Raw genomic sequence first — 57,264 nt, forward strand, 5'->3', positions numbered from 1 at the left:
CAGCGGGCGTCCAGGTTGCCCGCCGTGGTGGCGACCGCCCGGCCCGTGGGCAGGCCCTTGCCGTAGTGGGAGGCGCGGAGCCTGCGGCAGTCCTCCAGGATCGCGGGGCCGCCGCGGCGGTGGATCGCGCCGTCCACGCCTCCGCCGCCGAGCAGGGAGGAGTTGGCCGCGTTGACGATCGCGTCGGCGCTCTGCCGGGTGATATCGCCCTGGACGAGGGTGATGGTGGTCATGTCTGCCTCAGTCTTCTCCACACGGCCTTCGCCGCGTTGTGCCCCGACATGCCGTGCACGCCGGGTCCCGGCGGGGTGGCCGAGGAGCAGATGAAGACGGCCGGGTGGGGGGTGTGGTACGGGAACAGGGACAGTCTGGGGCGCAGCAGGAGCTGGAGTCCGGAGGCCGCGCCGCAGGCGATGTCGCCGCCGACGTAGTTGGCGTTGCGCGCGGCCATCTCGGCCGGGCCCGCGGTGGCGCGGGCGAGGATCCGGTCGCGGAAGCCGGGGGCGAAGCGCTCCAGCTGGCGTTCTATGGCGTCCGTGAGGTCGCCGGTCCAGCCGTTGGGGACGTGGCCGTACGCCCAGAAGACGTGCTTGCCCTCGGGGGCGCGGCTGGGGTCGGCCACGCTGGGCTGCACGGTGATCATGAACGGCTTGTCGGGGGCGCGGCCCTCGCGGGACGCGGCCCGCAGGGCGGTGCCGATCTCGGCCTTGCTCGCGCCGATCTGCACGGTACCGGCGACCCGGGCCTCGGGGGCGGTCCACGGGACCGGGCCGTCCAGCGCGTAGTCGATCTTGAAGACGCTGGGGCCGTAGCGGTAGTGGTCGTAGTAGCCGCCGAAGCCGGCGATGCGGGCGAGCGCGGTGGGTGAGGTGTCGAAGACGTACGCGCGCGCGGGCGGCAGGTCGTCCAGGCGCTTGACCTCGTAGTCGGTGTGCACGGCGCCGCCGAGGTCCTGGAAGTAGGCGGCGAGGGCGTCGGAGATCGCCTGGGAGCCGCCGCGGGCCACGGGCCAGCCGCGGGCGTGCGCGGCCAGCGCGAAGACCAGGCCGATGGCACTGGTGGCCAGACCGTTCAGCGGAGCCATGACATGGGCGACGAGGCCGGAGAAGAGAGCCTTGAACCGCTCGTCGTGGAAGCGGCGCATCAGCACCGTGGAGGGCGGCAGCCCGGCCAGGCCGAAGCGGGCGAGGGTGACCGGGTCGCGCGGCAGCGCGGTCAGCGGCAGGGACATGAAGTCCCGGGCGAGCGTGTCCCACTTGGGCAGGAACGGCCGGACCAGCCTGCGGTACGCGCCCGCGTCGCGCGGGCCGAAGGAGGCGGCCGTCTCGGCGACGGAACGGGCCAGCACGGCCGCGGTGCCGTCCGGGAACGGGTGCGCCATGGGCAGGTCGGCGTGCAGCCACTGCAGGCCGTAGCGGTCCAGGGGCAGCGCGCGGAACGCCGGCGAGTTGATGCCGAGGGGGTGGGCGGCCGAGCACGGGTCGTGCCGGAAGCCGGGCAGGGTCAGCTCCTCGGTGCGGGCGCCGCCGCCGACGGTGGACCGCGCCTCGAACAGGGCCACCGAGAAGCCCCGGCGGGCCAGCTCCACGGCAGCGGTCAGTCCGTTCGGTCCCGCACCCACCACGACCGCATCGAGCATCGACGGCACCTTCGGACCCCTTCGTCAGCCGATGGCCACTCAGGTTCAGGATATGCCGGGGGACCGACACTCCCCGGCGCCGGGTGGCTCAGGCGCCCGTACGCAGCATGTCCACGATCCGGCGGGCGGTGGCGGCGTCCCGGGCGGCGGTGAACGGCAGCGCGTTGGCGCCGGTCACGCGGAACGGCTCGCCGGTGAGGGTGAGGTGGGCGCCGCCCGCCTCCTCGACCAGGAGCAGGCCCGCCGCGTGGTCCCAGGCGGCCTCCCAGGAGAACGCGACCGCGTCCAACTCGCCCCGGGCTATCGCGAGATACTCCAGGCCCGCCGAGCCGCAGGGGCGCGGGGCGAGGCCGTCGGTCCACAGGGCGCGCAGCGCGTGCTTCTGCTCGTCGGTGGTGAAGTCGGGGTGGGAGGTGGCGACGGTGAGGTCGCGGCCGGGTGCGGGCGGGCCCGCGAACAGCCGCTCGCCGTCGAGGAAGGCGCCCCGGCCGCGGACGGCCGTGGCGAGCTGGTCGCGGGCGGGGGCGTAGGTCCAGGAGGCCAGGACCGTGCCCCGGTGGGCGAGTGCGACCAGGGTGCAGAAGCCGTCGTCGCCGTGCACGAACTGCCGGGTGCCGTCGACCGGGTCGATGATCCAGACGGGCGCCTCGCCCTGGATCGCCTCGTACGTCGCCGGGTTGGCGTGCACGGCCTCCTCGCCGACCACCACCGAGCCGGGCAGCAACGCCCCGAGGGCTTCGGTGAGCTGGCGCTCGGCGAGCCGGTCGGCGTCGGTCACCAGGTCGTGCGGTCCGCTCTTCTGGTCCACCTCGTCGTCGGCGAGGCGACGGAAGCGGGGCAGGATCTCGGCAGCGGCCGCCTTGCGGACCGCTTCCTCCACGTCGCCCGAGCAGCGGGTGAGAAACTCGTCGATGGTTTCCGTGTCTTGCGTCATGCCCCCCATGAGAACATGCGCCACTGACAATCCCCGCCCGTCCGGTGGATGCCGGGTGGAATCGGGATGAAGAACGGATGCCGGGCCGCCCGTCAGCGGCCCACCGCGTACCCCTGCATCCCGCGCGGATTCGCCGCGGCCGACAGGACGCCGGTCTCCGGGTCCCGGGCCACCGCGCACAGGCGGCCCTCCGACCAGCCGGGGCCGACGGTGACGTCGTGCCCGCGCCGCCGCAGCTCCTCGACCACGTCCGCGTCCATGCGGGACTCCACGGTCACGCTGCCCGGGCGGCGGCCGCGCGGGTAGAAGGAGCTGGGGAAGCTGTCGTTGTGCCAGTTCGGGGCGTCGATGGCGCCCTGCAGGTCGAGGCCGCCGCGGACCGGGGCGCGCAGGACGGCGGCGAGGAGGAAGTGCAGCTGCCACTGGTCCTGCTGATCGCCGCCGGGCGTGCCGAACGCCAGCACCGGGACGCCGTCGCGCAGGGCCAGGGACGGGGTGAGGGTGGTGCGGGGGCGGCGGCCGGGGGTGAGGGAGTTCGGCAGCCCCTCCTCCAGCCAGGCCATCTGCAGCCGGGTGCCGAGCGGGAAGCCCAGCTCCGGCACGACGGGGTTGGACTGCAGCCAGCCGCCGCTCGGCGTGGCCGCGATCATGTTGCCCCAGCGGTCGACGACGTCCAGGTGGCAGGTGTCGCCCCGGGTGCTGCCGTCGGCGGCGACACGATGCTCCGCGACGGTCGGCTCGCCCGCACCCATCGGGTCGAAGCCGGTGCCCTGAGCGGCCTCCACGCGCGCGCGTGCCTGTTCGGGAAGGCGCGGGGTGCGTCCGCCGGGACTGCCGGGGCGCAGCTCGTACGACGCCTTGGCGCCGACCAGGGCCCGCCGCCCGGCGTTGTAGCCGTCCGACAGCAGCTCGGCGAGCGGCACCTCGGCCGCGTCCCCGTACCAGGCCTCGCGGTCGGCCATGGCGAGCTTGCAGCCCTCGACGAGCAGGTGGACGTAGTCGGCCGAGCCGTGGGCGGGCAGCTCGGGCGGGAGCAGGGCGAGCTGCTGGAGGAGGGCGGGGCCCTGGCTCCAGGGGCCGGCCTTGCACACGGTCCAGCCGTTCCAGTCGTACGTCACCGGCGCCTCGTAGGTCGCCGACCAGCCGGCCAGGTCGGCCTCGGTGAGGGTGCCGGTGTGCCGTTCGCCGCTGGTGTCCAGGGTGGGCCGCCGGGACTGCCGTACCAGCGCCTCTGCGATGAAGCCGGAGCGCCACACCTCGCGCGCGGCGTCGATCCGCGCCTCCCGGTCGCCGGCCCCGGCCGTCTCGGCGAGCAGCCGCTTCCAGGTCGCGGCGAGCGCGGGATTGCGCAGCAGCTCCCCGGGCCGCGGCGCCCTGCCGCCCGGCAGGTACACCTGGGCCGAGGAGGTCCACTCGGTCTCGAACAGCTCCCGGACGCTCTCCACGGTCGCGCCGACGTTCTCCACGGGCGGGTGCCCGCGCTCGGCATACCCGATGGCGTACTTCAGGACGTCGTCGAGGGACTTGGTGCCGTGGTCGCGCAGGAGCAGCAACCAGGCGTCGAAGGCGCCGGGCACGGCGGCCGCGAGCGGTCCGGTGCCGGGTACGAGGTCCAGCCCGAGCCCCCGGTAGTGCGCGACCGTCGCGCCCGCCGGGGCCACGCCCTGCCCGCACAGCACGCGCACCTCGCCGCCCGCCGGGGCGAGCAGGATCGGCACCTCCCCGGCGGGCCCGTTCAGGTGCGGCTCCACCACGTGCAGCACGAACGCGCCGGCCACCGCCGCGTCGAAGGCGTTGCCGCCGTCCTCCAGGACCGCCATCGCCGACTGGGAGGCCAGCCAGTGGGTGGAGGACACCATGCCGAAGGTGCCCTGAAGCGTGGGCCGGGTGGTGAACCGCATCTCTCACCTCACTGTTGCGCACGTCGGTCGGTCAGCAGGCTATCGATCGGATGCGGGTCGCGGTCCGGGCCCTGCGGTTCCGCACGGCCTGGTGCCGATGCGCGCACCGGCAGGGGCCGCTCACGGCTGGTCGGCAGCGCCCGCTTCGGCACCGGGGTACGGGGGCGGAAGGGGTGTGCCGGGATACGGAGGCGGAACGGGTGTGCCGGGTGTCGGACGGCCTGCCCAGGGCGGTGCCACGGGATTGCCCGTGACGGGTGCGTACGGGGTGGCGAAGGCGGGTGGCCGGCCGGGCGGGAGCGGCGCGGGGGCGGTCCGGGCCTGTGGGCGGCGGCGCAGCAGCCACACCACGGCCGCCGTGTACAGCGCGATGCTCGTGACGTCGAGTGCGACCAGCGGCCAGGGCGCGTCCGCCGCGGTCTCGTCGCTCCTGAGCCCGTCGACGGTGGCCGCCGAGCCGGCGAAGGCAAGGAGGTTGTTGACCGTGTGCAGCCCGATGGACGCCTCCAGACCGCCCGACCGCCAGGTCAGCCAGCCCGCCGCGACCCCGAACACCACGAGGTCGGTGAATCCCCAGGGTGTGCCCCAGCCGTGGGCGGCGGCGAACAGGACGGCCTGGGGCAGGAACGCGAACCAGGGCGAGCGCACGAAGGCGCCGACGGCCTGCGTCAGCCAGCCCCGGAAGACGTACTCCTCGGCGGCCGCCTGCACGGGAACCAGTACGACGAGCATGGCCAGCGCGGGCCCGAAGACCGCCCATCCCGCCCACCGGAACTCCTCGTCGCCGTCGGCGGGCAGCAGGAGCATGCCGCCCATCGCCAGGGCGACGATCGGCAGGGCCGTCAGCATGCACAGGGTCAGCCAGCGCCATCTGAGCCTCCCGGTCACGGACGAGACCGTGCCCGCCGGCCGCTGCCCGATCCAGCGCACGGCCAGCAGCACGACGGGTGTCGCCAGGGCGAGGAGCAGCAGGTCCACGGCCGTGCCCGACACGGGACCGAACTCCACCGCTCCGTCGGGGCCCTCGGGGTACCCCTTCCGGGAGCCCAACTCCTCGAGGACGACGTAGAGGACGCCCACGGCGATCATGTAGACCACGGCCACGACCATCGTCCCCACCAGCGGGCGCCACCAGCGGTGGCGCACCGAGAGCCGGGCCAGTCGGTGGTGGGGCAGGGGTTCGGGCAGCGGTGGAATCGTCATGACCTCACCTTCTCCGGTGGCACCCGGCCCTGCCGTCGCCCTGCGGCACGAACGGCGCCTCTATCGCTGGGTGGGGATCGGCCTCCACCTCAGGGCCGGTGTCCGGCGTTCGGGCCGCCCTCTACGCTCGTCGGCGAGATGGAGACGATACGCAACTGGCTTCTGCCCCTGGTGCTGGCAGTCGCACAAAGTGCTCTGCTGTGGCCGGGGTTGCCGGTGCTGGGCCCGGACGGAGCGCCCGGCCTGCCGGGCCTGATCGGCGCCGTGTGCGCCCTCTCCGTGGAGACGGCCGCGCTGGGCCGGCGCCGGCACGCTCCCGTGCGGGCTCTGGCCGGGACGCTGGTCGCCTTCGTCCTGGGCACGGTCGCCTGGCCGGACGGCTACCTCGGCCTCGGCACGCTGGTCGCCGTGTACTCCGTCGCCGTCCGCTGCCCCGGACCGGTGACGGTCCGGGCCGTCGCCGGGGCCGTGGGCGTCGAGTGGGGGCTGGCCGCCGTGCAGGACGGCTTCCGCGTCTCGCTCCTGACGATGGCGATCGCCCTGTCCGTGTACGTCCTGTGCGCGGGACTCGGCGAAGCGCGGCGCCAGTGGCTCGGTGGGCGGCTCTCCGCGGCCCGCCGGCTGGCCGGAGCGGAGCACGCCCGTCGGACGGCGGGGGACCACGAACGCCGGCGACTCGCCCGCGAACTGCACGACGTGAGTGCCCATCACCTCACCTCGGTCGTCGTCACCGTCGACGCCGCGCGCAGACTCAAGGACAGCAGGCCGGAGCTGGCCGCCGAGGCACTGTCGTTCGCGGAACGCACGGGCTTCGAGACCGTGGCGGCGCTGCAGCGGCTCGTCGGTCTCCTGCGGGACACCGACCGTCCGGGCCCGGAGGCCACGAGCGCCGAGATCGAGGAACTGGTCGCGGGATTCGGCCGATTGGGCCGACCCGTCGCAGCCCACCTCCCCGACGACCTGACCGGCCCCGCGGCCGAGGCGATCCACGGCATCGTGCGCGAGGCCCTCACCAACGCCCTGCGGCACGCCCCCGGCGCCGCCGCCCGGGTGCTCGTCCGCCGGGAGAACGGCGTGCTGGAACTGACCGTGGAGAACGCGCCGCCGCGCACCTCCGCACCGCACGACGCCGGCGGTCTCGGCGCCGGACGCGGCGTGGCCGGCATGCGGGAACGGGCCGCATCGGCCGGCGGCGAGCTGACCGCCGGCCCGAGCCCCGACGGCGGTTGGCTGGTCCGCGCGACCCTGCCCGACACCGCCGGGCCCCGGCATCCGCCCCGGCCCGTATGGCGGCGCGACGTCCTGCGCGAGCAGCGGCTCGCCGATCCCGCCCTGGCCCTGACCGCGATGGTCCTGCCGGTGGTCACCGCCCTCGCGGCCACGGAGGACTGGTCGGAACGGACCAGGCGCGACTCCGTACCGGAGCTGATCGCCGTGACGGTGCTGCTGGTCCTGCACGCGCTGCCTCTGGTGTGGCGCAGACGTGCCCCGCTGGCCTCCTATGTCGCCGTGCTGGCCACGGCCTGGCTGTGGCCCGTGACCGTCGCCGTGCTGCCCCTGCCGTCACGGGTGTCGCAGTTCCTCGTCATGGGCACGTTCGTGGAGCTGCTCGCCGTGTACGCGGTCGCCGCGTACGGGCAGGGGCCCTCCCGCACCTGGCCCGCTGCGATCGCGGGGACCTTCGGCACGGCCTCGGTGGTCACGGCAACGGCCGCTGCCGACGGCTCGTTCGAGGGCGATCCGATCGGCGGGCTCACCGTCGTGATGGTGGTCGTCCTGGGCGTCCTGCTGGCTCCCGTCTTCGCCACCGTGTGCGGCGCCGGCCTCGTCGTACGACGCCGACGCCTGCGCGTTCTGGCGAACGACGACTTCGCGCTCGCCCGCTCGATGTGGCATGCGGAGCGGGCCGCCGAGGCCGAACGGCACCGGCTGGCGGTCACGTTGCGCGAGGCCGTACTGCACCACACGGCCTCGCTCGTCGAACTGGCCCGGCAGGGAAGGCTCGACGACGTGGCCGCCACGGCGAGGGCGGCCCTCGCCGCCATGCGGGACATGCTGCACAGCCTCGGCGACGGCGCGGACCCCGAGGGCCGCCTCGCTCCGTCCCCGACCGCCGCCGACCTCGACACGCTGTGCCGCACCCTGCGCGCCGCCGGCCGCGACGTACGGTTGCGGGGCCTGCCGGAAGCCGCGCGGGACCTGCCGCCGTCCGTGCACGTCTCGACGTACCGGATCGTCGAAGCGGCACTCGGCGCGGGCGACCACGGGCCGGCCCGGGTGACCCTGAGGCGGCGCCGTGGCACCGTGCACATCACGCTGACCGGCGTACCGCTCGCCGGCGCCGGCCCGGTCGCCGAACGCCTGCGTGTACAGGTCGCCGCGGGCGAGGGACGCATCGCGTTCGAACCGATCGGTAATGTACGGGTGTCGTTGCCGGCCGGACCCGCTCCGGCCCCCGTCCAGGAGGTGTCCCCGTCGCCGTACGCGTGATCGTCGTCGACGACCAGGCCGTGGTCAGGGCGGGCTTCGCCGCCATCGTGGACGCCGAACCCGACCTCATCGTCGTCGGCGAGGCCGGAGACGGAGCGACGGCGGTGTCGCTCGCCACCGCCGAGGCTCCCGACCTCGTCCTGATGGACATCCGGATGCCGGGCATGGACGGACTCACCGCGACCCGCCTGATCACCGCGCCGGAGAACGGGCCGCGGGTGCTCGTGCTCACCACCTTCGACCTCGACGAGTACGTGTACGAGGCCCTGCGCGCCGGAGCGTCCGGGTTCCTGCTGAAGGACGCCCAGCCCGAAGATCTGCTGACCGCGATCCGCGTCGTCGCCTCGGGCGACGGCATCCTGGCCCCCACCGTGACCCGTCGCCTCATCCGCACCTTCGCCCAGGGCGCCCCGCGGGTTCCCACAGTGACCGGGGCCTTCGAGCACCTCACCCCGAGGGAACGGGAAGTACTGCTGAAGATCGCTTCGGGCCTCACCAACGCCGAGATCGGAGCCGAACTCGGCGTGACCACGGGCACCGTGAAGACCCATGTGAACGGCCTGCTGTCCAAACTCGGCCTGCGCGACCGGGTCCAGGCCACCATCCTCGCCTACGAGAGCGGACTGATCCGTCCCCGCACGAGCTGACAGCGCAAACGGGCGGAGCCGACCGCAGCTTCTTGTGGTCGGGCCTCGCAGCCAAGACCCGATGCGGGTGACCAGCACGGCTGGGCCCATTGTCAGTGGTGGGCGGCATCATGCCGAACATGACGACTTCTGCAGCAGTGATCGTGGATGCCGCCGCCTACGCGCAGGCGGTCGAGGATGCCGTGGGTGCGGCGGCCGCCTACTACGCAGGCGGCACCTCACCGCTGGACGACGACGCCTACGACCTGCTCGTGCGCGGGATCGCCACATGGGAGGCCGGGCACCCGGACCAGGTGCTGCCCGAGTCCCCCACCGGGAAGGTCGCCGGTGGCGCGGTCGAGGGCGACGTTCCGCATACGGTGCCGATGCTCAGCCTCGACAACGTCTTCTCCCCGGAGGAGTTCACCGCCTGGACCGCGTCTTTGGCCCGTCGCATCGGGCGTGAGGTCACACAGTTCAGCGTGGGGCCGAAGCTGGACGGGCTGGCGATCGCCGCCCGCTACCGCAGCGGACGCCTCACCCAGCTGGTCACCCGTGGGGACGGCACAGCCGGAGAGGACGTCTCGCACGCGATCGGCACCATAGAGGGGCTGCCCGAGACACTGGCCGAGCCGGCCACCGTCGAGGTGCGCGGCGAAGTCCTCATGACCACTGCCCAGTTCGAGCAAGCCAACGAGGTGCGCACGGCTCACGGCGGAGGGCCGTTCGCCAATCCCCGCAACGCGGCCGCCGGCACGCTACGAGCCAAGGAGCGCGCCTACACGGTCCCGATGACGTTCTTCGGCTACGGCCTGCTGCCCGTACCCGACACCGAGCCGGCCCTTGCCGAGCGGCTGACCACCTCCGCCCACAGCGACCTGATGCATCTGGCCACCGGGCTCGGCGTGCACACCAGCGGCCGGACCGCCGTCCCGGACGTGGTCGCCCACAACCCCGAAGAGGTCCTGGCCCGGGTCAAGGAGATCGCCGCGACGCGTGCGGAGCTGCCGTTCGGCATCGACGGCATCGTCATCAAGGCGGACCTCGCCGCCGACCAGCAGGCAGCCGGATCCGGCTCCCGCGCCCCCCGGTGGGCGATCGCCTACAAGCTGCCGGCCGTGGAGAAGATCACCCGGCTGCTGGAGGTGGAGTGGAACGTCGGCCGCACCGGGATCATCGCCCCGCGCGCGGTCCTCGAACCGGTCGTGATCGACGGCTCCACCATCACCTACGCGACCCTGCACAACCCGGCCGACATCACCCGACGCGGCCTGCGCCTGGACGACCACGTCATGGTCCACCGCGCCGGAGACGTCATCCCCCGCGTCGAGGCACCCGTCACCCACCTGCGCACCGGCGACGAAAAGCCCATCGCCTTCCCCGAACAGTGCCCACGCTGCGGGTCCGCCATCGACACGAGCGAGGAGCGCTGGCGCTGCACACAGGGCCGCAACTGCCACCTGGTCGCCTCGCTCGCCTACGCCGCGGGCCGCGACCAGCTCGACATCGAAGGCCTGGGCACCACCCGCGTCATCCAGCTCGTCGACGCGGGGCTGGTCACCGATCTCGCCGACCTGTTCACCCTCGAGCGCGACCAGCTGCTCGCCCTGGACCGGATGGGCGACACCAGCACCGACAATCTCCTCGCCGCGATCGCGAACGCCAAGCAGCAGCCGCTGGCGCGCGTGCTGTGCGCGCTCGGCGTCCGCGGCACCGGCCGCTCCATGTCCCGGCGCATCGCCCGCCACTTCGCCACCATGGACCACGTCCGCGCCGCCGACGCCGAAGCGATGCAGCAGGTCGAGGGCATCGGAACCGAGAAGGCCCCCTCCATCGTCGCGGAACTCACCGAACTCGCCCCGCTCATCGACAAACTGGCCGCCGCCGGAGTCAACATGACCGAGCCCGGCGCCACCCCTCCCCCGGCCGACACCACCGGTCCCGACGGCGCGACCGCCGCTCCGGTGGAGGCAGGCCCCCTGGCGGGGATGACCGTGGTGGTCACCGGCGCGATGACAGGCGCCCTGGAGAAGCTCTCCCGCAACGAGATGAACGAACTCATCGAACGAGCCGGAGGACGCTCCTCCTCCAGCGTCTCCAAGAAGACCACCCTCGTCGTCGCGGGCGAAGGGGCGGGATCCAAGCGCGCCAAGGCCGAGCAGATCGGCATCCGCCTCGCCACCCCGGACGAATTCGCCACCCTGGTCGCCGACCTCCTCACCTGAGGCCTCGGCCAGGGCGGGGATACGGCTGGTCGTGCGATCGGCGTGCAGCGTTCCGGCACGGGCTCGTCGTCGCACAGGCGAGTGTCTGTGCGGCGGGGTCTGCCCCGGGCGGCGCCTTAGCCGGCGTGGATCGCTCTCGGGCTCACGACCGTCGGCCCCTCGTAGCCGCGCTGCACGCGCTCGACGAACACAAGTCCGCACTCAACTAGCGGACAAAAAGGGACACACGGGATGTCAAGCGCCGGGCTCCGTGACCACACAAGCACACAGCGAGTTGGCACTTCCGCCCCACAGGGAGTCGTGTGACACTGTCGTCGCAGTCCACCATGCGGACCCCCTTCCGCACCCCCTCCCCCACGAGAAGTGCGCCGTGCGTTCTCTTCCTCTGCCGCTCGCCCTCATCGCGCGTCTGACGCCGGTCGCCGTGCTGGCCTGCGCCGGCTGGGCGATGACGTCGGGCCCGGCGACGTCGTCCGCCGACGATCACCGGTCGGTCCAGAAGTCGCCCGACCAGTCGGCCTCCGCCCCGTCCTCCACCGCGGTGTCGAAGTCGTACGACACCGCGCCCGCCCCCTGCACCAGCGTGCCCGTGGCGACCGTCAAGTCGCTGGTGCCCGGGGCCAAGACAGCGGGCAGGGAGATCCCGTCGACCGACGCCAAGCTGCGCCGCACCTGCTCCTGGAACGCCCTGCAGGGCTACGACTACCGCTGGCTCGACGTCTCCTTCGAGGTCGCCGAGTCGGACCAGGAGGCGAAGAAGGAGTACGAGCAGCGCGTCGCCGAGAAGAGCGGCGGAGGGGCCGTTCCGGGGCTTGGAGACACCGCCTACTCCGTCGTGAACCTCACCACCGAGGACAAACAGGAGACCCGCGAGGGCGTGGTGATGGCCCGCGTCTCCAACGCGCTGGTGATCGTCACCTACAACGGCAGCGACTTCGAGACGAAGAAGGCCCCGAGCACGAACGAGATCAACAAGGGGGCCATCAAGGCCGCGAAGAGCGCCGTGGCCGCCCTGCAGGGCGGCGGATCCGGCTGACGGCCTTCAGGAGCGTACGAGCGGCCGTACCAGGTCGCGCAGTTGCCCTTCGGTGACGGGCCCGCTGTGGACGCCCGCCATTCTGCCGCGGGTGTCGATGACGACCGTGAACGGCACCCCCTGCGGCACCGAACCCTTGGGGAACGTCAGCACCTTGCGGCCGGAGGGGTCGCTGAAGCTGGGGTAGGACAGGTGGTGGTCCTGCTGGAAGGACCGACCGCTGCCGGCGTCGTTGTCGGTGTTGAGCCCGAGCACCTGGACGCCCTGGGCGGCGAGGTGCTTCTGCGCCGCGTTGAGTTCGGGCGCCTCGGCCCGGCAGGGGCCGCACCAGGAGGCCCACGCGTTGAGCACCACGACCTTGCCGCGGTAGGCGGACAGCCGCAGGGGCTTGCCGTCCAGGCTGTCGCCGGCGAGGTCGGGCGCGGCTGCCCGCCGAGCGGCGGGAATGGGCCCGCTCGTCTCCTCGGCGGGGCCGGAGGTGGCCATGCCGGCATGGCAGGAGGCCAGCAGCAGACAGGCTGCGGTCCACAGCAGGGGTCGCGTCTTCACGAGGAACGAGTATCTCAACCGCCCTATGAGGGAAGGATCTTGGGGTGCTGTAGGTTCCGAAGGGACTGATCACCGGCTGGTGCCGGAACCACGACACACGGGGGCTGTAGTGAGGATGCGGTACGCGGTCGGAGCGGGGGCGCTGGCGGTCCTGGTGGCCGCGGGCGGCTGGGGGTGGTGGGCCGGGCAGGACAGCGGTGCGCGGTACGGGCTGCGCGCGGCCGAGCGGGCGTCCGGACCGGCGTGTACGGGCCTGGCCGGGCGCTGGCCCGGGCGGCTCGGCGGTCACGACCGCGAGGGGGTGGGGGTGACCGGCGCCGAGGCCTGGGGCGGTGGCGCCGTCACGGCCCGGTGCGGGCTGGTCTCGCCCGGCCCGTCGACCGACCCGTGCGTGAGCGTGGACGGCGTGGACTGGCTGCTCGAACAGGCACGGTCCCGGCAGTCGGGGAAGAAGGTCCTCGTCTCCTACGGCCGCACCCCCGCCGTGGAGGTGACGATCTCGCCCGGCGTGCGGGCCGTGGACTCGGTGCTGATCGACCTGTCCAAGGCCGTCGCCCCGATCGCTCAGCGGTCGCGCTGCCTGGACTCCCAGGGGCGCTAGGGCGCCGCCTCCTCGGGCTCCTCCCCGATCCCCCGGACTTCGAAGTCGACCTCGGGGCCGAGTTCGACGCGGTCGCCATTGCTCAGGCGGACCCGGGAACCCGGGGCCAGCACGCGGTCGTTGACGCGGGTGCCGTTGGTGGCGCCCTGCGGGACCTCGGTCAGCCAGGCCGCCCCGTCCGAAGTGTGCAAGACCGTCGCGTGCCGGCCCGACACCGTGTCCTCGTCGGCCAGGAACTCGGACGCCTCGGGGGCCCAGCCGTCGTCGCGCCCCAGCCGGATCTCCGAGCCGCGCGGCACGTCGAGGTGACGGCCCCCGCCCCGGAAGACCAGCCGCAGCACGCCCCCCGGCCGGCCCGCGCCCCGCCTCGGTGGGCCGACCGGGGACAGGCATCTGGGGCACTCGGCCATGCCGGTGGGGACGACCGTGGAGCACCGATCGCACCGGAAACCGATGGGCGGCGGGGACGGGCGCGTGCGCGGGGGTGACGGGGCGGTGTCCACGACGGGCACCCACTCGCCGTCGTCCTCGTCATCCCAGTCGTGTACCTCCGACACCGGCGTCTCCCTTCTTGAGCACCACCGTCGTATCCACCCGTCCCTTCTTGGTCTCCCGCACGTCCGTCACCACCACCGTGGTGCCCGGCCCGAGGTCGGGTGCCGCGAACAGTTCCCGGGCGAGCGGGTTGATCAGATGGGTCTCCAGCACCATGCCGATGCCACGGCCGCCGTTCCACTTGTCCCGGGTGCAGTGGTCCAGCAGCTCGCGTCGGGCCTTGTCCTCGAACTCCAGGGCCAGTTGGTGTCCCTGGGCCAGCTGGCGCTGGATGTTGCCGATCTGCAGATCGAAGATCCGCTCGGCGGTCGTGTCGGAGATGAAGTCGAAGACGACGACGTTGCCACCGATCCGGTTCATCAGCTCCGGCCGGCCGATGACCAGGTCGAAGTGCTTCTTGACGTTGTCCTTGACGGTGGCCTCCAACTCCTTGTACGGCGTGCCTGGTTCGACGATCCACTCGCGTTCCTGGGTCTCCGGGTCCGTGCGCTGCACGCCGAGGTTGGAGGTGAAGATGAGCACGCACTCGCTGAAGTAGGTGGTGACTCCCTGTCCGTCGGTGAGCCGGCCGTCCTCCAGCACCTGCAGGAACTTGTCGAGGATGCCCTTGTCGGCCTTCTCGATCTCGTCGAACAGGATGACGCGGAAGGGGTTCTCCCGTACGGCTGAGGTCAGTTCGCCGCCCGCCTCGTAGCCGACGTATCCGGGGGGCGCGCCGACGAGCCGGTCGGCGGAGTGGGCGGCCGAGAACTCGCTCATGTCGAAGCGGAGATACGCCTGGTCGCTGTCGAAGAGGACGGAGGCCACGGCCTTCGCCAGTTCCGTCTTGCCGGTTCCGGTCGGGCCGGCGAAGAACAGCACACCGCGCGGCCGGTGTCCCGGGCTGGTCGCCTGCGCCCCGGAGAGCCCCAGCGCGGCACGCTTGAGGATGTCCAGGGTCATCGCCACGGCCGCCTCCTGCCCCAGCACCCGGCGGGGGATGGACCGCTCGTTTCCGGGGTCCTCCCCGCGGAGGATGCGCTGCCGGATCTCGTCGCGGCTCCAGGGGTTCTTCTCCACGCCGAGCCGGTAGATCCGTACGGCGTCGGGCATGGCGGCGAACGGCATGCCGCGGGCGCGGGCGAGCTTCACGCTCTCCTCCATGGCCCGCAGGCTCATGCCGGAAGCCGCCCGGGCGAAGGCGCCGACGGACCGCACCCGTTCCGCCTCGTCCGTGCCGGCGGGCGAGGACGACCCGCCGCGTGATCCCTTTCCGGCGTACCGCTCGTAGCGCTCATGAAGGAGACGGGCCATCGTCGTACGCTCGTCCGCGTCCGGCTCAGGTACGGCGACGGCACGGATCCGCTCGCTGCCGGAGACCATCCATCCGGGTACGTCCCGCTCCCCCTCGGCGAGCCAGATCACCGGGTTGAACAGGCCCGGCCCGCTCGGGACGACGGGGGTGCCGGTCCAGGGTTCCAGGGGCTTGGCCTCGTGGGCGAGTTTGAGGCAGGCGAGGAAGAAGTCCCGTTCGTCGGGGGTGAGCCGGGACGGGTCGGTGATGAGACGGGAGGCGTGGTCGACCACCAGCGCCACCCGCAGCGGCCGCAGCCGACGTCCGTCCCGCAGCATCTCCTCCCGCTGCTCCGCCCACCCGGTGGTGATGTTCCGCACCTGTTCCAGCGCCGACTGGCGTTGCGCCGCCGTCTGGCCGGGGAACTCGCGCGGCCCCTGCAGCAGTTCCTCGACGGCCGCCTGTGCGTCGCCGTCACCGGCCGCCACGCGGAAGCCGCCCACCTGGTCGCAGAGCACCAGCGCCTGGTAACCGACCTCCCGCAGCGGGTTCCACAACACGTCGAACAGCGAGTGGAACCTGTCCCGGCCTCGCCGGTGCACCAGGTGCAGGTCACGGATGTTGCCGTGCAGGACGTACTGCGCGTGCACGCCGAGCGTTCCGATCAGCTCCTCCACGAAGGGCGGGAGCCGGTCTTCCTTGGACAGGTCCATAGTTCCTCCCCGGTGGCCGCGGGTTCAGGCCGCGTGCCGGTACGGTGCTCGGTGGTGGTCTCAGCGGCGTTCGTCGCCGTCGACGGTCCGATGTCGCGGAGCTTGCCGGGGCTCCCGCTCCACGCGCGACGACCGGTCGGTGTCCTCTTCGGGCGTCTCGTTGAGCACTACGGCGTCCTCCCCCAGCACACCCGGCAGCGCTCCCTCGGTCCGTTCGACCGTGAACTCGACGCCCAGTCCCAGCGTGCCGGTGATCTTCTTCAACTCGGCGAGCCGCTCCTGGGTCTCCTTGCAGCGGGCGTCGTCGAGGGCGCTCTGCGCGACGGTCCGCTTCCCCGGGCGGCCGCGGTACATGGTCGCCACGCGCAGCTTGCCCTCGACCAGGGTCGCCCTGAGCCAGTGGTCGGGCTCCCAGCCGTCCGGCGTCCAGTCAAGGCGTATCTCCTGCCCCTCGGGCCGGCCGGACTCCGTGTGGCCGCCGAACCTCCTGGCCAGTTCCGCGATGGCGCCGGCGCACTGCTCCCGGACGTACATGGCCTCCAGAGCGCTCAGGCGCTCGACCACGCTGCGTTCGACCAGGTCTCGTTCGGCCGGGCTCAGCGGGACGCCCTCGTCCAGGGTGCGCCGGAGCAGGGCCACGGCCTCCGGTGCCGGGGCGAGGTCCTCGGCACCCTTTGGGGTCTCGTAGACGAGGAAGTCGTAGTGCAGCGCGGCGCGTTCCTGGGCCTCCCGGATCTCGCGCGCGTGCTTGTTGGCGTCGCGGACGAACTTGCGCGCCGCGGTGAGGTGGGTGCGCGCCCGGTGGGGGTCCTCGGCCGCGCGGCGCACGGCGTTCTGGACGGACTCCGCGGCGAGTTCGGCGGTCTCGGAGGCGGCGTACGGGTCCAGCTCACCGAGGATGTCGGCCCCGGTCCGGCGGACCGCCTCCGCGTCGAGGCCCGTGGGGGTGCGCGGGCCGGATGCCTGCCGGGGTACCTGCCGGCCCTCGGCCTCGGCGGTGCGCTCCTCGGAGAACCGCAGCAGCGCGCGCTGCCGGCTCTCGCGCAGGGCGCGCTGCCAGTCGTCGTCCTCCTCGTCCAGCCGCAGTACGGCGGCGAGGCGCTGCTGCTCCCACTCGGCGTGCCGCTCCTCGGCCCGGCGCACGGCCTCCTCGTTGCGGGCCAACTCCTGCCGCAGATTGGACAGCCGTTTTCCGATGGGGTCCAGCGGCGGCGGCAGGTCGGGGTGCGGCGGGGCTCCGGCCGGGCCGCCCGCGGTCGCGGCCCGGGCCACCCGCGCCAGCAGGGCGCGCCTGCGGGCGTTGATCCGTACGGCGGCGAACGCGGCGTCCTCCCACTGCTTCGCGGCCGTGGCGGCCAGCTGCTGCTGCCGTTCCAGGCAGCGCTGCTCGTCCGCGGCCCGTACCGCCGCCGCGGCGAGGACGCGGGTGGTGAGCAGGGCAGCCCGGCCGGCGAGCAGGACGCCGCTGAGCGAGCCGAGCACCTGCAGCGCCGCGTCCGCGGCCTGATGCACCGCGTGCTGGGCCGCGTCGGCGAGGTGAGCGGAGACCTGGCCGGCCGCGTCGTGCGCGTGGACTATGCCCGTGTGCGGCAGCGCGTTCAGATCGACGGGCGGCGGGGGCGGCGGGAAGGCCACGGCGGGCGCCACGGCGTCCACCGTCGGGAAGGCGAGACCCGAACTCATCCCTGTTCTCCTGTCTCTTCGGGCATCGTCATGGACTGCCGGCGGGCCGCCCGCCGCGTCCGGTACTCACGGAACGTGCGCCACCGGGCAAGGCGGCCGCGCAGGCTCCACACGGACCGCCGGTCAGCCGCCCGGCCCGTCCGACGCTCGCGACGCCTACGCCACCAAGCCAGGCGGCCACGCAGACTCCAGAGGGACTGCCGGTCAGCCGCCCCCTGCGTCTGCTCCTCGCGACGCCCACGCCACCAGGTCAGCCGGCCCCGCAGGCTCCACACGGACCGCCGGTCGCCCCCGCGACGCGTACGCCACGGGGCCAGGCGACCGCGCAGACTCCACAGGGACCGCTGGTCAGCCGCCCCCTACGTCTGCTCCTCGCGACGCCCACGCCACCAGGTCAGCCGGCCCCGCAGGCTCCACACGGACCGCCGGTCGCCCCCACGGCGCGTACGCCACCGGGCCAGGCGACCGCGCAGGCCCCACGCGGACCGCCAGCCGCCCGCCCGCCCCCTCCGCTCCTCGCGACGTCTGCGCCACCGAGCCAGCCAGACGCGCGGGTTCAACAGGGACCGCCAGTCGACCGTGCGCCGCGGCCGGTTCCCGCGGCGCAGGCGCCGCCAGGCCAGGCAACGGCGCACGCTCCATGCGGCGACGGCGACGGCCGAGGCGAGCGGCCAGAGCCAGGGCGCGTAGGTGATCGCGTAGAAGCCGAGGAGGACGGCGAGCAGGAGCAGCGCCGCCGTGATGAAGCGACCGGCCCGGGTCCGCGCCAGCCGGCCGGGGCGCTCCGCGCTGCGGATCAGCAGGCCGGCCAGCGACCGGTCCGGGTGGTAGAAGGGCGGGCCGATGTACACGGCGGTCCACAGCTCCACCACGAAGACGAACGCGGCCGCGGGCAGCGCCTCCAGCCATGCCATCACGACCGCCTCCTGGGAGGCGCGGCCCAGCACGTCCGCGAGGCCGGTGACGAACATCCAGGGAGCCGTGACGACCGTCGCGCCGAGCAGGGCCCAGCCCAGGGTGGGCAGGCGGTCCAGCCGCCGCAGTACGGCGGCGAGCCCGTCCTGGTCCGCGGCGAGCATCCGCTCGCTCTCCTCGACGACGCGCCGCCGCCTGAGTCCGTGCGCCTCGGTCTCCGCGTGGCCGGACAGCAGGTGGGCGGCGAGCAGGCGCAGGTCGTCGTCCTCGGCGTTGAGCAGCGCGTCGAACCAGGGCACGCGTTCCGGGAACTGGGCGCGCCGGCGCAGCACGGCGTCGGTGAGCCGGGTCCTGGTGCGTTCCGGTTCGCGCGCCAGCTGCAGGAGCCAGGCGTCCACCGCCACGCTCTGCCGCAGGGCGGTCCGGACCGCTCGGCCCCTGCCGGTCTCGTGGCTGCGCAGCATCTCCCGGACGGTGGGCTCCCAGCGGGCGCGCAGGGTGCGCCAGGCGTGGTCGGCCTCGTCCAGTCCGTCGCCGCCGGGCCGCTGGGCGAGTCCGGTCAGGACGGCGGGGTGGTCCGCCAGGTGCCGGATCAGCGCGACGGCGTCGGCGTTCCCGTCCCTGGCCCCCTGGCACAGCCGGCGCATGCTCAGCACGTCCAGGTCCGCTCCGTGCCAGGAGACGTCGAGGCCGGGACCGAGCCAGTTCAGGAGCTTTACCAGACCGGCGACGGACGGCGGTCGCCCCAGCTCGGTGCACAGCTCGGCGAGCCGGCGCAGCTCCTCGGGGCTGCGGTCGCCGATGGTCTTGAACTGGCTCAGCCAGATGACGAGTCGGGCCCGGTCGTCGTCGGCGGCCAGCATGCGCGCCGCGGAGACGTGGTTCTGGTCCAGGTGGACGGCGAGCTGGTCGGCGCCCGTGAACTCCTGGCCCATGAACGGGAAGGGCTGGATCACGGGGCGTGTCGTGTCGTCGTCGAAGATGCGCCCGTCGGTGCGCGGGGCGACGTCGGGGTCCTTGCCGTCCAGCCAGTCCCGCACCTGCTGGGCGTGCCAGCGGTGCTCGGGGGCCCGGGTGAGCAGGCCCTCGCAGAGCCGGCGGGTCCTTCGGTCCCCGATGCCGCCGAGGTCGGGGTCGTGGGTGGCGATCTCCGCCAGTACGTCCTCGTCGCGACGGAAGTCGATGGGGTGTCTGCCGAGGGCCAGTTGGGCGATCACCATGCCGAGCGACCACCAGTCGCCGGCCTCGGAGACGGTCTGCCTCAGCAGTCCCGCCTCCGGCGCGAGGTAGAGGGGTTTGCCGCGCCAGTCGGTCCGGGGGTCCAGCGCCTCGTCGGGCCGGTGGACGGCGGCGCCGAAGTCGATGAGGACGAGGTCGGCCGTGTCGGCGCGGCGGGTCTGCACCATGATGTTGTCGGGGGTGATGTCGCGGTGCACGACGCCCCGTTCATGTAACGCGGTGACGGCGTCGTACAGCTGGCCGACCATGCTCCTGACGGCCTCGGGAGCCAGTCCGTCGGGGTGGTCGGCGTGGTACCTCTCCAGGGTCTCCTCGCCGTGCGACCAGTACAGGTGCCAGGGGTGCCCGTGCGCCTCGCCGGTCTCCAGGAGCCGTTCCAGGTGGGGAGCGGGTTGCTCACCGAGTTCCGTCAACTCCCGCTCGACGTCTCGCTCGGGGGCGTGCCGCCGGTGGTACCACTTGAGGACCAGGGGTATCTCGGCCGCACCGTGACGGGCCGTCAGGTCGCGTACCCGCAGCACCACGGGCTCGGCGGGGCGCCGCGCCGCGGACAGTACTGCGACGAGCGGGAAGCGGTCCGACAGCTCGGGAGGCACGTCGGAGAGGACCGGACGTGTCTCCACGACCCGGGCGAAACCGCCGTCATCGGGGTCGACGACTCGGGTGGGCGGCATGGTCGTCATCTACCGGCCTTCCGGGAAACACGCTGGATGGACCAGGGGGAGCACGGCACAGAACGAATCGGCCCGATACGGGGGTCGCGGGACGATGAAGATATCCCGAATCCCTTCGGGCGACGGGGAGTTTCCCGGATCTTCAGCGATCACCCCGCCAGGACTACGATTCGTGCCATGCTCCCGCTGCCCTCGTACGAAAGTCTCGTCGACGAACTTCGGAAACTGAGGCGTCGCGGTCTGCCCGGGCTGCGCCACAGCTCCAGGGACTCGCTGCGCATGGCGGCCGTCGCGGCCGGCCTGTGCACCGGGGAACAGGACGAACAGACCGGCATCGAGGCTCTGCTGGGCGCGGCGGTGCGGCGGCTCAACGGGGGGCACCCCGTGCGGGACGACGACTCCTGCGACCCGCTGGCCCGCGCCGCCGCCCACACCTTCGGGCTCTTTCCCGCACGCCGCGGAGTCCCCGGCACCGACCGGAGAAAGGCGGCGGCGGGTGTCTACGGGGTGACCACCGAGCGCTTCCGCAAGAGCCAGGAGGTCGACGTCGTCGCCGAACTCGCGGCGGCCGTCCTGGCCGTGGCCCAGGAGGGGCGCGCTGGAGCGGCGGCCGGCCCTCGGCCCGGTGGCCCGCAGGATCTGGTGACCCTGGCGCCGACGACACCCCCGGTGCACGTGCCCCCTGTCGCCGCCGGTTTCCCGCCCCGGCGCCGCCCGCAGCCGGGAACCGCCGCACCGGTGGCCCCGGCGGGCCGGATCACCGTCCGGGTGTGCCCGATCGAGCTGGTGCGGGACGTGGACATCCTCGTCTCCTCGGAGAACACGTACCTGGAGATGTCCAAGACCTTCCGCTCCACGGTGTCCGGGGCGCTGCGGCGGGCCGCCGCCCTGCGGGACGCCTCGGGCGAGATCGTGGACGATGTCCTGGCCCACGAACTGGGGGTGTGGCTGCGGACGCACGGCAGGGCGGGCGTGCCCGTGCGGCCCGGCACCGTCGTGGCCACGTCGTCCGGCGCGCTGGCCGCGCAGGGGGTACGGCGTATCCACCACGCGGCGATCGCGGCTCCGGTCGGGGACGGTGACCGCTACCACGTGACACCCGCCGTGCTGGCGGAGGCGGTGCGGACGTCCTTCGAACTGGCCCGCCGCGAGAGCGAGTTCCTGTCCCTGCCGATGTCCTCGATCTGCTTTCCGCTGATGGGCACCGGCCGGGGCGGCCTGTCCGTCGAGACCGCGGCACGCGCGCTGCTCGGCGCGATCAGGGCGGAGCTGCGCCAGGACCCGTCCTGGTCCGTGCTGGTGGTCACGCCCGAGGAGAGCCACGCCCGTACTCTCATGGCCGCCAGCTCCGCTCGGTGAAGCCCACCCCGGCCTGCCTGAGCAGGCGTTCCATCTCGGCGAGTTCTCCGCGCACCGGCACCCCGTAGATCCGCAGCTCCCGGTCCTCACCGGTGCCGACCTGGAGGCGCGGCCCCTGCGACTCCTGTGCCAGGTACGGGGCGTAGCGGGTGGCGCCGTGCGGTGTCAGGGCGTGGATCCGCTGGTTGGCCGAGCCGCGCCAGACCAGCCGGGTGGGCTCCGCGACCCGGAACCGGCCGGTGATCACGGCGTCCGCGCCACTGAGGGCCCCGCGCCGCTCCGGTGTCAGTTCCCCGGGCTCGTACCCCGTGTACACCAGCAGATCGGCGGGGCGGGGTCCGGCGCTCCCCTCGTGGTGCCGGACCTCGTCCCTCAGGTGTGCCGCGCCGGACAGGAGTTCCGCGAGCGCCGCCGGCTGCTGCAGGGGCTCGCCGCCGCTGACCGTGAGGCCCTCGGCCCCGTCGGCGAGGGCCTGTTGCCACAGCCCGAGCACCTGGGAGACCGTGGTGACCGTCCCCGCCTCCGGGTCCCAGGTGTGCCGGGACATGCATCCCGCACAGGCCAGCGAACAGCCCTGGAACCAGACGCCGAACCGCTTTCCCGGCCCCAGCGTTTCCAACGGGTAGTGGGTCCCGTCGAGGCGTATTTCCACGGCATCTCCTCCTCGCACCGGCTTGGAGTATCCAGTGCGCCGATGTGCGGCCGCAATTGACGGAAGGCGCCCATCCGGCTGTTCGCCGGGCGGGATCCGGTTGTTTTCCGGATCTCCCGAAGAGAATGATCGATTCACTTGAAATCCCCATCCCTCGAGCGGTTTTGCTCCGCTACTCTCTCCCCCATCGCGGCGCCTTCCCACCCGGACCGCCCGCGAGGAATGGGGGATCTTCGAAAATGATCAGCAAAGGTCGAATAGGTGTCCGGGGAAGGCGGCTGAGAGCCGGGTACCTCTCGTCGTTTCGGGCCCGGTTCCACGGCCGCCGGGACGCGGACGGTCTGCGGGATCTGCTGACGGATGCCCTGGCCGGAAGCACACCCACCGACGACAACCTGCCGCCCTACGTCCTGGGCCTGCGCGCGCAGGTGCTGCGCAGCACCGCACGGCTGCGGTCCCGCACGCTGGCGTCGCACCGCGCGCTGCACATCCGCATTCAGGCCGAGTCGGTGCGGGTGGTGACCCAGTACACCGTGCGCGGGGAGCAGGCACCGGCCGCGCTCGCCCGGTTCGGGCAGTGGGTCGCGGAGTGGCGCTCGGCCGCCTCCGTCTGCCGTCAGCAGGCGCAGCAACTCGCCGACGAGGGAAACCAGTTGCTCGCCTGCTACTGGGACGCCGCCTGGGCCCGGTACCGGCAGGGCGGCGACCTCGACGAGAAGCGGCCCACGGGCTTGCTGCCCGGGCGGATCACCCTGGACCGTACCTGGAACCACCTCGACGACGGACTGCTCAGCGACCGCTGGTACGCCCCGGAAACGGCGGGGCACGACGCCGACCCGTCGGCGGTCGCGCAGGCGTTGCACATTCTCGACCACCAGTCGGCGCGCGGCCGTTCGGGTCCGGCGCGCAACGGCGATGCCACGAACGGCATCCGCAGGTGATCACCGCTCCCCGTCTCCCAGGAAGGCCAAGGACCATCATCGTGCAGCACTCGGCCCGGACCGGTCGTCGGTCCACCGTCCGCGCCGCCCGCCGGCTCGCCGTCATCGCCCCGCTGGTGTGCGTGCTCTCCACCCTGGTGTCCTGCACCAAGCAGGAGGAAGCCCTCACCACGCCCTGCGGGCTGGTCGTCGACGGTTCCGGGTCGGCCGCCGCGGTGAAGGAGGGATTCGACTCGGAGGCCAAGCTGAAGGACAGCCTCATCGGATTCCTCACCGACCAGAAGTGCGGAACCCTCGACTTCGCCCCCATCACCCGTTCCTCGCGCAGCTCCTCCTGCCGGCAGGACCAGGTGGACCTCGACCCGCCGCACGACGCGCAGACCGACCAGAAGGTCCAGCGCGCCAACGCCCAGCGGAACGCGGCCGCCGCGGCGCTCGCCGAGCTGAAGTGCGCCCGCACACAGAACGGTTCGGACGTGTGGGGAGGCCTGGCCCGCATCGGGGAGGCCTTCCGCAGCGACGGCCCGACGCCAAAGCTGCTCGTGGTGAGCGACTTCGACCAGGCCGACCCGGAGTTCCACCTGTCGCGTCAGAACATCTCCACCAAGGCCGACCGCGACAAGGTCATCGACACGCTCGTGAAGAAGCGTGGCCTGCCCGGCATCAAGGGCATGGACGTCTTCCCCGTCGGGCTCGGCATGCAGTACTCGGCGAAGCCCAGCGAGGCCGACGACTTCGAGTCCTTCTGGGTCGAGGCACTAGAGGGGAGGGCCAAGGCACATGTCGACAACCAGTACAAGCGCTGAGGAGCCGCAACCGCGCCGACGGCGGCTCACGCGGTATCTGCCGTTCACGGGCCGGACCGCACAGCCCGGCGCCGGTGCCCGGCCCGGGGCCGCCCCCGGTGTGCGCTCCAGCCGTGTGCCCCTGGTCGTCGACGACCGAGGCGAACTCGGACTCCTGCGGGACGCCGAGCGCAGGGGCCGGCAGGCCGCCCGGCGCGGCACGCTGGACCCGTGGGTGCTGAACAGCGGCGACCGGGTGCCGTACTTCGCGGAACTGGCGTCCGTGCGGGACGCCGTCGTCCACCGGATCGAGGAGGAGCTGCGCCTCCAGGAGGAGACGGCACGGCTGCGGGACGCCCAGGCGACCTCCGACGTGACCGCCGGGGAGGCCGAGACCAGGATCCTGGTCGAGCACCTGCGGGAGGCCCAGCAGGAGATCGAGACGGCCCGCCGCCAGCTCGACCTGCTCGCGGTCCGTTCGGCCCGCTGGCTCCGCTTCCGGGACAGTCTGCGCGAGCGGGTGGAGGAACGCTGGCTGCTCGCCCGCTTCCCGGAGGCGGCCGCGCCGCCGGTCTCCGGTTCCCCGGGCACGGCGGAACCCGGCCTCCAGGAGGGCGAACCCGGGCAGGCGGCCGACAAGGACGCGGCCGACCCGGGCGGCGACGACTGGCAGTCGGTGTCCACGACGGGCGCCGCCGCGGACGGCACCGCGTCCGCGGCGATGCGGGAGGTGTTACGTGCCGCGCGCGCCGAGACGCGCGACGCCGCGTCGAGCTACGGCTGGGAGGGCCTGCAGACCCGTCCCGGTCTGCCCCGATGGATGACCTGGGCGCTGCTGCTCGTCATCATGGCCGTCGAGGTGCCGATCTACTGGGTCGCCTACCAGCCCTTCCACGGGGTCGGCAGCGTGAGCGGGGACACCATGTCCGGCGCGCTGGCGATCTCTTCCGCCGTCATCATGCTGATCGTGCCGCACCTGGCAGGGCTCATGCTGCGGTGGCGCTCGGGGACGGGATCGCCGCGCGGTGGATGGGTACCCGCTCTGTCGCTGCTCGGCGTGTGGGGCGGCCTGACCGGGCTGCTGGGCCTGCTCCGCGCCAAGTTCGTGACGCAGCATGACAGTCCGGCCCCCGCCGCCGGGGGGACCGACGGCTTCCGAGGGCTCGGCGGCGCGTCCGGCGACACCACGACCCTGGTGGACCGACTGCACCTGACGACCCAGACGGTGACCTGGTTGTTCTGCGCGCTGCTCCTGCTCTCGGGCGGTGTCGGATTCCTGCTCGGCCTGTTCCGGGAACACCCCTTCCTCGACGCCTTCCGCACGGCGGTGGAGCGGCGTACGGGGCTGCTGCGGCGGCACGAGGCGAGCGTCGCCGCCACCGAGCGGGCCCGTGCCGCCCAGCGCACGGCGGAGGACCGGCAGAACGACCGCAGGGAGGCCGCGAACGAGCGGATCGCCTCGGCCCGCCAGTTGTACGAGGCCGCCACGCACCGGTATCTGCTCGGGGTGATGACGGCGGCGAAGGATCCCGCTGTGTCCGAGTCGGCGATGCGCCTGTCCCGGAACTGGCCGCTGCTGCCGGCCCCGGCCCGGCACGAACCGGCCCGGAACGGCTGAACGGCCGGGGAACACCGGCCCGGTACGCAGGTACGCGGATGCCCCGACCCACATCCACGGGTCGGGGCATCCGCGTACGGTCACCTGCCGTCGTCCTCCGTGGCGGAGATGACCGCGCGCAGCGGCGCCAGCAGCCGGTTGACCTTGCGCACGTCGTCCGTCGACGCCAGCCGGAGGCACTCCTGCGGGCGGGCGGCCAGAGGTGTGTCCGGACAGCGGTCCTGGAACAGCTGGAGCGCCGGGCGCGGCCTGCAGCGCTTGGACGTCCACCACAGTCCCTGCACGTCGTCGGCGCGTTCCCGGATCACCCGCACCCAGTACCGGGTGCCCGCGTACTCCTCGGTGTCGATCAGCCAGTCGTCCTGCCAGACGGCGGCCAGCCCCTCGGCGGTCGTGAGGTCCACCAGGGTGAGGTCGGCCGTGGTGCGGATCGCCGAGAGGACGTACCGGGACGCCTGCGCCCAGGGAATCTGGCGCACTCCGCTGTCGTCGCTGAACTCGACCGCCCTCAGCAGCACTTCGGACAGGGCGGTGACCGGGTCGAGGGCCGCGTAGAGGTAGGGGTAGGGATCCTTCTCGGTGGGGTCGAAGCGGCTGCCCTTGAAGAACTCGTGCGCGACGCTCGGGTTGAACTCGCCGGCCGCGTACTGCTCCTCGTGGCACCGCCACAGCAGGGTGCCCGTCGGCACATCGGTGAGCAGCGGCTCCATCACGGCGTCCCTGGGCGGAAGTTGACCGACCATCAGAACGCCCCCACGAGTTCGGCGGCGGCGTGTTCGAGGTCGTCGTCCGGCACGATGCCGAGCAGGTCGGCGGGGACACCGCCCAGCCACCGGTTGCCGCCCAGCCACCAGTCGGCGGCTCCCCAGGGGTCGCGGTCGGCCCGCAGGAGTTCGTTGATCCGGCGGACGACGGGCAGCGGTTCGGCCGTGCCCGCCTTGAACTGGAAGCGGGGATAGCGGATTCCGCGCTCCGGGTCGCGGAGCCTGATCAGACCGGCGGGTGTGTCCGGGCCACTGGGCAGCTCGGCGTGTTCGGCCTCGGTCAGCGCCGGTGCGGCGAGGAGCCGTAGACGGGCCGCCCGCAGCAGTTCACGGGGGTCGGGCGGTGGGGTGCCGAGGACGTCGATCACCGCGTCGATCGTCGTGAGGCTGGGCAGTTCATGGGTGCCGGAGGCGTAGCGGTGGCCGCCGAGTTCCTCGGACACGGGGTGTTCGGGCGGCAGCGCGGACAGCGTCCGCCGCAGCCGGCGTACGGCGCGGGCGACACCCGGTGGGTTCTCGGCGGCGGCCTCCTCCTTCATCTCCCGCAGGCTGCGGGAGAGTTGGACCAGGTCGTCGTCGTCGAGCCCGGTGATGACGGTGGTCCAGTGACTCTCCAGGAGCCTGAGCAGATCCTCCGACGTCATACGCGCTCTCCTTCCTGGGGCCGCCGGTCGAAAGACGCCGCCGGTGCGGGGTTGCCGTGGTGGACGAAGGCCGCCCAGGTGTCGGGCCGGTCCCGGAGGTCCTTCGCGAGGCGGCGGGCGGCGACGCCCCTCAGGCCACCGACGGGCGGCCGCTCGTCCGGCGGGGTGAGCATCCAGCGCTGGGCGGCGCGCAGCGCGTCGGGCGGGGCGAGTCCCCGGGCGAGCGCGTCGTGCAGGACGAGCATGACGATCTCGGACTGGTCGTCGTCGACCTTCCACCGGGTGCCGATGGCGTCGGCGGCGAGCCGGTGCACCATGACCGAGGTGACGGTCAGGGCCTCGTCGTGATCGCGGGTGGTGAGGTCCGTCTCGCAGCCGCCGCACACGACCAGCGGTCCGGCCGACCGGAAGGCGTCGCCCTCGGCGGGCGTCTCCAGCAGGGTGCTCAGCGTGAGGTCCGCGCCGGGAAGGGACGGATCGCCGGCGCCGTCCGGCGCGGCCAGCCGGAGGGCCGATGTCGTGGGGTCCGGGCCCGCGAGCCCGTGACAGGCGAGATGCACCAGGGAAGCGGGGGCCTTGGCCGTGCCGCCGAGCAGGGCCAGGACCTTCGCCGGGGTGGCGGGGTTGTCGTCGGGGCGGTGGATCACGGCCCGCGGGTAGTGGACGTCGGCCAGGGTCTCGATCTCGTCCTCGGCCCACTCCAGGTCGTCCGTCGCGTGGAACACCAGGGCCGGCCGGTCGGCGGGGTTCATGCGTCGGCGGGCCACGGCACGCAGGAACTCCCTGCCGGAGGCCGCGTGCGTGAGGACGGCGACCTCGCAGGCCCGCACGGCGCGCGTCGCGTCGTAGGGGGCGGGCGGGCGCAGAACGGCCGCCTGCCAGGGCACGACGCCCAGTTCGCCACAGGGCACCAGGACCAGCCGTACGGCGTCGGGGCCGACGGCACCGGCCGGGGTGTCGAGGAAGCCGGCCTCGGTGAGGGCGCGGTCCCAGACGCCGAGTTGGTCGAGTGCGGGGCCGAGCACGTCGCCGGCCCACTCGCACATGCCGTCCAGGGCGCGGGTCCAGCGCCGCTCGGCGCGCTGCACCTCCCGCGGGTTGACGGTGTCCCGGTCGGGGCCGTAGAGGGCGGCCTCCAGGCGCTGCCGGTGCGCGCCGGCCTCCAGGTACTCCGCCACGGCTCCACGGCCGGCGGAGGCGAGACCGGGCAGGGGTAACGCCTCGACAGGACCGTCACGGGTGACGACCAGGACGGCCCCGTCCGGACCGTCGACGCCGGGCACCAGGTACAACAGCGCGTCCGCTCCCGCCTCCCCCAGCCCGGCACGCAGGTCGCCCACGGAGGCGAACACCGGCTGCACGTCGACCCCGCCCTGCCCACGCAGCACGTCCAGGGAACGACGCCGCACGTCACCGGGCAGCCCGGGGGCGCCCGCACCCGCTTCGGCCAGCACGTCCAGGGGGGAACGGCTTTGCAGGTCACCGGGGCGGCCGGGGGTACCCGTGCCCGCCTCGGCCGGCACATCCAGCGAGGAGCGGTCGCGCACATCACCGGGGCCGCCGGGGGTGCCCGCATCCGCCTCGGCCAGCACATCCAACGGGGAGCGGTCCCGCAGATCACCGGGACGGCCGGGGGTGCCCGCATCCGCCTCGGCCAGCACATCCAGCGAGGAGCGGTCCCGCAGATCACCGGGACGGCCGGGGGTGCCCGCATCCGCCTCGGCCGGCACATCGAGCGAGGAGCGGTCGCGCACATCACCGGGGCCGCCGGGGGTGCCCGCATCCGCCTCGGCCAGCACATCCAACGGGGAGCGGCCCCGGACGTCGCCAGAGCGACCAGGGGAACCCGCGCCCCCCTCGGCCGGCACATCCAACGGCGAACGGCCCCGCACATCACCAGGACGACCGGGGGCGCCCGCGCCCGCCGCGGCCGACAGTTCCAGGAGGGAGCGGTCGTCGGAGTGGTCCCAGGAGCGGTCGGAGGCCGCGCTGCGCCAGCGTTCGGCCAGTTCGGTCTCGCCGAGGGCCGCCAGGCGGTCGGCGACACCCGCCGAGACGGCCGCCGCGCCGAGCACCAGCGAGCGGCCCGCCTCCAGACACGCGATCGCCTCCTCCGCGAGCCCGGCCCGCAACGCCCAGAAGGCCGCGCTGCGGCCCCGGTCGGCCGCCACGCGGGCCATGCGCAGGCCGCGGCCGACGCCCTGCTGGAGCAGTACGTCGTCGGCGGCGAGCCGCAGGGAGGTGCGGGCCAGGTCGACGGCGGCACGCAGGTCCTCGTCGGAGCCGGGCGTGCCCGCCCGGAGGGTGGCGCGCTTGGCGCGGAGCGTGGCCTGGTCCCAGGTGAGGCGGGCGCCGCTGGGCGTGCCGTCGGGCAGTTCCGTCAGGGCCTGTTCCAGCTCCGCGATCGCCTCGTCCAGCGCCTCGGGGTCCCCGGTGAGCAGATACAGGGTGTCCAGGGCGATGGCGATGCCGCCGCGCGCCCTGGGCCGGAAGTCGGCGGTGAATCCGGGGCTCGCCAGGGCTTCCCTGGTGCGCCGCACGCCCTCGGCGATACGGCTGGGGTCCGACTCGGCGATCGCCGTCAGGGCGATCAACGGGGCCCAGGTGGCGTCGAGGAGGCCACGCAGGGCGGGCATCTCCACCGACGTCTCCACGGCCCGCTGGATGTGATGGGCGGCCGCACGCAGGTGGGCCGTCCTGTCGTCCGGCGAGGTGGCGTGCACCACGCGGCCCAGATAGGCGAAGCCGAGCACGTAGCCGTTCAGCGCGCCGGTCCATTCCTCGGCGCCGTCGTAGGCCTCGTCCAGTTCCAGTTCGCACAGTGCGTCGATGACGTCCTCGACCGCCTCGTCGTCGCCGCTCTCCAGGGCGGCCACCGCCCGCCCGTGGAGTCGTGTGACCTCCCCGCACAGGCGCAGGGTGGCGGCCGGACCGCTCCTGGGGTCGTCGTCCCACTGCTGCGCCTCGAGCAGGGCCTGGGCCATGTCCTCGTCCTGCAGGCTGCCACCGGTCAGGGAGGCCGCGACCAGCAGTCCGGGCACGACGGTACGGAGCCACTCACGGTGGACGCGACTGTCGAGTTCCCCCTTGGCATGCGCCTCGTGCATCAGCCGGAGCGCCTCCCGGAACCCCTCCATGTCCCCGGTGCGGGCGGCGAGGGCGGTGTGGAAGAGGGCGGCGACCATCCTGGACGCCAGAGGTGCGCCGTCGGCCTCCCCCGTGGCACCGTCCCGCGCTCCCGAGAGTTCGGCGACGAGCTTGGGCAGCTCCTGTGTCGCGATGGTCCCGGGAGCCATCACCTCGGCCAGGGCGAGGAGTTGGGTGCGCACGTGCTGGTCTTCCCGCGCGTCGTCGGGGTCTTCGGCCCACACGTGGGCCGTCCCCGCCGTCTCGGGTGGGAGCGTGGCGAGGGCGTCCTCCATCATCGAGAACAGCGACGGCACCAGGACGCTCAGCGGTGGCGGCATCCCCATGCCCGGCATGCCGTCGAGGAGGTCCCGGGCCCCGCTGACGACCGCACCCGTCTCGCCCTTCAGCAGCGCGTCGATCAGCGCGCCCAGACCCCTTAGGTTGTCCCGGAGTTCGGGTGTCATGCGCCCCTGCTCGCGTTCGAGCAGCAGCCGCACGAGCAGGCCGGTGTCCTCCACCATGCCCGAACCGCCCTGTGCGAGCGGGACTCCGACCGTGAGCATGGACATCAACTGGTCGATGGTCCACTGACTCTCGGAATCCGGCGAGGTCTCCTGGTTCAGCCGCACCAGTCGCGAGCCGAGCAGGATCACGAGGTCCCGGCGCGTGGCCTCCCGGTCCTCGTCGCCGAGCAGGGCCGATGTACGGGCCCCGTCCAGCAGGGGCAGCGCTCGCTCCCGGTCGGCCGGGGCGCCCTCCAGGACGAACCTCAGGGCGAGGCACCTCCCGAGACGTGCCTCCACCGCCACGACCGTCGCGTCACGGCCCTCCGACTGCGCCAACTCGGCCAGGATCAGCTCCAGTTCGCCGGTCAGCGCGTCGAGTTCCGGCCCTCGTGTCCCCTGGTACTCGTCCGCGTCGAGCGGTACGGCCAACCCGGCCGTGCGCGCGAGCACGGTGGCGGCCCGCTCGGCCACCGGCAGGGCCCCGGCTTCACTCATGCGTCATCCCCTCCCCCGCCATGGTGCCCGTTCCCCCGGATCCGGCGGCCGGGTCTCGCGCGCCTGATCGGCATCCTGCCGGACAACGCCCGGCTTCCGGACGGATTCCGCCCGATCCGTGGGCCGTCCGGGACCACCGGTGGTCCCGGGTGGGCGGGTTCGGGGCGTGATGGCCGCTGTCCGTGGCGCCGAAGGGACGAAGTCGGCATGCTGGGTGGCCCGTTGAGGTGGGGCATCGTGAGCGGTCGTCCGGAGACGGTCCCGGACCGGCCGGTCGCGCACGCCCTGGAAGGAGGGGATGGGGTGACCAACTCCGTACCGGCGCCCGGCACCCTGGAACCGTACGTGGAGACGACGCGGGCCGACTACGCCGCGCGCTACACGACCGGCCTGCGGGTCGAGGCCGCGGACGACGGGGTGGCCGTACTGCACGGCCGGTGTCCCCGTTGCGGCTGCGCGTTCAGCTACACGCACACCGACCGGGTCTTCCGCTCCCCGCGCCGCACCCCCCGGCCGACGCACGTCCCGGTGCTCTGCGAGTGCGAGGCCGAGCACCCTGGTCGTCCGCCCGAGGAGAAGGGGTGCGGCGCCTACTGGAACGTCCTCGTGGAGCGGGCATGACGCGGCGGTGGAGCGTACGGCCGGGCCCTCCCGCGACCCCTGCCGACCGCCACGCGGGACGGCTGACGCGGGAGTTGCTCAGCGGTGAGCTGGCCCGTGCCAGGGAGGCGGCGCTCGCCTGGCGCAACGGGCTCGCGGCCCTCTTCGTCGGACTGCTCGGCTTCGGCCTGATCAAGGGCCGTACCGATGTGGGGAAGCTGGCCTCTCCGTACGACGCGCTGGTGGGCGGCGCGCTGCTGCTGTGCCTGGTGTTCGGCACGCTCGGCGCGCTGCTGCTGCTCCGGGCGGCGCACGGGGCACCCACCGGGGTACGGCTGCCCGCCGGCGTACCCGCCGCGGCCACCGCGCTGCACCTGGGCGACCACATGGAGACCCGCCGCACGGTACGGGCCCTCACCCGTGGGGTGGTGCTCACGATCGCCTGCGGGGCGATGCTCGTCACCGGCGTGGCGCTGACCTGGTACGGCCCCGAGAAGGACGGACCCCGGATCCTGGTGCGCACCCCGTCCGGGGACGTGTGCGGCAAGCCGGTGCGCACGGACGCCGGACGCCTGCTCGTCAAGACGGACACCGGTGAGGTCACGGTACGACTCGCCCAGGCGGAGGCGCTGGCCGCGGTCGACGACTGCCCCGGGGGCCCGTCCGCCGAATGACCACGGCGGCCGGGACGGGGCCGCGGCGGGGACGCCCGTCCCTCCGGTGGCACTCCCGCCGCCGACGGCACCCGACAGACCGGCCACCGGTCGGACCAGCCGCCCGGGCGGGCCGCAGCGGAGCGGAACTGGCCGCGGCAGGGCGACCCGCCTCCCGGTGACCCCCCGCCGCCCACGGCACCCGACAGACCGGCCACCGGTCGGACCAGCCGCCGCTCAGAGCCGGCCACCGGTCGGACCGAGCGGCGAAACGGGCCGGGCGCCGGGGCGGGCCCTCGCTCAGGCGGCCTCCGCCGCGTCCTCCCTCCGCCCGGTCAGCAGCGTCAGCAGCACGTACAGCACCAGCGACGTCCCGAGGCCAACCGCCCAGCCGTAATCCGCAAGGGACTTGAGGGCCGGGATGGGCCGGCCGTCGATCAGCGGGTGGAAGTCCGCGCCGCCGATCGCGAGGATGCCGCCGACCAGGAAGGCGACCACGGCACGCCAGTTCCAGCCGCCCGCGTACCAGTAGCGGCCGCCCGCGCGGTACAGGTCGGCGAGGACGAGGCGGGTGCGGCGCAGGATCCAGTAGTCGGCGACGAGGATGCCCGCGACCGTGCCGAGCAGGCCGCCGACCAGGCCGAGCCAGGTGAAGATGTAGCCCTGCGGGTCGGAGTACAGCTTCCACGGGAAGATCAGCACGGCGAGGACCGAGGTGATCAGGGCGCCGGTGCGGAAACTGATCCTGCGGGGCGCGACGTTGGAGAAGTCGAAGGCCGGGGAGACCAGGTTGGCCGCGATGTTCACGGAGAGGGTCGCCACCAGCACGGTGACCAGGGCGTAGACCAGGCCGACCACGTTGTCCGTCTTGGCCGCGAGCTGGACCGGGTCCCAGACCGGCTGGCCGTAGACCGCCTGCGATCCGGAGGTGACGAGCACGGAGAGGAAGGCGAAGAGGGTCATCGTGGTCGGCAGGCCGAGGGCCTGGCCCCAGGTCTGGGCCTTCTGGCTCTTGCCGTAGCGGGTGAAGTCGGGGATGTTCAGCGACAGCGTGGACCAGAAGCCGATCATGCCCATGAGGGAGGGCCAGAACAGCTTCCAGAAGTCGCCGCCCCAGCCCAGCTTGGAGGGCTGGTCGAACAGCGGGCCGACACCGCCGGCCTTGCTGCTCATCCACCACAGCATCACGAACGCGCCGACGAGCACGAAGGGCGCGGCCCAGTTCTCGAAGCGGCGGATGGTCTCCATGCCCCGGTAGATGATGGCGACCTGGATCACCCAGAAGATCGCGAAGGACAGCCACATGGTCCAGGCGTAGCCGCCGATGTGCGAGGCGTTGGCCCAGCTGTCGCCGATCAGCTTGCCGGCGAGGAAGTAGATGGCCTCGCCGCCGATCCAGGTCTGGATGCCGAACCAGCCGCAGGCCACCAACGCCCGTACGACAGCGGGCAGGTTGGCGCCGCGCACCCCGAAGGAGGCGCGGGCGAAGACCGGGAAGGGGATGCCGTACTTGGGTCCCGCGTGCCCGGTGAGCAGCATCGGCACCAGCACGACCAGGTTGGCGAGGGCGATGGTGAAGACGGCCTGCTTCCAGTCCATGCCCACCGCGATCAGTCCGGACGCGAGGGTCCAGGAGGCCGTGTTGTGGGCCATGCCGACCCACAGCGCGGAGAAGTTGTACGTCGTCCAGGTGCGCTTCGCCACGGGGACGGGGAGCAGGTCCTCGTTGGCGTAGGGGCCGCTGGGCTGCGGCGAACCAGGGGCGATCTCCACCCGGCCGTCGGCACGGGTGACTTGAGCGGTCGGCGGTATGGCCGTGGGAGCGGTGTCGGTCATGGGCAGGCCAATCAAAGAAGGGTGGGACGGGGAGAGGCCGTGCGGGTGGCTCCATGGGGGGTGCGCGGAGAGCGCCCTGGGCCCCCTTCCCCGGACGACGGGAAGGGGGAGATCAACCGGTGTGCTGCGGTCAGGCGTTGAGGGCCGGGATCACCGTCGAGCCATATGCGTCGATGGTGGCCTCCTGGGCGTCGTGCATGTCGTACACCGCGAACTGGTCGACGCCCAGGTCGCGCAGTGCGGTGAGTTTCTCGATGTGCTTCTCGGCCGGCCCGATGACGCAGAACCGGTCGACGATCTCGTCGGGCACGAACTCGGTGTCGGGGTTGTCGCTGCGCCCGTGGTGGGAGTAGTCGTACCCCTGGCGTGCCTTGATGTAGTCGGTGAGTTCGTCGGGGACCTGGCCGGAGTGCTCGCCGTACTTGGCGACCAGGTCGGCCACGTGGTTGCCGACCATGCCGCCGAACCACCGGCACTGGTCGCGGGCGTGGGCGAGCGCCTCGGGCGAGTCGTCCGCGGTGACGTAGGCGGGGGCGGCGACGCAGATCTTCACCTCGGAGGGATCCCGTCCGGCGGCGACGGCCGCGTCCTTCACGGCCTTGACCATGTACTCGGTCAGGTACAGGTCGGACAGCTGGAGAATGAACCCGTCGGCCTCCTCGCCGGTCATCTTCAGGGCCTTGGGGCCGTACGCGGCCATCCACACGGGGAGTTCGGCGCCCGGCTTGATCCACGGGAACCTGACGACCGTACCGCCGAGGTCGGCCTCCTCGCCCCGGCCCAGGGCGCGGATGACCTTCATGGCCTCGCTGATCCGGGCCAGGGTGTTGGGCTTGCGGCCGGCGACGCGCATCGCGGAGTCGCCGCGGCCGATGCCGCAGACGGTGCGGTTGCCGAACATGTCGTTGAGGGTGGCGAAGGTGGAGGCGGTGACCTCCCAGGTGCGGGTGCCCGGGTTGGTGACCATCGGCCCGACCGTCAACTTCGAGGTGTTGGAGAGGATCTGACTGTAGATCACGAACGGCTCCTGCCACAGCACGGCGGAGTCGAAGGTCCAGCCGTACGTGAAGCCGTTGCGCTCGGCCCGTTTCATCAGGCTGATGACGCGGGAGGCCGGCGGGTCGGTCTGCAGGACGAGTCCGAAGTCCATGAGCGCCACTCCTAGTTGAGGTACTGACAGGTGGAGCGCGGGGTGTAGACGCCGTGTCCGGCGTGTCCGGTGTACTCCCGCTCGGTGATGACGGGTTCGCCGCGCGAGAACACGGTCTCGACCCGTCCGGTCGTCCGCCTGCCCTCGTACGCCGAGTAGTCGACGTTCATGTGGTGGGTCTCGGCGGACATGACCTGCTCGGCGTGCGGGTCGTAGATGACGACGTCGGCGTCGGCGCCCGGGGCGATGGTGCCCTTCTTCGGGTACATGCCGAACATACGGGCCGGGGTGGCGCAGGCGATCTCGATCCAGCGGCGGCGGGAGATGTGCCCGTCGACGACGGCCTGGTGCAGCAGGTCCATACGGTTCTCGACGCCGGGCAGGCCGTTGGGGATCTTGGAGAAGTCGCCGCGGCCCAGCTCCTTCTGGCCCACGAAGCAGAAGGGGCAGTGGTCGGTGGAGACCACCTGGAGGTCGTTGGTGCGCAGGCCCTGCCACAGCTTGGCCTGGTGCTCGCGCGGCCTCAGCGGCGTACTGCACACGTACTTGGCGCCCTCGAAGTCGGGCTCGGCGAGGTTGTCGGTGGACAGGAACAGGTACTGCGGGCAGGTCTCGCCGAAGACGTTCAGCCCCTCGTCCCGCGCCCGCGCCAGCTCGGCCACGGCCTCCATGGCCGAGACGTGCACGACGTACAGGGGCGCGCCGGCCACCTGGGCGAGCCTGATGGCCCGGTGGGTGGCCTCGGCCTCCAGCAGGGCCTTGCGGACCTCGCCGTGGTACCGGGGATCCGTCTCTCCCCGGGCCAGCGCCTGCTCGACCAGCACGTCGATCGCGATGCCGTTCTCCGCGTGCATCATGATCAGGCCGCCGTTGTCGGCGGAGCGCTGCATGGCGCGCAGGATCTGGCCGTCGTCGGAGTAGAAGACCCCCGGGTAGGCCATGAACTGCTTGAAGGAGGTGACACCCTCCTCCACCAGCAGATCCATCTCCTTCAGCGTCTCCTGGTTCACATCGGAGACGATCATGTGGAAGGCGTAGTCGATCGCGCAGTTGCCCTCGGCCTTGGCGTGCCAGGCGTCCAGGCCCTCGCGCAGGGTGTGGCCGACGCTCTGCACCGCGAAGTCGACGATCGTGGTCGTCCCACCCCACGCGGCCGCGCGGGTGCCGGTCTCGAAGGTGTCGGAGGCGAAGGTGCCGCCGAACGGCAGCTCCATGTGGGTGTGGGCGTCGACGCCGCCCGGGATGACGTACTTCCCGGTGGCGTCGATGACCCGCTCGGCGGTGAACGCCTCGGCTGCGGGGGTGCCGGAGGCGGCGAGGGCGGCGATGCGGCCGTCCTCGATCAGCACGTCGGCGTGGATCTCGTCGGACGCGGTGATGACGAGACCACCGCGGATGACGGTACGGCTGCTCATGATCCCTCTCCTCCCAGGATGAACGGTTCGGTCAGGGTGCGGTCAGCGGCGTGTACGCCCCCGGTGCCCGGTCGCGGTAGAACTGCCAGCGGTCGCGTACCTCGCGGAGCTTCGCCAGGTCCAGGTCGCGTACGACGAGTTCGGTCTCCTTGTCGCTCGCCACCTCGCCGACGAACTGGGCCTCGGGGTCCACGAAGTAGGTGGTGCCGTAGAAGTCGTTGTCGCCCAGGTCCTCCACGCCGACCCGGTTGATCGCGCCCACGAAGTACTCGTTGGCGACGGCCGCCGCCGGCTGCTCCAGCTGCCACAGGTAGCGGGACAGGCCGCGCGAGGTGGCCGACGGGTTGAACACGATCTCGGCGCCGCCGAGGCCGAGGGCCCGCCAGCCCTCCGGGAAGTGGCGGTCGTAGCAGATGTACACGCCGATCTTCCCGACGGCCGTCTCGAAGACGGGCCAGCCGCTGTTCCCCGGGCGGAAGTAGAACTTCTCCCAGAATCCCTGGACCTGCGGGATGTGGGTCTTGCGGTACTTGCCCAGGTAGGAGCCGTCCGCGTCGATCACGGCCGCGGTGTTGTACAGGACACCGGGCTGCTCCTCCTCGTACATCGGCAGGACGAGGACGATGCCCAGCTCCTTCGCGAGCGCCTGGAAGCGCTTGACGGTGGGACCGTCCGGGATCTGCTCGGCGTACTCGTAGAACGCCTTGTCCTGGACCTGGCAGAAGTAGGGGCCGTAGAACAGCTCCTGGAAGCACAGAACCTGGGCCCCCTGCGCGGCGGCGTCGCGGGCCGCCTGCTCGTGGACCTGGATCATGGATTCCTTGTCGCCGGTCCAGGCCGTCTGGAACAGGGCGGCACGGATCACTCGGCTCATCGGGACCTCCGGTAGCTCGGTGTACGGCGAGCCTAGAAAGCCCGGAAGGGCCGTTCGATTGGCAGCGTGTCACGTCTGCGGGCGGTCGGCGTGCCACCGTGTCACGCGTCTGCGAGCCCATGTTTCACCGCCGTTTTCCCAGGTCGTGGCATGTTTCACCCCTGTTGCGCGTCATGCGCGAGGAGCGCGATGTGCACGGAGGCCGCCTGCTCGAAGTCGTCGAGGTCGACGCCCAGCCGGGTCTGTATCGCCTCCAGGCGCCGGTAGAGGGCGGGCCGGGAGACGTGGTGGAGCTGGGCGGTACGGGACTTGTTGCGCCCGGTCGCCAGGTAGGTGCGCAGCACGTTCAGCAGCTCCTGGTCGGCCCCGCACAGCAGCCCGTCCAGTTCGCGCTCGGCGAAGGACTGCACCTGCGGGTCGTCCCTCAGCAGCCGGATCAGGCCGCGCAGATGGACGTCCCTGAGGCGTACGACGGCCGGCAGGTCGAGGACGGCCGACGAGTCGGCCACGGCGTCGGCGACATGCCGGGCCTCGCGCAGCCCGGCCGGCACGTCGTCCCAGTCGGTGCGCGGATCGGCGGCGGCGACCACCGCGTGCGGCTCCCCGGTCTCGGTCCGCAGCCGGACCGCGAAGTGCGCGGCCAGCACCTCGGCCTGCTGGTCGCGGGCGAGGCTGAGCAGCACCGCGGTGGCGCCGTCGGCCAGCTCCGCGACGAGCCCGGACAGGCCCAGCACCCGCAGCACCCGCTCGAGTTGGCCCGGCTCCCCGCCCGGGACGACGAGGGGCACGAAGGTCCGCCGGTTCACCGGCAGCCCGGCCGCCCGCGCCCGGGGCAGCAGCTGCCTGGCCGGTACGACACCGGAGACGAGGTCGGTCACCAGGCTCTGCGCGGACTGCTCCTCCCAGGTGTGGGCCGAGCCGCCGCCGAGCATGCGGTGCAGCACCAGGGCCTCGGCGGCCCGGTCGGCGAGCAGCCGCCCGGTGGCCGTGTCGCCCCGGTACCCGCACAGCAGCAGCCGGCCCCACCGCTCCCCGCGGCCGCCCAGTTCGGCGTGGATCCAGCCGTCGCCCACGTTGCCGCCGGCCTGCCGGGCGATCCGCTCCCAGTCGCGCAGCACGTCGTCCACCGCGGGCCGCTCCCCCGCCGTGGCGAGGACGCGGTGGGCGAGGTTGGTGACGACGACCGGGCAGCCGCTGTGCTGGGCGACCTCGTCGAGCAGCCGCTGCAGCGGAGCGCCCGCGGTGATCAGCCCGGTGAGGGCGGTCCGTACCGTCTCCGACAGGCTCACGGCGGCGAACTTCCGCCGCACCAGCCGGGACTGGACCTCCTCGGTCAACTCGGCGAAGGGGAACGGCCGGTGCAGGACGACCATGGGCAGCCCGCACCGCTCGGCGGCCCGGCGCATCACCTCGGGCGGCGCGGGAAAGGCCCGGCCGAGCCCGAGCACGACGGCCGCGGCCTCCGCCCGGTGCAGGGACTGGATGTACTCGACCTGCTTGGCCTCGTCACCGGCGAGCAGCACACCGGTGGTGAGCACCATCTCGCCGCCGCTGAGCATCACGCCGACGTCGGCGGCCTCGGCAACATGCACCCAGCGCACCGGCCGGTCGAGCTGCCCGGCCCCGGCCACCACCTCGGGCTCCCCGGCCTGCACCCGCTCCAGGGTGAGCACCTGGCGGACGGAGAGGGCGGGTTCGAAGCCGGTGTGCGAAGTCACCGAGGTGGTGGTCATGGTGGTACACCCGTTCTCTAGTAAGCGCTCCTCAGCGCGCGTTCGAGGATCGTCGCGCCCTCCTCGGCCTCCGCGACGGTCAGTGACAGCGGTGGGGCGATGCGCAGGGCGCTGGTGTTGTGGCCACCGCCCTTGCCGATCAGCAGTCCGCCCTCGCGGGCCGCCTCCAGGACGGCGGAGGCCGCCTGCGGATCGGCCTCGTCCGTCCCCGGCCTGACCAGCTCGACGCCGATCATCAGCCCGCGCCCGCGCACCTCCCGCAGGCCCGGCAGCTGGGCGGCGACGGCCCGCAGCCGCTCGATGAGCAGTCCGCCGACGCGCCGGGCGTTGCCCTGCAGGTCGTGTTCGACGAGGTAGGCGAGGTTGGCGAGGCCGGCGGCCATGGTGATCTGGGTGCCGCCGAACGTCGAGATGCTGTTGGCGTCCAGGCAGTTCATGATCTCGGCGCGGGCGATCACCCCGCCGATGGACGCGCCGTTGCCGATGCCCTTGGCGAAGGTGACCATGTCCGGCGGGCCGCTGCCGGCGTGCGCCTGCCAGCCCCAGAAGTGGTCGCCGGTGCGGCCCCACCCGGTCTGCACCTCGTCGGCGATCCACAGGATGCCGTGTTCCTTCAGCACGTCACGGAAGGCCGCGTACAGCCCGTCCGGCGGGGAGGTGAAGCCGCCGACTCCCTGGATGGGCTCGGCGATCAGGGCGGCCGGCGGGCGGGTGTGCCCGAGGATGTCCTTCAGGTCCTCCACACACGCGTCGATGAACGCCCGGTCGTCCAGTTCGGCGAACGGGCCCCGGGTGCGGACACCGCCGTGGACGTACAGGGTCTGCAGCGGGGACAGCGAGGTCGGGGACCAGCTGCGGTTGCCGGTGATGCCGACAGCGCTGAAGGAGCGGCCGTGGTAGCTGTTGCGCATGGCCAGCACCGTGTTGCTGCGCCGGTAGGCGGTGGCGAGGAGCAGGGCGGTGTCGTTGGCCTCGGTGCCGGAGGTGGTGAAGAAGACGCGGGCGTCCGGGATGCCGCTCAACTGGGCGATGCGCTCGGCGAGTTCGACCATCGGCCGGTTGAGGTAGAGGGTCGAGGAGTGGATGATCCGGCCGGCCTGCTCGCTGACCGCCTTGGTCACCTCGGGCAGGGCGTGCGCGGTCATGGTGGTGAGGATGCCGCCGAAGAAGTCCAGGTACCTGTTTCCGGCGGAGTCCCAGACGCACCGCCCCTCGCCGTGGGTGATCTCCAGCGGCTCGTCGTAGTAGAGGGCCAGCCAGTCCGGCAGGACGTTGCGGTGACGGGTGTAGAGGTCGTTCACGGCTGCACCAGCCCTTCGTAGGCGTCGGGACGGCGGTCGCGGTAGAAGGCCCACTGCTGCCGCACTTCCTCGATGAGGTCGAAGTCCAGGTCCCGGACGACGAGTTCCTCGTCCTTGTCGCTGGCGACGTCACCGACGAACTGCCCGCGCGGATTCACGAAGTACGACGTCCCGTAGAAGTCGTTGTCCCCGTACTCCTCCCGTCCCACCCGGTTGATGGCGGCGACGAAGTACTCGTTGGCGACGGCCGCGGCAGGCTGTTCCAGCTGCCACAGGTACGAGGACAGACCGCGGTGCGTGGCGGACGGGTTGTAGACCAACTGCGCACCGTTCAGCCCGAGTTGCCGCCACCCCTCCGGGAAGTGCCGGTCGTAGCAGATGTAGACACCCACCTTGCCGACGGCCGTGTCGAAGACGGGCCACCCCAGATTGCCGGGTTTGAAGTAGTACTTCTCCCAGAAGCCCTTGACCTGCGGGATGTGGTGCTTGCGGTACTTGCCGAGGTAGGTGCCGTCACTGTCGACGACGGCGGCGGTGTTGTAGTAGAAACCGGACTGCTCGATCTCGAAGACCGGTACGACGATCACCATGCCGGTTTCGCGGGCGAGGTCCTGCATCCGGCGGACGGTCGGCCCGTCGGGCACCGGCTCGGCCCAGCGGTAGTGCTCCGGCTCCTGGACCTGGCAGAAGTAGGGGGCGTTGAAGACCTCCTGGAACCCGATGATCTTCGCACCCAGACGGGCCGCCTCGCGGGCGTGCTCCTCGTGTTTCGCCACCATGGACTCGGTGTCGCCGGTCCAGGTGGCCTGGACCAGTGCGGCACGTACGACGTTGGCCATGAGCTGCTCCTTCGACGCGACGTCCGAGCCTCTACGCCCGTAGAAACGGTCCGTAGAGGGACGAAAGTAAGCCTCGAGGAAGTCCTTGCCAAGACCATCGTCGTTAACCCGCTGAGTCGATCACGTTTCGCACTCCATAGGGTGAGCGGACGGACGGCTCAGGCGGTGAATCCGGCGACCCGGAGGGCATGCACCAGGTCCCAGTGGCGCTCCTGAGAGACACCCTGGGCGGCCTCCAGCAGCAGCGGGACGAGCCGACGCGGATCGGCCGTGACACTACGTGCGGCCTCCTCCGGCGTCCGCACGCGCACATAGGCGTCCAGCAGGGCCCGCACCTCCCGCGCCCGCCCCTCCCCGTCCAGCCCCAGCACGGCGGCCCCTATCTCCTCGGCCGGCCTGGCCACGCCCTGCCGCAGCATCTGCTGCCCGTCCGCGACCCGCCCGGCCGCCTCCAGCGCGTCGGCGGCGGCGACCAGCCGCTCGGCGGGCAACGAGGCGGCCTCCCACAGCAGCGTGGCCCAGTCGGCACCGAGCCCGGCCCGCTGCAGCCGGTCCGCGAGCAGCGGGAACCGAGCGGCGGGCCACTGCGCGATCTCGACCAGCAGCACATGCGCCTCACCGGTACGCCCCTCCGTCCGCAGCCGCACCAGCCGCTCCACGGCCCCCGCCACGGCTGCCCCCGCCTCGGCGTCCACCACCGCCTCCACGGGCACCTCAACCGCCTCGACAGCCTCCGCCGCCCCGGCGAACCGGGCCCCCCGCGGCGTACGCCGCCCGGTGGACACCTCCGGCACGGCGGCAACGGGAGCCTGCGGTACGACAACCGGGGCGCCCGCATCCTCGACCATCCCGGCGAAACGGGCACTGCCGCGGCGCCGCTTGCGGGACTTGGCGGGGGTGGCCGCCTCAGGGGCAGGCCCCGGGGTGACCTCATGGGTGGAGGATGCGGTGGGGTGCGTGGCGGGCCGAGGGGCTGCCGGGTCACCGACGGACCATGCGGGGCGGCTGTCAGTCGCCGGCGCGGCGGGGCGAGCGGCTGCCGGGTCGGCGGCGGACCATGCCGAGCGGCTGTCCGTCGCCGGCAGGGCGGGCTGAGGGGTTGCCGGGTCGGTGGCGGACCATGCGGGGCGGCCGTCCGTCGCCGGCGCGGCGGGGCGAGCGGCTGCCGGGTCGGTGGCAGACCAGGCCGGGCCGTCATCCGTCGCGGCGGGCCAAGGGCCCGGGTCCACCCCGGCCCCCGCCCGGCGAACCGCGGGGCCGGGATCCGACATGCCTGACCGAGGGGCCTGCTCGGCGAACCAGGGGTCGCGACCGCCGACCGCCCCGGCGAGCCGCCCGTCGTGGCCGGCGGCCTGGGCATCGAGGGGCTGGAACGGCTCCGCCCCGGCGTCACGCCAGGCGGCACTCGGGGCCCCGCCCCCTCGGGACACGGCAGACCCGCCACCCCCGGCCACCGCGGCACCGCCGAAGCCCTCCGCACGAGACGTACGAGCCCGACCACCACCGAAGCCCTCTACACCGGGCACACCCGGGACACCATCGCCACCCGTCCCCACGGCCGCGCCGAAGCCCTCCGCATGTGGCGTCCGCGGCCCACCGCCGTTCTCCACGCCCAGGGCCCCGGCGCCTGCCCCATGCCCCTCCGGGATCGCCGGTGCACCCCCGCCACCCGGCACTCCCCCGTCGTCCCCACCCCGGACCTCCGACCCGTCCAGGATCGGTACTCCCACCGCCCTGCGGTCCAACTCCTCCATCCTGTCCTGGAGTTCGGCGCAGCGGGCGGTGGCTCGTTCGTGGTCGTCCTGGGCCCAGGCGAGGTCCAGGCGGAGGGCGTCGGCCTCCTCGCGGGAGGGTGCCTCGGTGAGCAGGCGGCTCAGTTCCGCCTGGCGTTCCGCGGCGTACCGCTGTTCGCGGAGCATGACGTCGAGGCGGTCACCGAGGGCGTCCCGGGCGCCGGGCCGGGCGTCGTACGCCGAGATGGCGGCGCCATGCAGGGTGCGGGCGCGTTCCCGCTCGGCCGCGGCCGCAGCGGGGCCGTACACCGCGCCGAGGTCCTGCAGCAGCGCCTCCACCACGTCCCACGGCGGCACCTCACACCCGTCGAGGCAGGCCTGCATGCCCTCGGGGTCGCGTTGCCAGAAGACCCCGCACCACCCCCCGCCCTGATCCAGGCGCCCCAGGAGGCCGTCCAGGTAGTTCGCGAACTCCCGCACCCGACCAGGGAGTTGATCCACAGCCATGCCCGACTCCCGCCCGACTGCCAGCACTCCGGCCGTCAGGCAACACCAGCCGTGTTACGGGCTTGCTACGCAGAGTTTTCCGGGAGGGTGCGGGCGGCTCATTACGGGATCTTGACTCTTGCGCGGGCGGGGCCGCCGTAGACGTGTTTCAGACAGCCACGAGCCCGCACCGCACGACCAGCTCATCCATGGACAGTCCCAGCACCCCGGCCAGCGCGGCCACCGTGAAGAAGGCCGGGGTCGGCGCCCGCCCGGTCTCGATCTTGCGGAGAGTCTCGGCCGAGATGCCGGCCTCGGCCGCGACCTCGACCATGCTCCGCCCGCCGCGCGCCTCACGCAGCAACTGCCCGAGCCGTTCGCCACGTTCACGCTCTTCGGGGGTAAGAGGGGTACGCACCATGACACCCATTCTAATACCGCCCCCACCCCGCCCCCCATTCAAATACCGGTATAGTAATTGGCATGGTGGAACTGAAGACAGACACATCCATCGACGCGATGCACGCCGCGGGCCAGGTCGTCGCGCGAGCCCTGACAGCCGTACGCAAGGCCGCTGACGTCGGCATCTCCCTGCTGGAGCTGGACGAGGTGGCCCGGGAGGTGCTGCGCGAGGCCGGGGCGTCCTCCCCCTTCCTCGGCTACCGCCCCTCCTTCGCCCCGACCCCCTTCCCGGCGGTGATCTGCGCCTCGGTCAACGACGCGATCGTGCACGGCATCCCCACCCGCTACCGCCTCCGCGACGGCGACCTCGTCTCCATCGACTGCGGCGCCGACCTGGACGGCTGGGTGGGCGACTCGGCGATCAGCTTCACGGTCGGCCGCCCCCGCCCGGCGGACCAGCGCCTCATCGACACCGCCGAGCGCGCCCTGGCGGCCGGGATCGAGGCAGCCGTCGTCGGCAACCGCATCGGCGACATCGCACACGCGATCGGCCGGGTGTGCCGCACGGCGGGCTACGGCATCCCGGCAGGTTTCGGCGGCCACGGCATCGGCCGCCACATGCACGAGGACCCAGGGGTCCCCAACGAGGGCCGCCCAGGCCGAGGCCTCCCCCTGCGCCACGGCATGGCCCTGGCCATCGAGCCCATGCTGATCGCCGGCGGCAAGGACACCTACTACGAAGCCCCCGACGGCTGGACCCTCCGCACGACAGACGGCTCCCGCGCAGCCCACACCGAGCACACGGTGGCGATCACGGAGAACGGCCCCAGGATCCTTACAGCAAGGGAAACTCCCTAAGGGGCGCGGGGCTGTATCAATATGCGGCTCCGCCGCGTGCGCGCGACCAGCCACAACAAAACCCGCAGCCGCCACACCACACCAGGCCCCTCATCACTAGGCGCCCCGCACATGCCAGGCGCAGCCATCCGTGCCAAGGTGTTAGGAACACGCACCAAAGGAACGGAACGCCATGACCAACGGCTACCCTCCCGACCCCTTCGGTGATTTCCTGGGCCGCTTCCTCGGCGGATCCCAAGGCGGAGCCCAAGGCCCCCGCCACATCGACATCGGCCGCCTGCTCAGCCAGCCGGCCCGGGAGATGGTGCGAGGGGCCGCCCAGTACGCCGCCGACCACGGCAGCCGGGACCTGGACACCCAGCATCTGCTGCGGGCGGCCCTGTCCGCCGAGCCCACCCGGACCCTGCTGAGCAGGGCCGGCGCGGATCCCGACTCGCTCGCCACGGAGATCGACGACCGCGCGGGCCCCGTCCAGCACCCGCCGGGCGAGGCGCCCCCGCCGACGTCGCTCTCGCTCACCCCGGCCGTCAAGCGCGCCCTGCTGGACGCGCACGACCTGGCCCGGTCGGTGGGGGCCGGGTACATCGGCCCGGAGCACGTGCTCAGCGCACTGGCGGCCAACCCGGACTCGGCGGCCGGGCACATCCTGCACGCGGCCCGCTTCTCGGCGGGCCCGCCCCCCGAGGCCCCGGAGGCCACCCAGGTCCGCACCGAGCGCCAGCGGCCCACCTCCACGCCGACGCTCGACAAGTACGGCCGCGATCTGACCGACCTGGCCCGGCAGGGCCGTGTCGACCCGGTGATCGGCCGCGACGAGGAGATCGAGCAGACCATCGAGGTGCTGTCCCGGCGCGGCAAGAACAACCCCGTGCTGATCGGCGACGCGGGCGTCGGCAAGACGGCCATCGTCGAGGGGCTGGCGCAGCGCATCGCGGACGGGGACGTACCGGACGTGCTGGCCGGGCGCCGGGTGGTCGCCCTGGACCTGACCGGGGTCGTCGCGGGCACCCGCTACCGGGGCGACTTCGAGGAGCGCATGAACAACATCGTGGAGGAGATCCGCGCCCACTCCGACCGCCTGATCGTCTTCATCGACGAGCTGCACACCGTCGTCGGCGCCGGTACGGGCGGCGAGGGCGGTGCGCTGGACGCGGGCAACATCCTCAAGCCCGCACTGGCCCGGGGCGAGCTGCACATCGTGGGCGCGACCACGCTGGAGGAGTTCCGCAGGATCGAGAAGGACGCGGCGCTGGCCCGCCGCTTCCAGCCGATCCTGGTGCCCGAGCCGACCGTCGAGGACGCGATCGAGATCCTGCGGGGCCTGCGCGACCGGTACGAGGCCCATCACCAGGTCCGCTACACCGACGAGGCACTGGTGGCCGCCGTGGAGCTGTCGGACCGCTATCTCACCGACCGGCACCTGCCCGACAAGGCGATCGACCTGATCGACCAGGCCGGCGCCCGGGTGCGCCTCGGCGCCCGGACGAAGGGCACCGACGTGCGCACGATGGAGCGCGAGGTGGAGCAGCTCATCTGTGACAAGGACCAGGCGGTCGCCGACGAGCAGTACGAGCGGGCCACCCAGCTGCGGGACAAGATCGGCGCGCTGAAGCAGCGGATCACCGAGGCCAGCGGCGAGGACGAGGCCGACGAAGGGCAGAACCTGGAGGTGACGGCGGAGGCGGTCGCCGAGGTGGTGTCCCGGCAGACCGGCATCCCGGTCAGCCGGCTGACCCAGGAGGAGAAGGAGCGGCTGCTGGGCCTGGAGGCGCATCTGCACCAGCGGGTGATCGGCCAGGAGGAGGCGGTGAGCGTGGTCGCCGAGGCCGTGCTGCGGTCCCGCGCCGGGCTCTCCAGCCCTGACCGGCCCATCGGCAGCTTCCTCTTCCTCGGCCCGACCGGCGTCGGCAAGACCGAGCTGGCCCGCGCGCTCGCCGAGGCCTTGTTCGGCAGCGAGGACCGTATGGTCCGCCTCGACATGAGCGAGTACCAGGAGCGGCACACCGTCTCCCGGCTGGTGGGCGCTCCGCCCGGGTACGTCGGCCACGAGGAGGCCGGCCAGCTCACCGAGGTGGTGCGCAGGTACCCGTACTCGCTGCTCCTGCTCGACGAGGTGGAGAAGGCCCACCCGGACGTCTTCAACATCCTGCTGCAGGTCCTGGACGACGGCCGGCTGACCGACTCCCAGGGCCGCACGGTGGACTTCACCAACACCGTCATCGTGATGACCAGCAACCTGGGCTCCGACGTGATCATCCGGCGCGGTGCCGGGATCGGCTTCGGGCCGGGTGGCGCCGACGCCGACGAGGAGGCGCGGCGCGAGCAGGTCCTGCGGCCGCTGCGCGAGCACTTCCGGCCGGAGTTCCTGAACCGGATCGACGAGATCGTGGTCTTCCGGCAGCTGACGAGCGAGCAACTGCGGCAGATCACCGATCTGCTGCTGGAACACACCCGTCGCCTTCTGGACGGCCAGGGCGTCGCGGTCGAGTTCACGGACGCGGCCGTCGACTGGCTCGCCGAGCGCGGCTACCAGCCCGAGTACGGCGCCCGCCCGCTGCGCCGCACCATCCAGCGGGAGGTCGACAACCAGCTGTCCCGGCTGCTGCTGGACGGCACGATCTCCCAGGGCGGCCGGGTCACGGTGGACGTCAGGGACGGACGGCTGGACTTCCGTGCGCAGCAGGCGCAGCCGTCCGCTCCCGAGGTGTGAGGGCTGCCCGCCCCCGAGGTGTGACGGCTACGGCGCCGGATCCACCACCATCGCCGAGCCGCCGCCGCGTCGTACCTTCTCGGCGGCGGCCAGCCACCTGCCGTCCGGCAGCCGCTGGACGCCGGTCGCCGCGCCGATCTCCGGGTTCAGCTTGAAGCTGTGCCCGATGGCTTCCAGCTGGGTCCTCAAGTCGCTGTTGTACAGGGCTGGTTCGAGTTCGGTCTGGGCCGCGTTGCGCTGGCTGGCGCGCGGGGCGGCGATGGCGTCGACCAGCGGCAGATGCCGGTCGAGGAACTCGGTGAGGGTCTGCAGCACGGTGGTGATGATGGTCGCGCCGCCGGGCGAACCGAGCGCCACCACCGGCTTGTTGTGCCGGTCGAGGACGATGGTCGGCGAGATGGAGGAGCGCGGCCGCTTGCCCGGCCCGGGCAGGTTCGGGTCGTGCACGGCCGGGTTGGCCGGGGCGAAGGAGAAGTCGGTCAGCTCGTTGTTGAGCAGGAAGCCCCGACCGGGCACGGTGATGCCGCTGCCGCCGGTCTGCTCGATGGTGAGCGTGTAGGAGACGACGTTGCCCCACTTGTCGGCCACGGTCAGATGGGTGGTGTTCTCGCCCTCGTACGTCGTCGGGGCCGCCGTGCCGCCGGTGTTGCAGGCGGCGGGGTGGCGCGGGTCGCCGGGTGCGAGCGGGCTGCTGAGGACGGCGTCGTCCTTGATCAGGCAGGCGCGCGAGTCGGCGTACCGCTGCGACAGCAGTTCCCTGGTCGGCACGTCCTCGAAGGCGGGGTCGCCGACCCAGCGGCCGCGGTCGGCGAAGGCGACGCGGCTGGCCTCGATGTAGTGGTGCAGGTACTGCACCTCACTGGCCTTCGAAAGGTCGGTCTTCTCCAGGATGTTGAGCGCCTCGCCGACCGTGGTGCCGCCGGAGGAGGAGGGCGCGATGGAGTACACGTTCAGACCGCGGTACGAGGTCCGGGTGGGCTTCTGGAGCTTGGTGCCGTAGGCGGCCAGGTCCTTCTCGGTCAGCTTGCCCGGGCGGGCGTTCCAGCCCGAACCGGGGTCCACCGGCGGCTTGTTGACCGTGTCGACGATGTCGTCACCGAGGTCGCCGTGGTAGATCGCGCCGACGCCCTTCTTGGCCAGCTCCTGGTAAGTGCGCGCCAGGTCCGGGTTCTTGAAGGTGGAGCCGACGACCGGGAGCCGCCCGTTCGGCAGGAACAGCTTGGCGGTGTCGGGGAAGTAGCGGAACCGGGTCTCGTTGGACGCGGTCTGCGAGCGGAAGGTGTCGTCCACGGTGAAGCCGTCGCGGGCGATCCGCTCGGCCGGCTTCAGGACCGTACCGAGGTTTCTGCTGCCCCACTGGTCCAGCGCCGTCTGCCAGGTGGCGGGCGTGCCCGGGGTGCCGACGCTCAGGCCGCTGCTGACGGCGTCGGCGAAGGCGAGCGGCTTGCCGTTCTCCGTGAACAGGGTGGAGTCGGCGGTCAGCGGCGCGGTCTCGCGGCCGTCGATGGTGTGCACCGTACGGGACTTGGCGTCGTAGTAGACGAAGTAGCCGCCTCCGCCGATGCCGGCCGAGTAGGGCTCGGTGACGCCGAGCGCCGCCGCGGTGGCGACGGCCGCGTCGACCGCGTTGCCACCCTTCCTGAGCACCTCGATGCCGGCGGCCGAGGCGTCCGCGTCGACGCTGGCCACGGCACCGCCGTAGCCGACGGCCACCGGAACCTTCGTGAGCGTCTCGCTCGTCGGGGTGGGCGGAGCCGCCGCTCCCACCGACACCACGGCGGCCGAGACCGCCACCACCGCCAGTTTCCGCGCGCCAGGCCGACCCATCCGTACCTCCCGTCGGGACCGTCCGCGCAGCGTAACCAGATTGCCGTAACGCCAACAGTACGCCTCGGTCGCCCGCCACACGACTGTCACACATCGAACACGGGTACGTAGCCGTCGCCCGGGCCCGCTACCATGCGCGGCCATGAACGACGACGTGCGCAACATCGTCCTGGGCCTGGTGGCGACTGGGATATCGGCCTCGCTGGGCTGGCTCGCCCGTACGTATCTGTGGCGCCGCAAACTGCGCCGCAAGCAGGCGTTCTTCGGGCTGCCGGACAACTCGGAGTCGTTGCTCGTGGTCAACCACAAGGCGGGCGGACCGGAGTTGACGGTGATGCGGTACGACGTGTTCGCCCTGCTGGAACTCTCCGCCCTGATCAAGGAATGCAAGGCACACGCCCAGGTCGTGGCCCACGACGCCCCCCAGCAGGGCTTCGGCCAGCGGACGGAGTTCTGCGTCGGCGGGCCCTACTCGAACCGCCGGATGGCGGCCCACCTCTCCTCGCTGCTGCCGGGCACCCGGATGAACGTCGAGGCCGACGCCGGTCCGGAGCTCGGCGCCCTCCGGATCGGCTCGGAGGAGTACCGGATGGAGCGCGGCCGGAGCGAGTACGTACTGCTCGCCCGGCTCACCGCGAACGAACAAGGGGAGTTCCGGCCGGTGTTCCTCTTCTGCGGCCAGCGCGCGATCACGAACCAGGCCGCCACCCGCTATCTCGCCCGCCACCACGAGCGACTGCACCGCAAGTACGGCACCGGACCCTTCGTCCTGCTGCTGAAGGTCGTCAACTCGCAGGCGTACGGCCCGGATGTGGTCGAGCTGGTCGCGGACGTGACACGGGCGGCGCGCACCCCACTGCCCGAACCCGAGCCCGCGCAGTCGTAAAAACCTTTACCGGTGCGTAACTTACCGACGGGTTACTTACGGTAAGGTCCGCCGGTTACCGTCGAGTCACTTTGCACTGACACGAGTGAGGAGTGACCCATGGGACACGGTCGCACCACCCTGCGGACCTCCGCCGTAGGAGTCGTCTCCGCGGCGCTGATCGCGGGGACCGTCGTCGGCCTGGCTCCGGCCGCGCAGGCCGCCCCGTCCGTACGCTTCGTGGACATCAGCGGCGACGGCGGCACCGTACTGAAGGCGAACGTCGTCACGCCCGCGGGCGCCGACGGCTCGCACAGCTACCCGCTCATCGTGCTGCCCACGAGCTGGGGCCTGCCCCAGGTGGAGTACTTCGCGCAGGCCCAGAAGCTCGCCGACTCCGGGTACGTGGTGCTCACGTACAACGTGCGCGGGTTCTGGCAGTCCGGCGGCGAGATAGAAGTGGCGGGTCCACCGGACATAGCGGACGCCTCCAAGGTCATCGACTGGGCGCTGGCCAACACCCCCGCGGATCCGCGGCACATCGGCATGGCGGGCGTCTCCTACGGCGCCGGCATCAGCCTGCTCGCCGCCGCCCACGACAAGCGCATCAAGGCGGTCGCCGCGCTCAGCGGCTGGGCCGACCTGATCGACTCGATCTACTCGGGCCGCACCCAGCACGTCCAGGCGGCCGCCCTGCTGGACGGCGCGGGCATCCTCACCGGCCGCGAGAGCCCCGAACTCCGAGAGATCTTCGACAACTTCTACGCCTCCAATCTGACGAAGGAACAGGAGATGATCGACTGGGGGCGGAAACGTTCCGTCGCGACCTACGTCGACCAGCTGAACAAGAACGGCGCCGCGGTCATGATGGCCAACGCCTGGGGCGACACCATCTTTCCGGCCAACCAGTACGCCGACTTCTACGAGAAGCTGACGGTCCCGAAGCGGCTCGAGATGCGCCCCGGCGACCACGCCACCGCCGAGGCGACCGGCCTGTTCGGGCTGCCCAACGACGTGTGGACGGACACCGGGCGCTGGTTCGACCACTACCTCAAGGGCGCCGACAACGGCATCGACCGCGAACAGCCCGTCCAGCTGAAGTCCCGTAGCGCGGGGGGATACGAGGGCTACCCGGACTGGAAGTCGGTCGGCGCGACCCGCCGCAAGCTCGCGCTCGCGGGCTCCACCACCATCCATGCCAACGTCGACTCGGGCGCGGACGGCGGGATCGTCTTCCTCTCCAGCATCCTGGACCAGGTCGCCCAACTGCCGCCCGTCGCCTCGATCCCGCTGCTGCCGCGCCTCTGGGCGGCCGTGTGGCAGTCGGAGCGGTACGGCACCGCCCAGCAGGTGCGGGGCACGGCCACGCTGCACACCACGCTCACCCCGACCAAGGAGAGCGGCACCCTCATCGCCTATCTGTACGACGTGGGGCCGCTCGGCTTCGGGAAGCTGGTCACCAACGCGCCCTACACCTGGCACGACAGGACGCCCGGCGAGCCGTTCGACGTGAACCTGGACCTGTTCTCCACGGCCTACGACGTCCCCGCCGGGCACCGCCTGGCGCTGGTCGTCGACACGGTCGACCCGCTCTACATCGAGCACAACCCGTCCGGCGCGCAGCTGACCTTCTCCTCGCCGCCGGACGACCCGTCGTACGTGTCCGTCCCCGTGCGCGAGCAGTGATCATCGGCTGCCGCCGGACGAGCCTGGCCCATGTATCCCGGTGCGGCTCGGCGAGATCACCGTCACCACTGGGATGAACGGCTCATCGTAGTCGAGGTCCACGATGCAGACGTAGTCGGCGTCAGGTCTCGGCGATCTCCGCGTACAGCTGCGACAGTTCGGGGACGCCGCTCGCGGCCCAGGCCCGGCCGGCGTCCACGACCTCGACCTCGCGGCCGGAGGCGAGCCGCAGGACGGGCTCGCCGTCGGACCTGATCTCCCAGGTGGCCCCGGGCACGGTGCGCACGACGACCGTGCCCAGGTACAGCCCCGCGTCGTTGCCCAGCCAGGGCAGGGTCTCCGCGTCGTCGCGCCAGCGCGGGACCAGCTGGTCCAGCGCCTCCAGGGAAGCCGGGGTGTCGTCGAGGCCGACATCCGCCTGGGCCGCCTGGGAGCGGAGCAGTTCACATTCGGACAGGAGCGCGGCGATCGACTCGGGGTCGGCCGGGAGCGCCGCGTCTCCGTTCTTGTGGTGCCGGTGGCCCAGGAACGGAAGGTGCATGGACCCAGCGTGGCATCACACGTCCAGGTCGACCACCACCGGCGCGTGGTCGGACGCGCCCTTGCCCTTGCGCTCCTCGCGGTCGACGTAGGCGTCCTTGACGGCCTTGGCGAAGGGCTCGTTGCCGTACACCAGGTCGATGCGCATGCCGCGGTTCTTGGGGAAGCAGAGCTGGCGGTAGTCCCAGTACGTGTACGGGTGGTCGTACTTCAGGGGGCGCGGGACGACGTCCGACAGGCCCGCCTCCTGGAGGGAGACGAGGGCGGCGCGCTCGGCGGGGGTGACATGGGTCAGGCCCTCGAAGGCGGCCACGTCGTAGACGTCGTCGTCGGTCGGCGCCACGTTGTAGTCGCCCAGCACCGCGAACGGGCGGCCGCCGGACGCGTCACCGGCGACGGCGGCCTTCAGGGCCTCGAACCACTGGAGCTTGTAGGCGTAGTGCGGGTGCTCCACCTCGCGGCCGTTGGGCACGTACACCGACCAGACACGGACCGGGCCGCACGTCGCCGAGAGGGCGCGCGGCTCGGTCACGCCCTCGTAGCCGGGGTCTCCGGGCAGGCCCTTGACGACGTCCTCCAGGCCGACCCGGGAGAGCACCGCCACCCCGTTCCACCGGCCGGTCGCGTGGACCGCCGCCTCGTAGCCCAGCTCGCGCAGCTGCTCGAACGGGAACTGCTCCTCGGCGACCTTTGCCTCCTGGAGGCAGAGCACGTCGGTGCCGCTGCTCTCCAGCCAGGCGAGCAGCCTCGGGAGGCGGGCGGTGATCGAGTTCACGTTCCAGGTAGCGATGCGCATGCCTCACAACCTACCTGGCGGGTGTGACAACGTCCCTCAGACGTCCGCCGAGGCCCCCGGGGTGAGCCGCTGGTGGTCGGTGCCGCCCAGGGCGCCGATCTGGCGGTCGTAGATCGGACGGGCGAGGTCGGTCAGCAGGGCGTCGTGGATGTCGTAGGCGCGCTGCGGCTTCACCTCTCGGACATAGTCGATGACCTCGGAGATCTTGTTCCAGGGCGCCTGGACCGGGAGCATCAGCGTCTCGACCGGCCGGCCGGGGACGGTGAGGGCGTCGCCGGGGTGGAAAACCCGGCCGCCGTCGATCAGGTAGCCGACGTTGGTGATGCGCGGGATGTCCGGGTGGATCACCGCGTGCAGCTCGCCGTGGACCTGCACGTCGAAGCCCGCTGCGGTGAAGGTGTCGCCGTGGCCGACGGTGTGCACCCGGCCGGGGAAGGCCGCCGTGATCTGGTCGGCCACGGACTTCAGGGTCCAGATCCCGGCGGCCGGGTTCGTCTCCAGGGCGGCCCGCAGCCGGCCCTCGTCGAAGTGGTCCGGGTGCTCGTGCGTGACCAGGATCGCGTCCGCGCCGACCGCCGCGTCCTGCTCGCTGAACCCGCCGGGATCGATCACGAGCGTCCGCCCGTCCTTCTCCAGGCGGACACAGGCGTGGGACTTCTTGGTGAGCTTCATGTCTCCCCATCCTGCCGTCTGCGCCGGACCGGGGCTCACTCGGCTCACTCGGCGGGGGTGGTCTCCTCGCGGATGACCTGCTGGGCCACCCGGAACGCGCTGTTCGCCGCCGGGACACCGCAGTACACGGCCGCCTGCAGCAGCACTTCCTTGATCTCGTCCGGGGTGAGGCCGTTGCGCAGGGCGGCGCGGGTGTGGAAGGCCAGCTCGTCCAGGTGGCCGCCGGCGACCAGCGCGGTGAGCGTGACACAGCTGCGGGTACGGCGGTCGAGGCCCGGCCGGTCCCAGATCTCGCCCCAGGCGTAGCGGGTGATGAACTCCTGGAAGTCGCCGGAGAACTCGTCGGCCTGGGCCAGCGCCCGGTCCACGTGCGCGTCGCCCAGCACCTCCCGGCGGACCTTCAGCCCCGTCTCGTACCGGTCGGGCGGCCCGAGCGGCTGCGGCGGTACGACGGCGGGGGCGATCTCGGCGACGGGTACGACCTGCGGCGCCGCCGTCAGCGCCGGGTTGACCGCAGCGGCCGGGAGGGCCGTCTGGCCGGTGTCGAAGGGCTGCTGCCAGGCGGTGGAGAAGTGCCGTACCAGCAGGTCGGTGACGGCGGCGGGCTGCTCCACCGGCACCAGGTGGGAGGCGCCGGGCACGACCGCGAGCCGGGCGTCCGGTATCCCCGCGACCAGGGTGCGGGCCTCGGCCGGTCCGGTGACCTGGTCGTCGGAGCCGACCAGCACCAGGGTCGGCGCGTCCACCCGGGCCAGCTCGGGCCGCACGTCGAACCCGGCGAGGGCCTCGCAGGCGGCGATGTAGCAGCCCGGGTCGGTGGTGCGCACCATCTGTACGGCCCACTCGGTGATGGCGGGCTGCGCGGCGGCGAACCCGCCGGTGAACCAGCGGTCGGGCGAGGTCCGGGCGATCGGGTCGAGCCCGTTGGTCCGGACGATCACGCCGCGCTGGCGGAACTCGTCGGCGGTGCCGAACCGGGGTGAGGTGGCGACCAGCGCCAGCGAGGCGAGGCGCTGGGGGTGGCGCAGGGCCAGCTCGAGGCCGATCGCGCCGCCCAGGGCACAGCCGGCATAGCCGAAGCGCTGCACGCCGAGCGTGTCCAGCGTGATCAGCAGGCGGGCCGCCAGCTCGCCGACGGAACCGGCCGGGTGGGCGGGGGCGCCGCCGTGGCCCGGCAGGTCGAATCGGAAGACCCGCCACTGCTTCGTCAGCTCCGGGACCTGCCGGTCCCACATGTGCCATGTGGTACCCAGTGAGGGAGCCAAGATCAGGACCGGAGCGTCTTCTGGCCCGTCAAAGCGGTATTGCAGGGTGTTCGGTGTTGTCTCACTCACGCCCCAGACCCTCTCACGTATCACGAAATCTCACACGGCCGGGGGAACCCGGCGGCTGTTGACTCTCTCGGCACGACACGCCGGCACTGCCGGAACCCTCGTGGGTCCAAGTACGAGTTCTCCCGCGTGTACGCGCGACCGATGCGAGAGGGCGTCCTCAGTCCCAGCGCCGCAGAGCTTCCCTCTTCGGCACGGCTTCCAGACGGTCTGGTTTGCCCCCGGCAGGCGGACACAACTTCACCGTGTGGTCCAAGGCATGCCCAGCCGCGTTCGACCGGCTCGCGGGCCGCCTCCCGGTGTCCGTGCCCTTGCTCGCGCCCCAACCACCGGACTCGGGTGGGTGAGCCATGACAACCACAACAGGACTTCGCATCGGGACCTACACCTTCGGGCTCGGCGCCGTCCTCGGGAACCGGTCTCCCTGCTGCCCACCTCGTAGCAGGGCGACATCGACCCCCACCTGCCGAGCCACGCGGGCGAGTCGATCTTCGCGCTGACTCATGACTCCACCACCCTTTCGCCCTCGGCCGGGCTCCTGGTCATCCTCGGCTGGACGGCACTGGCGCCGGCAGGGGCGGCGCACCGGCTCCTGCGCTGCGACGTCTGAGCCACGGCATCCGCATCATGGGCCTGTGAGTTCCGCGACCGCCGATGATCTCAGCGGGACAGGGGCCTGGCGTGTCCGCCGCTCAGCAGGGCCCCAGTGCAGTACCGCCCTGCGGAGGGCTCGGCTACGGCCCATGGTGGTAGACCACACCGGGTTGCAGGCCGCCGGTCGTGGCGGACATCTGGGGGACGGTGACCAGGACATAGCCGCGGGCCTTCAGGGCGTGGATGATGTGGGGGACGGCTGGTGGGGTGGTCGCGTAACGGTCGTGCAGGACGATGATCGCGCCGGGTCGCACACGGGCGAGCACGCGCTGCTCGACGAGGTGGGCGTTGTGGTACTTCCAGTCTTTGGAGCTGACGCTCCACATCACCACCGACAGACCTTCCGCACCGGCTGCCGCACGCACCTTGGCGTTCCACGCTCCAAAGGGCGGTCTGAACAGGGTCGGCCGGTGCCCTGTGACGGAGGCGATCTGCCCCGCCGCAATCTCCAGCTCGTAGTCGATCCGGGCGGGTGTGAGGCGGGTGAGGTGGGGGTGGGTGACCGTGTGGTCGCCGATCGCGTCGCCGTCCCGCTGCTGTCTCACTACATCCTTCCGGTACTGAAGAGCGTGAGGGCCGATCAGGAAGAACGTGGCCACGCCGCGCTGGCGCTCAAGTGCGTCGAGTACGGCCGCTGTGTACTGGGTCGGTCCATCGTCAAAGGTCAGCGCGACGCACTTGGTGATCCGGCAGTCGACGACGGAAGCCGGTGCGCCGAGCCTGGCGGGCCCGTGGGACAGCGCAGCGGCGGTCGACGTCGGCAGGGCCGGCACGGCTGCGCACGCGCCCAGCACGGCCGCGGCTGTGACCGCCATCACGCGCCGCCATCCTGTTCTGGAATGCACCACGGGCACCTCGATCACAGGAACGGCTTCTCCTGTCGCGCTCGGCCCTTCAGCCGGTCAGTTGGCACCGGGCATGCGCATGGTTGATGCATGCCCTGGGCTCAGGAGCCTCACTGGACGGTGAACACGCCCGCGATGCGGGAACGCGGAACCGGACGACACGCTGTGGTGCTGCGTGCCCTTGCTGCTCGGGCGAGTGCCAAGTGCGTCAGCGCTGCTCTTCTTGGCCTGGCTGCTGACGTTCAGCGTGGTCCACGTGCCCCGCTTCTCCCGCTGCGGCACGACCGAAGCAGCAGTCCTTACGCCGGC

At 72.4% G+C, this 57,264-nt stretch carries 45 protein-coding genes and 1 pseudogene (2 of these 46 cut by a window edge); 17 read left to right on the top strand and 29 right to left on the bottom strand.

Features of this window, described 5'->3' with window-relative positions; genetic code table 11:
* The 5 genes from CRP49_RS45220 to CRP49_RS45240 form a co-directional block, all read right to left on the bottom strand.
* Positions 1 to 233, bottom strand: partial view of an O-acetyl-ADP-ribose deacetylase gene (locus CRP49_RS45220; RefSeq protein ID WP_097259119.1) — the beginning only. The gene continues 277 nt to the left of window position 1, outside the view; the window shows 233 of its 510 coding nt (coding positions 1-233); it begins with the start codon at positions 231 to 233; its stop codon lies off the left edge, out of view.
* Positions 230 to 1,639 (bottom strand): NAD(P)/FAD-dependent oxidoreductase, encoded by a 1,410-nt coding sequence (locus tag CRP49_RS45225; RefSeq protein WP_097259120.1) that lies wholly within the window; start codon positions 1,637 to 1,639, stop codon positions 230 to 232. Before CRP49_RS45225 ends, CRP49_RS45220 begins: the two co-directional genes overlap by 4 nt.
* Before the next feature lie 88 nt (positions 1,640 to 1,727).
* Complete coding sequence (locus CRP49_RS45230; protein WP_097259121.1) at positions 1,728 to 2,573, bottom strand: inositol monophosphatase family protein; 846 nt, start codon at positions 2,571 to 2,573, stop codon at positions 1,728 to 1,730.
* Positions 2,574 to 2,665: 92 nt separating this feature from the next.
* Positions 2,666 to 4,474, bottom strand: a complete 1,809-nt coding sequence (locus CRP49_RS45235) for a gamma-glutamyltransferase family protein (protein ID WP_097259122.1) — start codon at positions 4,472 to 4,474, stop codon at positions 2,666 to 2,668.
* A gap of 120 nt (positions 4,475 to 4,594) precedes the next feature.
* Positions 4,595 to 5,677 carry a CPBP family intramembrane glutamic endopeptidase gene (locus CRP49_RS45240; RefSeq protein WP_097259123.1) on the bottom strand — a complete coding sequence of 361 codons (1,083 nt, stop codon included), beginning with the start codon at positions 5,675 to 5,677 and terminating at the stop codon, positions 4,595 to 4,597.
* A 138-nt stretch (positions 5,678 to 5,815) separates the two neighbouring features.
* Here CRP49_RS45240 and CRP49_RS45245 point away from each other — a divergent pair, with 138 nt between their 5' ends.
* The 4 genes from CRP49_RS45245 (at position 5,816) to CRP49_RS45260 (ending at position 12,054) form a co-directional block, all read left to right on the top strand.
* The gene (locus tag CRP49_RS45245) at positions 5,816 to 8,167 is read left to right on the top strand and encodes a histidine kinase (RefSeq protein ID WP_097259124.1); all 2,352 of its coding nucleotides are present in this window, start codon (positions 5,816 to 5,818) and stop codon (positions 8,165 to 8,167) included.
* A complete protein-coding gene (locus tag CRP49_RS45250; RefSeq protein WP_097259125.1) occupies positions 8,164 to 8,814 on the top strand; it encodes a response regulator transcription factor in 651 nt (216 codons plus the stop codon). Before CRP49_RS45245 ends, CRP49_RS45250 begins: the two co-directional genes overlap by 4 nt.
* Before the next feature lie 119 nt (positions 8,815 to 8,933).
* Positions 8,934 to 11,018: an NAD-dependent DNA ligase LigA gene (gene ligA / locus CRP49_RS45255; RefSeq protein WP_179852062.1), complete on the top strand. Its 2,085-nt coding sequence runs from the start codon at positions 8,934 to 8,936 to the stop codon at positions 11,016 to 11,018.
* A gap of 370 nt (positions 11,019 to 11,388) precedes the next feature.
* On the top strand, positions 11,389 to 12,054 hold the full coding sequence (locus tag CRP49_RS45260; RefSeq protein ID WP_097259126.1) for a hypothetical protein: 666 nt from the start codon (positions 11,389 to 11,391) through the stop codon (positions 12,052 to 12,054).
* Positions 12,055 to 12,060: 6 nt separating this feature from the next.
* On the opposite strand, the gene CRP49_RS45265 is transcribed toward CRP49_RS45260, so the two are convergent.
* On the bottom strand, positions 12,061 to 12,603 hold the full coding sequence (locus CRP49_RS45265) for a TlpA disulfide reductase family protein (protein WP_179852063.1): 543 nt from the start codon (positions 12,601 to 12,603) through the stop codon (positions 12,061 to 12,063).
* 115 nt (positions 12,604 to 12,718) lie between these two features.
* Between CRP49_RS45265 and CRP49_RS45270 the strand changes: the two genes are divergently transcribed.
* Positions 12,719 to 13,204, top strand: coding sequence for a DUF3515 family protein (locus tag CRP49_RS45270; protein WP_179852064.1), 486 nt, complete (start codon positions 12,719 to 12,721; stop codon positions 13,202 to 13,204).
* On the opposite strand, the gene CRP49_RS48765 is transcribed toward CRP49_RS45270, so the two are convergent.
* The 4 genes from CRP49_RS48765 to CRP49_RS45290 all read right to left on the bottom strand — a co-directional run bounded on the left by CRP49_RS48765 (position 13,201) and on the right by CRP49_RS45290 (position 20,256).
* Positions 13,201 to 13,761: an FHA domain-containing protein gene (locus CRP49_RS48765; protein WP_257033851.1), complete on the bottom strand. Its 561-nt coding sequence runs from the start codon at positions 13,759 to 13,761 to the stop codon at positions 13,201 to 13,203. The two genes, CRP49_RS45270 and CRP49_RS48765, sit on opposite strands and share 4 nt — an antisense overlap.
* Complete coding sequence (locus CRP49_RS45280; protein WP_097259129.1) at positions 13,736 to 15,745, bottom strand: AAA family ATPase; 2,010 nt, start codon at positions 15,743 to 15,745, stop codon at positions 13,736 to 13,738. The genes CRP49_RS48765 and CRP49_RS45280 overlap by 26 nt, the downstream gene beginning before the upstream one ends.
* 60 nt (positions 15,746 to 15,805) lie before the next feature.
* Positions 15,806 to 17,428: a hypothetical protein gene (locus tag CRP49_RS45285; protein ID WP_097259130.1), complete on the bottom strand. Its 1,623-nt coding sequence runs from the start codon at positions 17,426 to 17,428 to the stop codon at positions 15,806 to 15,808.
* A gap of 359 nt (positions 17,429 to 17,787) precedes the next feature.
* Entirely contained in the window at positions 17,788 to 20,256 is a 2,469-nt protein-coding gene (locus CRP49_RS45290; RefSeq protein WP_218893033.1) for a protein kinase, read from the bottom strand.
* 177 nt (positions 20,257 to 20,433) lie between these two features.
* Here CRP49_RS45290 and CRP49_RS45295 point away from each other — a divergent pair, with 177 nt between their 5' ends.
* Complete coding sequence (locus CRP49_RS45295) at positions 20,434 to 21,615, top strand: macro domain-containing protein (RefSeq protein WP_097259132.1); 1,182 nt, start codon at positions 20,434 to 20,436, stop codon at positions 21,613 to 21,615.
* Here the strand turns inward: CRP49_RS45295 and CRP49_RS45300 are convergent.
* On the bottom strand, positions 21,590 to 22,267 hold the full coding sequence (locus CRP49_RS45300) for a 4Fe-4S single cluster domain-containing protein (RefSeq protein ID WP_097259133.1): 678 nt from the start codon (positions 22,265 to 22,267) through the stop codon (positions 21,590 to 21,592). The two genes, CRP49_RS45295 and CRP49_RS45300, sit on opposite strands and share 26 nt — an antisense overlap.
* 239 nt (positions 22,268 to 22,506) lie before the next feature.
* Between CRP49_RS45300 and CRP49_RS45305 the strand changes: the two genes are divergently transcribed.
* Genes CRP49_RS45305 through CRP49_RS45315 form a run of 3 tightly spaced genes read left to right on the top strand, consistent with a single transcriptional unit; the run spans position 22,507 to position 25,611 of the window.
* The gene (locus CRP49_RS45305) at positions 22,507 to 23,208 is read left to right on the top strand and encodes a hypothetical protein (protein ID WP_097259134.1); all 702 of its coding nucleotides are present in this window, start codon (positions 22,507 to 22,509) and stop codon (positions 23,206 to 23,208) included.
* Positions 23,209 to 23,249: 41 nt separating this feature from the next.
* Entirely contained in the window at positions 23,250 to 24,014 is a 765-nt protein-coding gene (locus CRP49_RS45310; protein WP_097259135.1) for a hypothetical protein, read from the top strand.
* Positions 23,989 to 25,611 carry a hypothetical protein gene (locus CRP49_RS45315; protein WP_143670120.1) on the top strand — a complete coding sequence of 541 codons (1,623 nt, stop codon included), beginning with the start codon at positions 23,989 to 23,991 and terminating at the stop codon, positions 25,609 to 25,611. Before CRP49_RS45310 ends, CRP49_RS45315 begins: the two co-directional genes overlap by 26 nt.
* Before the next feature lie 80 nt (positions 25,612 to 25,691).
* Here CRP49_RS45315 and CRP49_RS45320 read toward each other — a convergent pair whose 3' ends face one another.
* From CRP49_RS45320 to CRP49_RS45330, 3 genes are read right to left on the bottom strand one after another with little or no spacing between them, the layout of a single operon-like run.
* Complete coding sequence (locus tag CRP49_RS45320; RefSeq protein ID WP_097259137.1) at positions 25,692 to 26,354, bottom strand: RES family NAD+ phosphorylase; 663 nt, start codon at positions 26,352 to 26,354, stop codon at positions 25,692 to 25,694.
* Positions 26,354 to 27,019: a hypothetical protein gene (locus CRP49_RS45325; protein ID WP_097259138.1), complete on the bottom strand. Its 666-nt coding sequence runs from the start codon at positions 27,017 to 27,019 to the stop codon at positions 26,354 to 26,356. The genes CRP49_RS45320 and CRP49_RS45325 overlap by 1 nt, the downstream gene beginning before the upstream one ends.
* Complete coding sequence (locus CRP49_RS45330; RefSeq protein WP_097259139.1) at positions 27,016 to 31,149, bottom strand: CHAT domain-containing protein; 4,134 nt, start codon at positions 31,147 to 31,149, stop codon at positions 27,016 to 27,018. Before CRP49_RS45330 ends, CRP49_RS45325 begins: the two co-directional genes overlap by 4 nt.
* A gap of 237 nt (positions 31,150 to 31,386) precedes the next feature.
* Between CRP49_RS45330 and CRP49_RS45335 the strand changes: the two genes are divergently transcribed.
* Complete coding sequence (locus tag CRP49_RS45335) at positions 31,387 to 31,770, top strand: hypothetical protein (RefSeq protein WP_257033852.1); 384 nt, start codon at positions 31,387 to 31,389, stop codon at positions 31,768 to 31,770.
* Positions 31,767 to 32,423: a hypothetical protein gene (locus tag CRP49_RS45340; RefSeq protein WP_097259140.1), complete on the top strand. Its 657-nt coding sequence runs from the start codon at positions 31,767 to 31,769 to the stop codon at positions 32,421 to 32,423. The genes CRP49_RS45335 and CRP49_RS45340 overlap by 4 nt, the downstream gene beginning before the upstream one ends.
* A gap of 279 nt (positions 32,424 to 32,702) precedes the next feature.
* Here the strand turns inward: CRP49_RS45340 and CRP49_RS45345 are convergent, their stop codons facing one another.
* The 9 genes from CRP49_RS45345 to CRP49_RS45385 form a co-directional block, all read right to left on the bottom strand.
* A complete protein-coding gene (locus tag CRP49_RS45345; RefSeq protein WP_179852065.1) occupies positions 32,703 to 34,238 on the bottom strand; it encodes an NCS1 family nucleobase:cation symporter-1 in 1,536 nt (511 codons plus the stop codon).
* Between the two features lie 130 nt (positions 34,239 to 34,368).
* The gene (locus CRP49_RS45350; RefSeq protein WP_097259142.1) at positions 34,369 to 35,388 is read right to left on the bottom strand and encodes a TIGR03842 family LLM class F420-dependent oxidoreductase; all 1,020 of its coding nucleotides are present in this window, start codon (positions 35,386 to 35,388) and stop codon (positions 34,369 to 34,371) included.
* A gap of 11 nt (positions 35,389 to 35,399) precedes the next feature.
* Entirely contained in the window at positions 35,400 to 36,803 is a 1,404-nt protein-coding gene (gene hydA / locus CRP49_RS45355; RefSeq protein ID WP_097259143.1) for a dihydropyrimidinase, read from the bottom strand.
* 31 nt (positions 36,804 to 36,834) lie between these two features.
* A complete protein-coding gene (locus tag CRP49_RS45360) occupies positions 36,835 to 37,677 on the bottom strand; it encodes a nitrilase-related carbon-nitrogen hydrolase (RefSeq protein ID WP_097259144.1) in 843 nt (280 codons plus the stop codon).
* A gap of 155 nt (positions 37,678 to 37,832) precedes the next feature.
* Positions 37,833 to 39,410, bottom strand: coding sequence for a PucR family transcriptional regulator ligand-binding domain-containing protein (locus tag CRP49_RS45365; RefSeq protein WP_097259145.1), 1,578 nt, complete (start codon positions 39,408 to 39,410; stop codon positions 37,833 to 37,835).
* Between the two features lie 17 nt (positions 39,411 to 39,427).
* Entirely contained in the window at positions 39,428 to 40,711 is a 1,284-nt protein-coding gene (locus tag CRP49_RS45370; RefSeq protein WP_097259146.1) for an aspartate aminotransferase family protein, read from the bottom strand.
* Complete coding sequence (locus CRP49_RS45375; protein ID WP_097259147.1) at positions 40,708 to 41,550, bottom strand: nitrilase-related carbon-nitrogen hydrolase; 843 nt, start codon at positions 41,548 to 41,550, stop codon at positions 40,708 to 40,710. Before CRP49_RS45375 ends, CRP49_RS45370 begins: the two co-directional genes overlap by 4 nt.
* 158 nt (positions 41,551 to 41,708) lie before the next feature.
* Positions 41,709 to 43,790, bottom strand: coding sequence for a hypothetical protein (locus CRP49_RS45380; protein WP_097259148.1), 2,082 nt, complete (start codon positions 43,788 to 43,790; stop codon positions 41,709 to 41,711).
* Positions 43,791 to 43,938: 148 nt separating this feature from the next.
* Entirely contained in the window at positions 43,939 to 44,190 is a 252-nt protein-coding gene (locus CRP49_RS45385) for a helix-turn-helix domain-containing protein (RefSeq protein ID WP_097259375.1), read from the bottom strand.
* Positions 44,191 to 44,252: 62 nt separating this feature from the next.
* On the opposite strand from CRP49_RS45385, the gene map reads away from it, so the two are divergent.
* On the top strand, positions 44,253 to 45,029 hold the full coding sequence (map, locus tag CRP49_RS45390) for a type I methionyl aminopeptidase (protein WP_097259149.1): 777 nt from the start codon (positions 44,253 to 44,255) through the stop codon (positions 45,027 to 45,029).
* Between the two features lie 172 nt (positions 45,030 to 45,201).
* Complete coding sequence (locus CRP49_RS45395; protein ID WP_097259150.1) at positions 45,202 to 47,739, top strand: ATP-dependent Clp protease ATP-binding subunit; 2,538 nt, start codon at positions 45,202 to 45,204, stop codon at positions 47,737 to 47,739.
* Positions 47,740 to 47,766: 27 nt separating this feature from the next.
* Here the strand turns inward: CRP49_RS45395 and ggt are convergent, their stop codons facing one another.
* Complete coding sequence (gene ggt, locus CRP49_RS45400; RefSeq protein WP_179852066.1) at positions 47,767 to 49,566, bottom strand: gamma-glutamyltransferase; 1,800 nt, start codon at positions 49,564 to 49,566, stop codon at positions 47,767 to 47,769.
* A 142-nt stretch (positions 49,567 to 49,708) separates the two neighbouring features.
* On the opposite strand from ggt, the gene CRP49_RS45405 reads away from it, so the two are divergent.
* The gene (locus CRP49_RS45405) at positions 49,709 to 50,452 is read left to right on the top strand and encodes a hypothetical protein (protein WP_097259151.1); all 744 of its coding nucleotides are present in this window, start codon (positions 49,709 to 49,711) and stop codon (positions 50,450 to 50,452) included.
* A gap of 99 nt (positions 50,453 to 50,551) precedes the next feature.
* Complete coding sequence (locus CRP49_RS45410; RefSeq protein ID WP_097259152.1) at positions 50,552 to 52,117, top strand: CocE/NonD family hydrolase; 1,566 nt, start codon at positions 50,552 to 50,554, stop codon at positions 52,115 to 52,117.
* Between the two features lie 121 nt (positions 52,118 to 52,238).
* Here the strand turns inward: CRP49_RS45410 and CRP49_RS45415 are convergent, their stop codons facing one another.
* The 4 genes from CRP49_RS45415 to pcaC are packed head-to-tail and all read right to left on the bottom strand — an operon-like array spanning position 52,239 to position 55,459.
* The gene (locus tag CRP49_RS45415; RefSeq protein ID WP_097259153.1) at positions 52,239 to 52,658 is read right to left on the bottom strand and encodes a DUF6278 family protein; all 420 of its coding nucleotides are present in this window, start codon (positions 52,656 to 52,658) and stop codon (positions 52,239 to 52,241) included.
* A gap of 15 nt (positions 52,659 to 52,673) precedes the next feature.
* Positions 52,674 to 53,453 carry an exodeoxyribonuclease III gene (locus CRP49_RS45420; RefSeq protein ID WP_094214991.1) on the bottom strand — a complete coding sequence of 260 codons (780 nt, stop codon included), beginning with the start codon at positions 53,451 to 53,453 and terminating at the stop codon, positions 52,674 to 52,676.
* Positions 53,454 to 53,489: 36 nt separating this feature from the next.
* A complete protein-coding gene (locus CRP49_RS45425; protein ID WP_097259154.1) occupies positions 53,490 to 54,125 on the bottom strand; it encodes an MBL fold metallo-hydrolase in 636 nt (211 codons plus the stop codon).
* Between the two features lie 44 nt (positions 54,126 to 54,169).
* A complete protein-coding gene (pcaC, locus tag CRP49_RS45430; RefSeq protein ID WP_097259155.1) occupies positions 54,170 to 55,459 on the bottom strand; it encodes a 4-carboxymuconolactone decarboxylase in 1,290 nt (429 codons plus the stop codon).
* 415 nt (positions 55,460 to 55,874) lie between these two features.
* Between pcaC and CRP49_RS48770 the strand changes: the two are divergent.
* Positions 55,875 to 56,066, top strand: a pseudogene (locus CRP49_RS48770) (ABC transporter permease); the annotation flags it as partial.
* Between the two features lie 124 nt (positions 56,067 to 56,190).
* On the opposite strand, the gene CRP49_RS45440 reads toward CRP49_RS48770, so the two are convergent.
* Positions 56,191 to 56,925 carry a polysaccharide deacetylase family protein gene (locus CRP49_RS45440; RefSeq protein WP_097259156.1) on the bottom strand — a complete coding sequence of 245 codons (735 nt, stop codon included), beginning with the start codon at positions 56,923 to 56,925 and terminating at the stop codon, positions 56,191 to 56,193.
* A gap of 253 nt (positions 56,926 to 57,178) precedes the next feature.
* Here CRP49_RS45440 and CRP49_RS47440 point away from each other — a divergent pair, with 253 nt between their 5' ends.
* A protein-coding gene (locus CRP49_RS47440; protein ID WP_179852067.1) for a hypothetical protein crosses the window boundary here: on the top strand, positions 57,179 to 57,264 show its 5' portion. It continues 76 nt past the right edge of the window; the window shows 86 of its 162 coding nt (coding positions 1-86); its start codon is at positions 57,179 to 57,181; its stop codon lies off the right edge, out of view.

It is taken from the genome of Streptomyces sp. Ag109_G2-15 (genome assembly GCF_900215565.1).
Classification (GTDB): domain Bacteria; phylum Actinomycetota; class Actinomycetes; order Streptomycetales; family Streptomycetaceae; genus Streptomyces; species Streptomyces diastatochromogenes.

What these genes read in the sequence shown, in the direction of transcription:
- CRP49_RS45225 (WP_097259120.1), bottom strand. Translation starts at nt 1,639, where the DNA reads ATGCTCGATGCGGTCGTGGTGGGTGCGGGACCGAACGGACTGACCGCT.
- CRP49_RS45230 (WP_097259121.1), bottom strand. Translation starts at nt 2,573, where the DNA reads ATGACGCAAGACACGGAAACCATCGACGAGTTTCTCACCCGCTGCTCG.
- CRP49_RS45235 (WP_097259122.1), bottom strand. Translation starts at nt 4,474, where the DNA reads ATGCGGTTCACCACCCGGCCCACGCTTCAGGGCACCTTCGGCATGGTG.
- CRP49_RS45240 (WP_097259123.1), bottom strand. Translation starts at nt 5,677, where the DNA reads ATGACGATTCCACCGCTGCCCGAACCCCTGCCCCACCACCGACTGGCC.
- CRP49_RS45245 (WP_097259124.1), top strand. Translation starts at nt 5,816, where the DNA reads ATGGAGACGATACGCAACTGGCTTCTGCCCCTGGTGCTGGCAGTCGCA.
- ligA (WP_179852062.1), top strand. Translation starts at nt 8,934, where the DNA reads ATGACGACTTCTGCAGCAGTGATCGTGGATGCCGCCGCCTACGCGCAG.
- CRP49_RS45270 (WP_179852064.1), top strand. Translation starts at nt 12,719, where the DNA reads ATGCGGTACGCGGTCGGAGCGGGGGCGCTGGCGGTCCTGGTGGCCGCG.
- CRP49_RS45280 (WP_097259129.1), bottom strand. Translation starts at nt 15,745, where the DNA reads ATGGACCTGTCCAAGGAAGACCGGCTCCCGCCCTTCGTGGAGGAGCTG.
- CRP49_RS45285 (WP_097259130.1), bottom strand. Translation starts at nt 17,428, where the DNA reads ATGAGTTCGGGTCTCGCCTTCCCGACGGTGGACGCCGTGGCGCCCGCC.
- CRP49_RS45290 (WP_218893033.1), bottom strand. Translation starts at nt 20,256, where the DNA reads ATGCCGCCCACCCGAGTCGTCGACCCCGATGACGGCGGTTTCGCCCGG.
- CRP49_RS45295 (WP_097259132.1), top strand. Translation starts at nt 20,434, where the DNA reads ATGCTCCCGCTGCCCTCGTACGAAAGTCTCGTCGACGAACTTCGGAAA.
- CRP49_RS45305 (WP_097259134.1), top strand. Translation starts at nt 22,507, where the DNA reads ATGATCAGCAAAGGTCGAATAGGTGTCCGGGGAAGGCGGCTGAGAGCC.
- CRP49_RS45315 (WP_143670120.1), top strand. Translation starts at nt 23,989, where the DNA reads ATGTCGACAACCAGTACAAGCGCTGAGGAGCCGCAACCGCGCCGACGG.
- CRP49_RS45320 (WP_097259137.1), bottom strand. Translation starts at nt 26,354, where the DNA reads ATGGTCGGTCAACTTCCGCCCAGGGACGCCGTGATGGAGCCGCTGCTC.
- CRP49_RS45325 (WP_097259138.1), bottom strand. Translation starts at nt 27,019, where the DNA reads ATGACGTCGGAGGATCTGCTCAGGCTCCTGGAGAGTCACTGGACCACC.
- CRP49_RS45330 (WP_097259139.1), bottom strand. Translation starts at nt 31,149, where the DNA reads ATGAGTGAAGCCGGGGCCCTGCCGGTGGCCGAGCGGGCCGCCACCGTG.
- CRP49_RS45340 (WP_097259140.1), top strand. Translation starts at nt 31,767, where the DNA reads ATGACGCGGCGGTGGAGCGTACGGCCGGGCCCTCCCGCGACCCCTGCC.
- CRP49_RS45345 (WP_179852065.1), bottom strand. Translation starts at nt 34,238, where the DNA reads ATGACCGACACCGCTCCCACGGCCATACCGCCGACCGCTCAAGTCACC.
- CRP49_RS45350 (WP_097259142.1), bottom strand. Translation starts at nt 35,388, where the DNA reads ATGGACTTCGGACTCGTCCTGCAGACCGACCCGCCGGCCTCCCGCGTC.
- hydA (WP_097259143.1), bottom strand. Translation starts at nt 36,803, where the DNA reads ATGAGCAGCCGTACCGTCATCCGCGGTGGTCTCGTCATCACCGCGTCC.
- CRP49_RS45360 (WP_097259144.1), bottom strand. Translation starts at nt 37,677, where the DNA reads ATGAGCCGAGTGATCCGTGCCGCCCTGTTCCAGACGGCCTGGACCGGC.
- CRP49_RS45365 (WP_097259145.1), bottom strand. Translation starts at nt 39,410, where the DNA reads ATGACCACCACCTCGGTGACTTCGCACACCGGCTTCGAACCCGCCCTC.
- CRP49_RS45375 (WP_097259147.1), bottom strand. Translation starts at nt 41,550, where the DNA reads ATGGCCAACGTCGTACGTGCCGCACTGGTCCAGGCCACCTGGACCGGC.
- CRP49_RS45380 (WP_097259148.1), bottom strand. Translation starts at nt 43,790, where the DNA reads ATGGCTGTGGATCAACTCCCTGGTCGGGTGCGGGAGTTCGCGAACTAC.
- CRP49_RS45385 (WP_097259375.1), bottom strand. Translation starts at nt 44,190, where the DNA reads ATGGTGCGTACCCCTCTTACCCCCGAAGAGCGTGAACGTGGCGAACGG.
- map (WP_097259149.1), top strand. Translation starts at nt 44,253, where the DNA reads ATGGTGGAACTGAAGACAGACACATCCATCGACGCGATGCACGCCGCG.
- CRP49_RS45395 (WP_097259150.1), top strand. Translation starts at nt 45,202, where the DNA reads ATGACCAACGGCTACCCTCCCGACCCCTTCGGTGATTTCCTGGGCCGC.
- ggt (WP_179852066.1), bottom strand. Translation starts at nt 49,566, where the DNA reads ATGGGTCGGCCTGGCGCGCGGAAACTGGCGGTGGTGGCGGTCTCGGCC.
- CRP49_RS45405 (WP_097259151.1), top strand. Translation starts at nt 49,709, where the DNA reads ATGAACGACGACGTGCGCAACATCGTCCTGGGCCTGGTGGCGACTGGG.
- CRP49_RS45410 (WP_097259152.1), top strand. Translation starts at nt 50,552, where the DNA reads ATGGGACACGGTCGCACCACCCTGCGGACCTCCGCCGTAGGAGTCGTC.
- CRP49_RS45415 (WP_097259153.1), bottom strand. Translation starts at nt 52,658, where the DNA reads ATGCACCTTCCGTTCCTGGGCCACCGGCACCACAAGAACGGAGACGCG.
- CRP49_RS45420 (WP_094214991.1), bottom strand. Translation starts at nt 53,453, where the DNA reads ATGCGCATCGCTACCTGGAACGTGAACTCGATCACCGCCCGCCTCCCG.
- CRP49_RS45425 (WP_097259154.1), bottom strand. Translation starts at nt 54,125, where the DNA reads ATGAAGCTCACCAAGAAGTCCCACGCCTGTGTCCGCCTGGAGAAGGAC.
- CRP49_RS45440 (WP_097259156.1), bottom strand. Translation starts at nt 56,925, where the DNA reads ATGGCGGTCACAGCCGCGGCCGTGCTGGGCGCGTGCGCAGCCGTGCCG.